The sequence below is a fragment of the Mycobacterium sp. NGS41 genome (assembly GCF_059812725.1).
Window position 1 is genome coordinate 56,568 of sequence record NZ_JCALDF010000014.1, and the last position, 54,521, is coordinate 111,088.

General features: G+C 65.3%; 58 protein-coding genes and 3 pseudogenes (2 of these 61 cut by a window edge). 25 read left to right on the forward strand and 36 right to left on the reverse strand.

The genetic code is table 11. From position 1 onward, the window contains the following. From AC5Y21_RS14765 to ag85B, 6 genes and pseudogenes are all read right to left on the reverse strand, one after another. On the reverse strand, positions 1-114 hold the beginning of the coding sequence (locus tag AC5Y21_RS14765; protein WP_499913202.1) for a cytochrome P450. The gene continues 1,233 nt to the left of window position 1, outside the view; the window shows 114 of its 1,347 coding nt (coding positions 1-114); its start codon is at positions 112-114; its stop codon lies off the left edge, out of view. 75 nt (positions 115-189) lie between these two features. Beyond that, positions 190-613: pseudogene (locus AC5Y21_RS14770) on the reverse strand (lipoprotein LpqH). Between the two features lie 60 nt (positions 614-673). Next, entirely contained in the window at positions 674-1,522 is an 849-nt protein-coding gene (locus AC5Y21_RS14775) for an SDR family oxidoreductase (protein ID WP_499913203.1), read from the reverse strand. Positions 1,523-1,527: 5 nt separating this feature from the next. Then, entirely contained in the window at positions 1,528-2,001 is a 474-nt protein-coding gene (locus tag AC5Y21_RS14780) for an SRPBCC family protein (protein WP_499913261.1), read from the reverse strand. A gap of 47 nt (positions 2,002-2,048) precedes the next feature. Further along, on the reverse strand, positions 2,049-2,468 hold the full coding sequence (gene rpfC / locus AC5Y21_RS14785; protein WP_499913204.1) for a resuscitation-promoting factor RpfC: 420 nt from the start codon (positions 2,466-2,468) through the stop codon (positions 2,049-2,051). A gap of 317 nt (positions 2,469-2,785) precedes the next feature. Then, a complete protein-coding gene (ag85B, locus tag AC5Y21_RS14790; RefSeq protein ID WP_499913205.1) occupies positions 2,786-3,766 on the reverse strand; it encodes a diacylglycerol acyltransferase/mycolyltransferase Ag85B in 981 nt (326 codons plus the stop codon). A gap of 617 nt (positions 3,767-4,383) precedes the next feature. Between ag85B and AC5Y21_RS14795 the strand changes: the two genes are divergently transcribed. Beyond that, positions 4,384-5,469 (forward strand): DUF7159 family protein, encoded by a 1,086-nt coding sequence (locus AC5Y21_RS14795; protein ID WP_499913262.1) that lies wholly within the window; start codon positions 4,384-4,386, stop codon positions 5,467-5,469. 66 nt (positions 5,470-5,535) lie between these two features. On the opposite strand, the gene AC5Y21_RS14800 is transcribed toward AC5Y21_RS14795, so the two are convergent. The 3 genes and pseudogenes from AC5Y21_RS14800 to AC5Y21_RS14810 all read right to left on the reverse strand — a co-directional run bounded on the left by AC5Y21_RS14800 (position 5,536) and on the right by AC5Y21_RS14810 (position 8,396). Further along, the gene (locus tag AC5Y21_RS14800; RefSeq protein ID WP_499913206.1) at positions 5,536-6,087 is read right to left on the reverse strand and encodes a YceI family protein; all 552 of its coding nucleotides are present in this window, start codon (positions 6,085-6,087) and stop codon (positions 5,536-5,538) included. Further along, positions 6,084-7,097 carry an alcohol dehydrogenase catalytic domain-containing protein gene (locus tag AC5Y21_RS14805; protein ID WP_499913207.1) on the reverse strand — a complete coding sequence of 338 codons (1,014 nt, stop codon included), beginning with the start codon at positions 7,095-7,097 and terminating at the stop codon, positions 6,084-6,086. The genes AC5Y21_RS14800 and AC5Y21_RS14805 overlap by 4 nt, the downstream gene beginning before the upstream one ends. A 19-nt stretch (positions 7,098-7,116) precedes the next feature. Continuing rightward, positions 7,117-8,396: pseudogene (locus AC5Y21_RS14810) on the reverse strand (cytochrome P450). A gap of 394 nt (positions 8,397-8,790) precedes the next feature. Between AC5Y21_RS14810 and AC5Y21_RS14815 the strand changes: the two are divergent. Genes AC5Y21_RS14815 through AC5Y21_RS14825 form a run of 3 tightly spaced genes read left to right on the forward strand, consistent with a single transcriptional unit; the run spans position 8,791 to position 9,768 of the window. Further along, a complete protein-coding gene (locus AC5Y21_RS14815) occupies positions 8,791-9,198 on the forward strand; it encodes a hypothetical protein (protein ID WP_499913208.1) in 408 nt (135 codons plus the stop codon). Further along, positions 9,195-9,482, forward strand: a complete 288-nt coding sequence (locus AC5Y21_RS14820; RefSeq protein ID WP_499913209.1) for a hypothetical protein — start codon at positions 9,195-9,197, stop codon at positions 9,480-9,482. Before AC5Y21_RS14815 ends, AC5Y21_RS14820 begins: the two co-directional genes overlap by 4 nt. Positions 9,483-9,537: 55 nt before the next feature. After that, positions 9,538-9,768, forward strand: a complete 231-nt coding sequence (locus AC5Y21_RS14825; RefSeq protein ID WP_499913210.1) for an Rv1893 family protein — start codon at positions 9,538-9,540, stop codon at positions 9,766-9,768. Between the two features lie 25 nt (positions 9,769-9,793). Here the strand turns inward: AC5Y21_RS14825 and AC5Y21_RS14830 are convergent, their stop codons facing one another. Both AC5Y21_RS14830 and AC5Y21_RS14835 read right to left on the reverse strand, forming a co-directional pair. Beyond that, positions 9,794-10,924 carry a nitronate monooxygenase gene (locus AC5Y21_RS14830; protein ID WP_499913263.1) on the reverse strand — a complete coding sequence of 377 codons (1,131 nt, stop codon included), beginning with the start codon at positions 10,922-10,924 and terminating at the stop codon, positions 9,794-9,796. Between the two features lie 114 nt (positions 10,925-11,038). Beyond that, a complete protein-coding gene (locus AC5Y21_RS14835) occupies positions 11,039-11,503 on the reverse strand; it encodes a hypothetical protein (protein ID WP_499913211.1) in 465 nt (154 codons plus the stop codon). A 97-nt stretch (positions 11,504-11,600) separates the two neighbouring features. On the opposite strand from AC5Y21_RS14835, the gene AC5Y21_RS14840 reads away from it, so the two are divergent. From AC5Y21_RS14840 to AC5Y21_RS14850, 3 genes are all read left to right on the forward strand, one after another. Next, a complete protein-coding gene (locus AC5Y21_RS14840) occupies positions 11,601-12,341 on the forward strand; it encodes a glucose 1-dehydrogenase (RefSeq protein WP_499913212.1) in 741 nt (246 codons plus the stop codon). 103 nt (positions 12,342-12,444) lie between these two features. Further along, positions 12,445-14,385, forward strand: coding sequence for a flavin-containing monooxygenase (locus tag AC5Y21_RS14845; RefSeq protein WP_499913213.1), 1,941 nt, complete (start codon positions 12,445-12,447; stop codon positions 14,383-14,385). 10 nt (positions 14,386-14,395) lie between these two features. Then, entirely contained in the window at positions 14,396-15,421 is a 1,026-nt protein-coding gene (locus tag AC5Y21_RS14850; protein WP_499913214.1) for an alcohol dehydrogenase catalytic domain-containing protein, read from the forward strand. A gap of 25 nt (positions 15,422-15,446) precedes the next feature. Here the strand turns inward: AC5Y21_RS14850 and AC5Y21_RS14855 are convergent, their stop codons facing one another. Together AC5Y21_RS14855 and dtd are read right to left on the reverse strand one after the other, a co-directional pair. Further along, positions 15,447-16,352: a class I SAM-dependent methyltransferase gene (locus AC5Y21_RS14855; protein ID WP_499913215.1), complete on the reverse strand. Its 906-nt coding sequence runs from the start codon at positions 16,350-16,352 to the stop codon at positions 15,447-15,449. Positions 16,353-16,404: 52 nt separating this feature from the next. Further along, positions 16,405-16,836 (reverse strand): D-aminoacyl-tRNA deacylase, encoded by a 432-nt coding sequence (dtd, locus tag AC5Y21_RS14860; protein ID WP_499913216.1) that lies wholly within the window; start codon positions 16,834-16,836, stop codon positions 16,405-16,407. 57 nt (positions 16,837-16,893) lie between these two features. Here dtd and AC5Y21_RS14865 point away from each other — a divergent pair, with 57 nt between their 5' ends. Then, the gene (locus tag AC5Y21_RS14865) at positions 16,894-17,190 is read left to right on the forward strand and encodes an MTH1187 family thiamine-binding protein (RefSeq protein ID WP_499913217.1); all 297 of its coding nucleotides are present in this window, start codon (positions 16,894-16,896) and stop codon (positions 17,188-17,190) included. A gap of 69 nt (positions 17,191-17,259) precedes the next feature. On the opposite strand, the gene AC5Y21_RS14870 is transcribed toward AC5Y21_RS14865, so the two are convergent. After that, the gene (locus AC5Y21_RS14870) at positions 17,260-17,751 is read right to left on the reverse strand and encodes a macro domain-containing protein (protein WP_499913218.1); all 492 of its coding nucleotides are present in this window, start codon (positions 17,749-17,751) and stop codon (positions 17,260-17,262) included. Between the two features lie 42 nt (positions 17,752-17,793). Then, positions 17,794-19,170, reverse strand: coding sequence for a bifunctional lipase/adenylate cyclase LipJ (gene lipJ, locus AC5Y21_RS14875; protein ID WP_499913219.1), 1,377 nt, complete (start codon positions 19,168-19,170; stop codon positions 17,794-17,796). A gap of 34 nt (positions 19,171-19,204) precedes the next feature. Between lipJ and AC5Y21_RS14880 the strand changes: the two genes are divergently transcribed. Beyond that, positions 19,205-20,494, forward strand: a complete 1,290-nt coding sequence (locus tag AC5Y21_RS14880) for a competence/damage-inducible protein A (RefSeq protein WP_499913220.1) — start codon at positions 19,205-19,207, stop codon at positions 20,492-20,494. Here the strand turns inward: AC5Y21_RS14880 and AC5Y21_RS14885 are convergent. Further along, on the reverse strand, positions 20,491-21,702 hold the full coding sequence (locus AC5Y21_RS14885; protein WP_499913264.1) for an MFS transporter: 1,212 nt from the start codon (positions 21,700-21,702) through the stop codon (positions 20,491-20,493). The genes AC5Y21_RS14880 and AC5Y21_RS14885 overlap by 4 nt on opposite strands. 130 nt (positions 21,703-21,832) lie before the next feature. On the opposite strand from AC5Y21_RS14885, the gene AC5Y21_RS14890 reads away from it, so the two are divergent. Further along, positions 21,833-22,900 carry an amidohydrolase family protein gene (locus AC5Y21_RS14890; protein WP_499913221.1) on the forward strand — a complete coding sequence of 356 codons (1,068 nt, stop codon included), beginning with the start codon at positions 21,833-21,835 and terminating at the stop codon, positions 22,898-22,900. A 24-nt stretch (positions 22,901-22,924) separates the two neighbouring features. After that, positions 22,925-23,323 carry a phage holin family protein gene (locus AC5Y21_RS14895; RefSeq protein WP_499913222.1) on the forward strand — a complete coding sequence of 133 codons (399 nt, stop codon included), beginning with the start codon at positions 22,925-22,927 and terminating at the stop codon, positions 23,321-23,323. A 10-nt stretch (positions 23,324-23,333) separates the two neighbouring features. Here the strand turns inward: AC5Y21_RS14895 and AC5Y21_RS14900 are convergent, their stop codons facing one another. Continuing rightward, positions 23,334-24,116 (reverse strand): enoyl-CoA hydratase/isomerase family protein, encoded by a 783-nt coding sequence (locus AC5Y21_RS14900; RefSeq protein WP_499913223.1) that lies wholly within the window; start codon positions 24,114-24,116, stop codon positions 23,334-23,336. A 201-nt stretch (positions 24,117-24,317) separates the two neighbouring features. On the opposite strand from AC5Y21_RS14900, the gene AC5Y21_RS14905 reads away from it, so the two are divergent. Continuing rightward, on the forward strand, positions 24,318-24,737 hold the full coding sequence (locus tag AC5Y21_RS14905; protein WP_499913224.1) for an anti-sigma factor antagonist: 420 nt from the start codon (positions 24,318-24,320) through the stop codon (positions 24,735-24,737). Here AC5Y21_RS14905 and AC5Y21_RS14910 read toward each other — a convergent pair. The 4 genes and pseudogenes from AC5Y21_RS14910 to AC5Y21_RS14925 form a co-directional block, all read right to left on the reverse strand. Continuing rightward, a complete protein-coding gene (locus AC5Y21_RS14910) occupies positions 24,734-25,681 on the reverse strand; it encodes an FAD-dependent oxidoreductase (RefSeq protein ID WP_499913225.1) in 948 nt (315 codons plus the stop codon). The two genes, AC5Y21_RS14905 and AC5Y21_RS14910, sit on opposite strands and share 4 nt — an antisense overlap. 22 nt (positions 25,682-25,703) lie before the next feature. Further along, entirely contained in the window at positions 25,704-26,216 is a 513-nt protein-coding gene (locus AC5Y21_RS14915; RefSeq protein ID WP_499913226.1) for an Rv1352/Rv1906c domain-containing protein, read from the reverse strand. A gap of 632 nt (positions 26,217-26,848) precedes the next feature. Next, positions 26,849-27,337: pseudogene (locus AC5Y21_RS14920) on the reverse strand (SRPBCC family protein); the annotation flags it as partial. 13 nt (positions 27,338-27,350) lie between these two features. After that, a complete protein-coding gene (locus AC5Y21_RS14925) occupies positions 27,351-27,980 on the reverse strand; it encodes a nitroreductase family protein (RefSeq protein WP_499913227.1) in 630 nt (209 codons plus the stop codon). A gap of 202 nt (positions 27,981-28,182) precedes the next feature. Between AC5Y21_RS14925 and AC5Y21_RS14930 the strand changes: the two genes are divergently transcribed. Next, positions 28,183-28,872 (forward strand): hypothetical protein, encoded by a 690-nt coding sequence (locus AC5Y21_RS14930; RefSeq protein WP_499913265.1) that lies wholly within the window; start codon positions 28,183-28,185, stop codon positions 28,870-28,872. 29 nt (positions 28,873-28,901) lie between these two features. Here the strand turns inward: AC5Y21_RS14930 and AC5Y21_RS14935 are convergent, their stop codons facing one another. Beyond that, on the reverse strand, positions 28,902-29,498 hold the full coding sequence (locus AC5Y21_RS14935) for a TetR/AcrR family transcriptional regulator (protein WP_499913228.1): 597 nt from the start codon (positions 29,496-29,498) through the stop codon (positions 28,902-28,904). Between the two features lie 38 nt (positions 29,499-29,536). On the opposite strand from AC5Y21_RS14935, the gene AC5Y21_RS14940 reads away from it, so the two are divergent. Next, a complete protein-coding gene (locus AC5Y21_RS14940) occupies positions 29,537-31,102 on the forward strand; it encodes a phytoene desaturase family protein (RefSeq protein ID WP_499913229.1) in 1,566 nt (521 codons plus the stop codon). 18 nt (positions 31,103-31,120) lie between these two features. On the opposite strand, the gene AC5Y21_RS14945 is transcribed toward AC5Y21_RS14940, so the two are convergent. Genes AC5Y21_RS14945 through AC5Y21_RS14960 form a run of 4 tightly spaced genes read right to left on the reverse strand, consistent with a single transcriptional unit; the run spans position 31,121 to position 33,941 of the window. Continuing rightward, positions 31,121-31,654, reverse strand: a complete 534-nt coding sequence (locus tag AC5Y21_RS14945; protein WP_499913266.1) for a YbhB/YbcL family Raf kinase inhibitor-like protein — start codon at positions 31,652-31,654, stop codon at positions 31,121-31,123. A gap of 37 nt (positions 31,655-31,691) precedes the next feature. Next, positions 31,692-32,138, reverse strand: coding sequence for an SRPBCC family protein (locus AC5Y21_RS14950; protein ID WP_499913230.1), 447 nt, complete (start codon positions 32,136-32,138; stop codon positions 31,692-31,694). 53 nt (positions 32,139-32,191) lie between these two features. Next, on the reverse strand, positions 32,192-33,196 hold the full coding sequence (locus AC5Y21_RS14955) for a synaptic vesicle VAT-1 family membrane protein (protein ID WP_499913231.1): 1,005 nt from the start codon (positions 33,194-33,196) through the stop codon (positions 32,192-32,194). 28 nt (positions 33,197-33,224) lie between these two features. After that, positions 33,225-33,941 carry a hypothetical protein gene (locus tag AC5Y21_RS14960; RefSeq protein WP_499913232.1) on the reverse strand — a complete coding sequence of 239 codons (717 nt, stop codon included), beginning with the start codon at positions 33,939-33,941 and terminating at the stop codon, positions 33,225-33,227. 59 nt (positions 33,942-34,000) lie between these two features. On the opposite strand from AC5Y21_RS14960, the gene AC5Y21_RS14965 reads away from it, so the two are divergent. The 4 genes from AC5Y21_RS14965 (at position 34,001) to AC5Y21_RS14980 (ending at position 38,893) form a co-directional block, all read left to right on the forward strand. Next, positions 34,001-34,708, forward strand: coding sequence for an MBL fold metallo-hydrolase (locus AC5Y21_RS14965; protein WP_499913233.1), 708 nt, complete (start codon positions 34,001-34,003; stop codon positions 34,706-34,708). A gap of 114 nt (positions 34,709-34,822) precedes the next feature. After that, positions 34,823-37,111, forward strand: coding sequence for an isocitrate lyase ICL2 (gene aceA, locus AC5Y21_RS14970; RefSeq protein ID WP_499913234.1), 2,289 nt, complete (start codon positions 34,823-34,825; stop codon positions 37,109-37,111). Positions 37,112-37,241: 130 nt separating this feature from the next. Beyond that, complete coding sequence (locus AC5Y21_RS14975; RefSeq protein ID WP_499913235.1) at positions 37,242-37,649, forward strand: hypothetical protein; 408 nt, start codon at positions 37,242-37,244, stop codon at positions 37,647-37,649. 80 nt (positions 37,650-37,729) lie between these two features. Further along, a complete protein-coding gene (locus tag AC5Y21_RS14980) occupies positions 37,730-38,893 on the forward strand; it encodes an LLM class flavin-dependent oxidoreductase (RefSeq protein WP_499913236.1) in 1,164 nt (387 codons plus the stop codon). 34 nt (positions 38,894-38,927) lie between these two features. Here the strand turns inward: AC5Y21_RS14980 and AC5Y21_RS14985 are convergent, their stop codons facing one another. From AC5Y21_RS14985 to AC5Y21_RS14995, 3 genes are all read right to left on the reverse strand, one after another. Next, positions 38,928-39,911 (reverse strand): alcohol dehydrogenase catalytic domain-containing protein, encoded by a 984-nt coding sequence (locus AC5Y21_RS14985; protein ID WP_499913237.1) that lies wholly within the window; start codon positions 39,909-39,911, stop codon positions 38,928-38,930. A gap of 92 nt (positions 39,912-40,003) precedes the next feature. Continuing rightward, complete coding sequence (locus AC5Y21_RS14990; RefSeq protein ID WP_499913238.1) at positions 40,004-41,572, reverse strand: FAD-dependent monooxygenase; 1,569 nt, start codon at positions 41,570-41,572, stop codon at positions 40,004-40,006. A 105-nt stretch (positions 41,573-41,677) separates the two neighbouring features. Continuing rightward, a complete protein-coding gene (locus AC5Y21_RS14995) occupies positions 41,678-42,136 on the reverse strand; it encodes an SRPBCC family protein (protein WP_499913239.1) in 459 nt (152 codons plus the stop codon). 165 nt (positions 42,137-42,301) lie between these two features. Between AC5Y21_RS14995 and AC5Y21_RS15000 the strand changes: the two genes are divergently transcribed. From AC5Y21_RS15000 to lipL, 3 genes are read left to right on the forward strand one after another with little or no spacing between them, the layout of a single operon-like run. Continuing rightward, the gene (locus tag AC5Y21_RS15000; RefSeq protein WP_499913267.1) at positions 42,302-43,054 is read left to right on the forward strand and encodes a lysophospholipid acyltransferase family protein; all 753 of its coding nucleotides are present in this window, start codon (positions 42,302-42,304) and stop codon (positions 43,052-43,054) included. Positions 43,055-43,056: 2 nt separating this feature from the next. Then, positions 43,057-43,623 carry a maleylpyruvate isomerase family mycothiol-dependent enzyme gene (locus AC5Y21_RS15005; RefSeq protein WP_499913240.1) on the forward strand — a complete coding sequence of 189 codons (567 nt, stop codon included), beginning with the start codon at positions 43,057-43,059 and terminating at the stop codon, positions 43,621-43,623. A gap of 55 nt (positions 43,624-43,678) precedes the next feature. Then, positions 43,679-44,962, forward strand: a complete 1,284-nt coding sequence (gene lipL, locus AC5Y21_RS15010; RefSeq protein WP_499913241.1) for an esterase/beta-lactamase LipL — start codon at positions 43,679-43,681, stop codon at positions 44,960-44,962. Between the two features lie 46 nt (positions 44,963-45,008). On the opposite strand, the gene AC5Y21_RS15015 is transcribed toward lipL, so the two are convergent. Continuing rightward, on the reverse strand, positions 45,009-45,392 hold the full coding sequence (locus AC5Y21_RS15015; protein WP_499913242.1) for a hypothetical protein: 384 nt from the start codon (positions 45,390-45,392) through the stop codon (positions 45,009-45,011). Positions 45,393-45,469: 77 nt separating this feature from the next. Between AC5Y21_RS15015 and AC5Y21_RS15020 the strand changes: the two genes are divergently transcribed. Then, positions 45,470-47,350, forward strand: a complete 1,881-nt coding sequence (locus AC5Y21_RS15020; protein WP_499913243.1) for a fatty acyl-AMP ligase — start codon at positions 45,470-45,472, stop codon at positions 47,348-47,350. Further along, entirely contained in the window at positions 47,313-48,074 is a 762-nt protein-coding gene (locus tag AC5Y21_RS15025) for a YqjF family protein (RefSeq protein WP_499913244.1), read from the forward strand. Before AC5Y21_RS15020 ends, AC5Y21_RS15025 begins: the two co-directional genes overlap by 38 nt. A gap of 12 nt (positions 48,075-48,086) precedes the next feature. On the opposite strand, the gene AC5Y21_RS15030 is transcribed toward AC5Y21_RS15025, so the two are convergent. Continuing rightward, positions 48,087-48,854: an SDR family oxidoreductase gene (locus AC5Y21_RS15030; RefSeq protein WP_499913245.1), complete on the reverse strand. Its 768-nt coding sequence runs from the start codon at positions 48,852-48,854 to the stop codon at positions 48,087-48,089. Between the two features lie 33 nt (positions 48,855-48,887). Further along, a complete protein-coding gene (locus AC5Y21_RS15035) occupies positions 48,888-49,616 on the reverse strand; it encodes a DUF4190 domain-containing protein (RefSeq protein WP_499913246.1) in 729 nt (242 codons plus the stop codon). Between the two features lie 80 nt (positions 49,617-49,696). On the opposite strand from AC5Y21_RS15035, the gene AC5Y21_RS15040 reads away from it, so the two are divergent. Then, positions 49,697-50,173: a nuclear transport factor 2 family protein gene (locus AC5Y21_RS15040; protein WP_499913247.1), complete on the forward strand. Its 477-nt coding sequence runs from the start codon at positions 49,697-49,699 to the stop codon at positions 50,171-50,173. Here AC5Y21_RS15040 and AC5Y21_RS15045 read toward each other — a convergent pair. The 3 genes from AC5Y21_RS15045 to AC5Y21_RS15055 form a co-directional block, all read right to left on the reverse strand. After that, complete coding sequence (locus tag AC5Y21_RS15045; protein ID WP_499913248.1) at positions 50,170-51,234, reverse strand: alpha/beta hydrolase; 1,065 nt, start codon at positions 51,232-51,234, stop codon at positions 50,170-50,172. The genes AC5Y21_RS15040 and AC5Y21_RS15045 overlap by 4 nt on opposite strands. Before the next feature lie 205 nt (positions 51,235-51,439). Beyond that, positions 51,440-52,183, reverse strand: a complete 744-nt coding sequence (locus tag AC5Y21_RS15050) for a DJ-1/PfpI family protein (protein WP_499913249.1) — start codon at positions 52,181-52,183, stop codon at positions 51,440-51,442. A gap of 47 nt (positions 52,184-52,230) precedes the next feature. After that, entirely contained in the window at positions 52,231-53,181 is a 951-nt protein-coding gene (locus tag AC5Y21_RS15055; RefSeq protein ID WP_499913250.1) for a GlxA family transcriptional regulator, read from the reverse strand. Between the two features lie 131 nt (positions 53,182-53,312). Between AC5Y21_RS15055 and tpx the strand changes: the two genes are divergently transcribed. Then, complete coding sequence (gene tpx / locus AC5Y21_RS15060) at positions 53,313-53,807, forward strand: thiol peroxidase (protein ID WP_499913251.1); 495 nt, start codon at positions 53,313-53,315, stop codon at positions 53,805-53,807. A gap of 63 nt (positions 53,808-53,870) precedes the next feature. Here the strand turns inward: tpx and AC5Y21_RS15065 are convergent, their stop codons facing one another. After that, on the reverse strand, positions 53,871-54,521 hold the 3' portion of the coding sequence (locus AC5Y21_RS15065) for an NAD(P)H-dependent flavin oxidoreductase (protein ID WP_499913252.1). It continues 288 nt past the right edge of the window; 651 of the gene's 939 nt are visible here — the last part of the coding sequence; its start codon lies beyond the right edge, outside the window; the stop codon is at positions 53,871-53,873.

A 54,521-nucleotide genomic window follows, 5' to 3' on the forward strand; every position in this document is an offset into this window, starting at 1 on the left:
GGCGACTTTCGGATCGGAGATCAGCCTGGCCGGCAAGTCACCGCGACGGGCGCCGATTTTCGAAACGCCCCGGAAGAACCCGTGCAGCGCAAGCCAGTGCAGTCTCTGCTTCACGGATCCTCCATCAATCGGCCGGTCGCAGGTTCTTTCAAACAGCCTAGGACGCACCGCACCCGAGGACGGGGGTCCTCAGCAATCGGCGACGATCTTGAAGTCTGTCGTCACGACCTTGTTGGGATTGTTGCTGTTGATGCCATAGGCGCTGCCGGTGATGGTGTACGTGCTCTTGGCGAGGTCGACGTGGGTCTGGCCCACCCCGCCTTCCCAGGCGCTGCCGCTGAAGCCGTCGATGTTCTGAATCTTGACCCACTGCGGGATAGCCCTGTCACCGCTGATCAGCACCACCGCTTCGACTTTGCCGTCGCGGTCGCGGATGTCGATGGTCCGGTACTGCTGGGTCTGACTGCACGCGGGAGGGCGCGTGGCGTGCGTGCTGCCGTCGATGGTCAGACGTGCGGCTTTGCGGGGGACCGTCCTGGGCGTCCGCGCACCCCGCGACGCCAGCGGCGATGACCAAAGCAACGCCGCCCACCTTGACCAACCGGTTCAGCACCAGTCACCTCCATTCCGTCGTGGCGGTCCGCCAGCTCGTCTGCGAAGTGTGCACGAAACTCTACTGCCGTTTCGGCATCTGTCTGGGTAGTTCTTTGCCGATTCGGTTTCTCACCAGTTCCGGGCTGAGGCCCTTGATCCGGTCAATCCAGCGAATGCTGTTGGGCACGTACCAATGCAGCCGAGTCGGGTGGTGGTAGGCCTGCCACGCGGCCTCGGCCACGCTGCTCGCGGGGATCAGCCGGAACATGCCCTTCTTCGGCGCGCTGGCGCGGATGTCCCCGGCGGACATGGTGGTGCCGTGGTCGGAGTGGTTGGGCGTCGAGGTGAGGATGGCGGTGTCGATCAGACCGGGCAGCACGTCGGCAACGCGAACATTGTGTCGCCGCCATTCCAGACTCAGCGCCTCGGTCAGGCCTTTGACGGCATGCTTGGTCGCCGCGTAGACCGCCAGGCGCGGTATTCCGTAGGTACCTGAGGACGACGACGTTGAGAACATCAGGCTGCCGGGTGACTTCTTGAGGTAGGGCAGTGCACCGTAGGCGCCGGTCAGCACGGCCTTGAAGTTGACCTCGACCACGCGCATGGCCTCGTCGTACGGCACGTCCTCGAACCAGCCGCTTGCGCCGATGCCGGCGTTGTTCCACATCATGTCGAGCCCGCCGTCGTCATTGCCGGCACAGAAGTCGGCCAGCGCGGAGTCGAATGCGGCCTTATCGGTCACGTCGACGACACGGGTCCACAGTCCGCCATCCCCCGAGCCCAGTTCCGAGCTCAGCGCCTCAAGTCCGGCCTCGTTGCGGTCCACCGCGCCGACTCGCCAGCCCTTGGCATGGAAGAGCTTGGCTCCCTCGCGGCCCATGCCGCTGCCCGCACCAGTGATGAAGACCGATTTGACGGCGTCCGGCATAGCTTTCAGCCCGCCTCGACTACGTCTTTGATCCGCTGCAGTGTCTTCGTCATATCGCGGACATTGCGCCGCTTCCGCAAAAACCCGCCGAATACCCAATACACGCCATTAAGCGGCGACGGACTCAACCGGAATGACTCGGTCACATCGGTACCGTCACCGGACGGCGCTAATCGGTAATGCCAATTATTCACCGCTCTGTCGCCCAGCAATACCGCAAAGCCGAATTCACGACCGGGTTCGCAGGCGGTCACCTCGCACGTCGTCCAATAGACGGGTCCTATCTCGTTTCGCCGAACATGCCCGCGGAAGCGGGCGCCGAGTGCCGGGCTGGTCGCGTCGCCCAACCACTCGGCCTCTATTACTTCGGGGGAGAACCGTCCAGTGTTACGGACATCGGCGATCAGATCCCAGACCTTGTCTGCGGGCGCCGCCATGTGAACTGTCGCCGAACCTTCCATGGCCTGATCCAAACACAGCTTCGCGCGTGGTCATAGACCTTGGAAGAGCCTGGCGCCGCTACGCGCTAGTGGGGCACCGCCGCCTGAATGATCTGGTTGATGATCGACGTCACACCACGCCCGGGTTTCGACCACACCGCTGTCGGAAGGCCAGATGCAGTGCCGCACTTCGGCCATGCGTCCAGTCCCTGGTCAGCCACCACCCGGTTGGCCACCGCGATTTGCTGTTCCCTGGACGCGGCCGCCGGGTTGCCGACGCCGCCGTATTCGGCCCAGGTCGCCGGCTTGAACTGGAGGCCGCCGTACATGCCGTTTCCGGTGTTGGCGTGCCAGTTGCCGCCCGACTCGCACTGCGCGACCGCGTCCCAGTTAGGGGTCGGGGCGGCGTTGGCGACACCGGTGGACAGAGTCATCGACACTGCAACTAACCCGCCGAATACGGCAGACCTCATGAGAGACGTGCAGATCTTTGTCATGTCAAGCATTTCGGCGGATGTGTCTAAAGCGTTACCGATCCGAATAGCCCGCGAGATAGCACATCTATCGCACAGAGATTGGCAGGTCAGGGGTCAAAGTAATGCAGGTATACCCGCGCAAATCGTGTCTAAGAATGGATGAGAATCCGTTAAGAGAATTTGTTGACAATGGCTCAGGTTGGCGAGTCTGTAATCGCCACCAGCCCGCTGACCCACGGCCGTGGTGAGCGCCTGCCGCGACTCACCGCAGCGCATCAGACCCCCGAGACGCCTACTGCGCCTGACGGATTGCCGTCAGGCGCAGTAGGGCGTTGTTCCGGTGCTACTTATCCGTGAGCGCCCAGCGCGCCCTGCAGGTCGGGCTTCATCGCGTTGAGCTGTGCTCCCCAGTACTCCCAGCTGTGCGTGCCGTCGGCCTGGAAGTTGAACACGGCGTTGTGGCCGCCGGCCGCGTTGTAAGCGTCCTGGAACTTCAGGTTGCTGCTGCGCACGAAGTTCTCCAGGAACTCAGCCGGCATGTTGGCGCCACCCAGCTCCGACGGCTTGCCGTTACCGCAGTAGATCCACAGGCGGGTGTTGTTACCGACCAGCTTCGGGATCTGAATGGTCGGGTCGTTGCGCTGCCAAGCCGGGTCGCTTGAGGGTCCCCACATGTCCGAGGCCTTGTAGCCGCCGGCGTCACCCATCGCCAGGCCGATCAGTGTCGGACCCATGCCCTGCGACGGGTCCATCAGCGCCGACAGCGAACCGGCGTAGATGAACTGGTCCGGGTGGTAGGCGGCCAGGATCAGGGCCGACGAGCCGGCCATGGAGAGGCCGACCGCGGCGCTGCCGGTTGACTTGACGCTCTTGTTGGCCGACAGGTACTGCGGCAGCTCGCTGGTCAGGAACGTTTCCCACTTGTAGGTCTGGCAGCCGGCCTTGCCGCAGGCCTGGTTGTACCAGTCGCTGTAGAAGCTGGACTGTCCGCCGACCGGCATGACGATCGACAGGCCCGACTGGTAGTACCACTCAAATGCCGGAGTGTTGATGTCCCAGCCGTTGTAGTCGTCCTGTGCGCGCAGACCGTCGAGCAGGTACACGGCGGGGGAACCGTTACCACCGCTCTGGAACTGGACCTTGATGTTGCGGCCCATGGCCGCCGACGGCACCTGCAGGTACTCGACGGGCAGACCTGGCCGTGAGAACGCGCCCGCGGTCGGTGCTCCGCCGGCAAGACTGATCAGGCCCGGCAGCGTCACAGCTGCCGCCGCGCCGACCAAAAGCCGGCGCCCCCAGGCCCGGATCTTCTCGCTCACATCTGTCATACCTGCGCCCCTTATCCTTCTGTCGTCGCGCTTTCCCGGCAAAATTTACCGTGCGAATCGCCCGAATGTCGATCTGGATGCGAAGCGATCTCAGTTTTGTATCGAATACTGCCTCGAATACAGCAACTGTGATATACGTGCGGCAAAGCCCACCGCTGCGCATCCATGGCAGTTATGTAACCACACCACCAGCTAAAACAGCGGTAACACACGCCGGTAACCGGAGACGCTGAGCGCGTCCGGCGCACTGTGCAAAGCCAAGCTAATCAAATGCTGCGCCCGTTTTTCGACAAGTCACCCTGTGGGGCGCAATGCGTCGGTCCGCGGCCCGCGGTGCGGACGCCTTCTACTTTGCGGGAGACAGTGCGACAGTCCCGTCAAAATTGGCGCGCCGGGCGTCGGCAAGCGCATGGGGGAGCGCAGCCGCCGCAAGGGTCCGCCACCCGGGCGGCCGAGCTTGCGTCGACCGCGTAGGCTCTGACCGAGCAAGCCGATGGAGACCACGCTGTCCCGGCCCATTCCGGCTCTCAGGACCCACCGCACGGCGAGATCGATGGTGCGCGGCGGTAGGGCCGCTGGGGGCATCGAAGGCCCGCGGATGATTGAGGATGCAGATTTTGGACGCGGTACTAGGGCTGTCAGTGACGCCGACAACCGTTGGGTGGGTCCTCGCTGAGGGACACGGCGCCGACGGCACCATCCTGGACCATCGAGAGTTGAAACTGCGGGGCGCGGGCGTGCGCGCCGTCGGTACCGCAGAGCAGGTGACAAAGGAAGTTCTGCGCGTCAATGCGGCCGCGGCCTCCAGCGATCACCGCCTTCGCGTCATTGGCGTGACCTGGAACGACGATGCTTCCGCCCAGGCCGCGCTGCTGCTGGAATCCTTGACGGACGCCGGTTTCGACAACGTCGTGCCGATCCGGATGCTCGAGGCCGTCGAGACGCTGGCGCAGGCGATTGCCCCGGTCGTCGGCTATGAGCAGACCGCGGTGTGCATTCTCGAACATGACTGGGCAACCGTCGTCATGGTCGACACCCACGACGGCCAGACCCAAACGGCCGTGAAGCATGTGCGCGGCGGCTTGGACGGGCTGACGTCCTGGTTGTCCGGCATGTTCGATCGCAGCGCCTGGCGCCCCGCCGGAGTGGTGGTGGTCGGCTCCGACGGCGATATCGACGCGTTTTCCCGGCAACTCGAAAAGGCTTTGCCGGTACCCGTTTTCGGGCAAACCATGGCGCAGGTGACCATCGCGCGAGGCGCGGCGCTGGCGGCGGCACAAAGCACCGAGTTCACCGACGAGCAGCTGGTGGGCGACGTCAGTGAACCCGTCACCGCCTCAATTCGGTCGCGGAAGCTCTCCTACACCGGAGCGGCGACCGCGCTGGCCGCCGGAGCGGTTACCTTCGTCGCGTCGCTTTCGCTCGCCGTGGGTCTGCAGCTGGCTCCCAACCAGCAACCCGAACCGTCAAGACGCACGTCGCCCCCACAAGTAGCGGAAGCCGTCACACCGGCGGTGCCACCGCCACCAGCGGCCGAACCCCAGGCCTCTCGGCCCACGCCGCCGCTGCGCCTTGCCTCCGACCAACCGGCTATGGAACCGGGCGCCGGTGCTCCGAACGGTCTGCCACCTTCCTCGAGGAGGGTGCTCGAGCACATACCCGGCGCGTACGACGAGTCGACGGAGCACCCACCGCGGCCATAAGCCATAGCAGTTCGTGGCGATCGCGAGCGCGGCGGCGCCGGGCGAAGCGGGTCGCCACCATCAGCTCTAGTTCCCTTTTGGGTGCACCGCGCTGAAGGCCACCGTCACCTCGTCGGCGACCTGCATCGAACCCAGCAGCATCGAATACGGCTTGACGCCGAAATCGGACTGCCGAACCGTGGATTCGGTGGACATCCGCCACGAATCACCGAGATCCTCTGTGCGCAGCTCGATTGTCTGCTCTCGCGACTTCGCCCGGATCTGCAGAATCCCGGTAAGCCGGTATCCGTCGGATGTCTTGTCGATCCTGTCCGCTTGGAAGCGGATTTGCGGATAGCGCTTGGCGCCCAACGACTTCAACGCGTTCGTCTTCACCACGGCCTGCTCCGGACCGGACAGTCCTTTTATCCCGCCTTCGCCGCGGAGTACGGCCAACGAATCGACCTCGACACTCAGCTCGACCGCGACGGGTTCGGCGTCGTTCCAGTGCACGGTGGCCTGCCACCGTTTCATCGCGATGACGAGGCGATGACCCATTCGCGCGGCTCGGCCGGAAACGCCTGTGCGTATTGATAATTCACCCCCGGCTGCGTCGAGGGTCCACACCGTGTCGGTCACATGGTCAGGATGGTGCGGTAGTGCGACCGTCCCTGCTCCATCGCCGCGTAGCCGTCGGCGGCCTGCGACAACGGCAGCTCTTCGACCCATGCCCGTACGCCGGACAGGACGGCGAAATGCATTGTCTCTTCGACGTCTTTGGCCGTGCCGGACGGATGGCCGACAATGCTGAGCCCGGGATTTATCAACTGCACGGGACTGATCGGTAGCGGGTCAGGCGTCACACCGATGGTGATCAGTTCGCCTCGTGGGAGTAACCCACCGACCGTGTCAGCCATGGCCGCGGAGTTGCCGGCAGTGGCCAAGACAACTGCGGCGCCGCCCAGCACCCGCAGCGCTTCGGCAACATCACCGCTGGTGGAGTCGATGTAGTGATGGGCGCCCAGCTTCCGGGCATCCTCGGCTTTGGCGGTGCCGCGGGCGATCGCAATGGTCTCGAATCCCATGGCGCGGGCGAACTGGACCCCGAGGTGGCCGAGCCCGCCGACACCGAGAACCGCGACCCGGTCACCGGGCAATGCCTTGGTGTGGCGCAGCGCGTTGTAGGTCGTGACACCGGCGCAGCCCATCGGTGCGGCTTCGACATCGGAGAGCCCGGAAGGTATGCGGGCCAGCGCACTGACCGGCACCGTGACCGATTCCGCGTACCCGCCCGGATAGTGCCAGCTCGGGATCTTCCCGTTCGCGCAGTGGATGAAAATGCCTTTGCGGCAAGGGTCGCAATGGTAGCAGCAGCCGCCGAACCAACCGACAGCGACGCGATCGCCGACCGCGAATTCATCGACGCCCGCGCCGAGTTCGGCTATCGTGCCGGCGATTTCATGGCCGGGGGTCAGTGGCCACGACATACCGGGGAAGCCGCCGTTGACGAAGTGGCGATCGGTGCCGCATACGCCGCAGGCTGCGACGGTGAGACGTACCTCGTCCCGGCCCGGTGGTGTCGTCTCGACATCGACGAGTTCCAGGGATGCGCCAGCGGACTGTACGTGGACAGCCTTATGCATGGACATGCGCTTCCCCCCGTGTCAGTTAATGCGCGACAGGGCATTGCGCTTTTGGCGCAGCCCCATGGCGTGGTAGTCGACCTGCCAGTGCTTGATGCCGTTGAGCCATCCCGATCGTAGCCGCTCGGGCTTGCTGATCGGTTCCAGATCGGGCATGGCGTCGGCGATCGCGTTGAACATCAGATCGATCGTCATCCGCGCCAGGTTGGCACCGATGCAGTAGTGCGCTCCGGTACCGCCGAATCCTACGTGCGGGTTGGGGTCGCGAAGAATGTTGAAGGTGAACGGGTCGTCGAACACGTCCTCGTCGAAATTGGCTGAGCGGTAGACCATTACCACCCGCTGGCCCTTCTTGATCTGCACGCCGGACAACTCGTAGTCCTGCAGCGCGGTGCGCTGGAACGACGTGACCGGCGTGGCCCAGCGGACGATCTCGTCGGCGGTGGTGACCGGGCGCTCCCGCTTGTACAGCTCCCATTGGTCGGGGAAGTCGGTGAACGCCATCATCCCTTGGGTGATCGAGTTTCGGGTGGTCTCGTTGCCGGCCACCGCGAGCAGAATGACGAAGAATCCGAACTCGTCATCGGAGAGCTTGTGGCCGTCGACGTCCGCCTCGATCAGCTTGGTGACGATGTCCTCGCCGGGGTTGACGGCCCGGTCGGCGGCGAGCTGCATGGCATAGGTGATCAGTTCGACCGAGGCGCCCATCGCGTCGTTTCTCTCGAACTCGGGATCCTGGTCGCCGACCATCTGGTTGGACCAGTGAAACAGCTTCATCCGGTCCTCCTGCGGCACCCCCAGCAGCCCGGCGATGGCTTGCAGCGGCAGCTCGCAGGAAACCTGTTCGACGAAGTCACCGGAACCTTCGGCGGCCGCGGCCGCGACGATCTGTCGAGCGCGTTCGTTGAGGTCGTCGCGCAGCCGCTCTACGGCTCGCGGGGTGAAGCCGCGGGAGATGATCTTGCGCAGGTGGGTGTGCAGTGGCGCATCCTGGTTCAGCAGGACGAACTTGCTCGACTCGAGTTGCTCGCGGACGGTGCCCTCTTTGTAGCGGGGCAGGGCGGTCTTCTCCAGGCTGGAGAAGATGTCGCTGCGGCGCGAAATCTCCTTGACGTCCTTGTGCTTGGACACCACCCAGAATCCGCCGTCGTGGAACCCGCCGACACCGATTGGCTGCTCGTTCCACCAGATCGGCGCGGACCGGCGCAGCTCCGCCAATTCCTCAACCGGCAGCCGCTCCTTGTGGATGTCCGGGTCGGTGAAATCGAAGCCGGGAGGCAGATTGGGTGCTGGCTGGGATGACATAGGGGAGCACTTCCTCTGATACGTATCGATACGATGTCTTCTAGTCGTGTTCTAGAGCCAAATAAACCACTGCCACACCAGGTTGGGAAGACTAACGCAGGATGTCCGGCGCCCACTGCAACGTGTTCACCGCCCAGGCAACCGCTTAAGGAACCATGATTCAGCGGAAGCGAGTGTTCCCCGGCGACGGTCAGGCCCGCCCGCTCGAGCTGGTTTCCACGACGACGACCGGGACCGGCGTCCTCATCTGCACCACCGGCCCGCGGGTCGCTGAGCCGCCAAACCTGGCGGACTCCGCAAAACGATCTTGTGGCGCCCGACACAATCGTTATGCTTTGGTGCAGGTCACCGGCGGTACTTTGGGGGCCCGGAAGACGAACACCAAAGGTGGGACATGATTCGCGAACTATTTGCCGCCGCGGCGATCACGGGTGCCACGATCGGAGTGGCGCCATGCGCGGTCGCCGACAACGGGCGGTACGAAGGCGACGTGCCGGGAATGAACTACGACGCTTCGCTGGGCGCGCCGTGTGACAACTACGAACGCTTCATCTTCGGCCGCGGGCCCAGCGGCCAGGCCGAGGCCTGCCATTTCCCGCCGCAGAATCAGTTCCCGGCGCCCACCACGGGGTATTGGGTGATTTCCTACCCGCTGTACGGGGTCCAGCAGGCCGGTGCGAAGTGCCCGGGCCCGCAAGCTGCGGCGCAGTCGCAGGCCGGGCTTCCGATGCTCTGCCTCGGAGCTCAAGGCTGGCAAGAAGGATGGTTCACCGGCGCAGGGTTCTTCCCGCCGGAGCCATGACCGGCCAGCCGGCCACCTCACCGGTCCCGCGGTGGTTGCGGTTCGTGATGGCATCGGATCGTGCCGGATCGGCGTGCTACGTCGGCGCGGGCTTCTTCTTCGCGCCGGTGCTCGCCCTCCTGTCGCCGTGGCCGTCGGTCACCACGGTGCTCTGGTGGGTCATTGCGCTCGCCGGCTTGTGGCTCGGCCTGCTGGGGATCGCGATGGCCGCCGGGCTGGCCCGGGTTTTGCGATCCGGCGCCGAGATACCCGAGGATTACTGGCGCACGCTGGTCGACTACTGACAGGTCTAGAGTCATATCCACGTGTACTGAATTCGGGCAACCATAGGAGTCTCCGATGGCCATCAATCCCAGAGATGCAGTCGACGCGGTCCGGGACGTCGCTACCCATGCCGTCGAAAAGGCTTCGGACATAGTCGATAACGCCAGCCACGTGATCCGCGGTGACGTTGCCGGCGGCGTCAGCGGTATCGTCCGCGACTCGATCGATATCGCCACTTATGCGGCGGAAACGGCGATGGACGTCATCAAAGGCCGCAAGGACGAAGACGACCTAGACCTCGACTAATTCAAAGGCGTCAGCGACGTCACCGTCAGACGCTGGCGGCGGCGTTGAGCTCGTCCAACCTCGTTGTCGCCTCCAGGTACTCCTGCACCCAGCGCTCGATGACCGCAGACGTCTTCTCCACTTTGTTGAATTGGCCGACGACCTGTCCGACCGGGTTGAACGCGACGTCGACAGTCTCGTTCGGGTACTTGTTGGTGGCGCGTACCGCCATGCCGGAGACCATGTACTGCAGCGGCATTCCGAGCGGCTTCGGGTTGTCCGCCTGCTCCCAGGCCTCGGTCCAGTCGTTGCGCAGCATCCGGGCAGGCTTGCCGGTGAACGAGCGGCTGCGGACCGTGTCGCGGCTGCTCGCCTTGGCGTATGCGGCTTGCTGAACAGGCGTATTCGACGCTTCCTCGACCATCAGCCACTGCGAGCCGGTCCAGGCCCCCTGGGCCCCCAACGCCAAGGCCGCCGCGATCTGCTGGCCGCTGCCGATACCGCCGGCGGCAAGGACCGGGACGGGCGCCACTTCCTTGACGACCTGGGGCCACAACACGATTGAGCCCACCTCCCCGCAGTGCCCGCCGGCCTCACCGCCCTGGGCGATGATGATGTCGACGCCCGCGTCGGCGTGCTTGCGGGCCTGCGAGGGCGAACCGCACAACGCGGCGACCTTGCGTCCGGCGTCGTGAATGTGCTTGATCATGTCGGCCGGCGGGGTGCCGAGCGCGTTGGCGATCATCGTCACCTTCGGGTGCTGCAGCGACACTTCGACTTGCGGGGTTGCGGTCGCCTCGGTCCACCCGAGCAGCTGCAGCGTATCCTCGTCGGCGTTCTCGACCGGGACCCCGTGGTCGGCCAGGATCTTCTTGGCGAAGTCCAAGTGCTCCTGGGGCACCATCTTGCGCAGCGTCTCGGCGAGCTCCTCAGCCGACTGGTGCGAGTCCATGCCCTCGTACTTGTTCGGGATGACGATGTCGACGCCGTAGGGGTGATCGCCGATGTTCTCGTCGATCCAGTTGAGCTCGATCTCCAGCTGCTCGGGCGTGAAGCCGACGGCACCCAGCACGCCGAAGCCGCCGGCCTTGCTGACTGCGACCACTACATCGCGGCAGTGGGTAAAGGCGAAAATGGGAAACTCGATGCCGAGTTCATCGCATAGCGCGGTGTGCATGCCTACTCCTGGGACCATTCGCCGAATTGAAACGTGTTCTAGTTTAGTACGAGCGTCGTGGCTGTGGCCAGCCAGGTATCGCGGGTCGCAACTACGATCCGTCACGGGGGTATGTCAGATCACCACGGTTCGCGTCAGCCACAGTATTAGGAACGCGAGCACGCAGACCGCGCAGACCAGGTGGTCCCGGCAGACAGACCGAGCCAGGCGGGTCTGTTCGGCCGTGGGGTCGGCGCGCTTTCCCAGCCGAACCGCATAGGGCACGGTGTGCGTCAGGGCCAACAGCACCGGGAGGCCCGCCAGCGCGGCCGACGTGATCAACAGCCAGCCGGGGGCGTGGTCGCTGATAGCCTGAAATATCAAGGCGCCCAATAGGACAAGCATCACCACAGCAATGAGGCGACCCATCGGACGCGACGTGGTGGTCGCACGGTGGTAGTAGTTTGCGATGGACGCCAGTACTTGCTCGGGCAGTTCTTGACCGGCGCTTCGGTGCGCGAGGACCTGGACATCGAAGATGAGGTCCATCCATAGAACCGCGAGCAGGAAGCCGCTGCAGGCCGTGAGCAACGGGGCCACTACCCTCACCTCCGATCCGGGTCCGGGCGCATCCCTCCGTGCTGGCAGGTTAGAACAGGTTCTAGCCAGGCGCGGCCGTCAGGTAGCGTGACCCGTCATGGGACGCGTGGCCGACAAAGTCGCACTGATCAGCGGCGCAGCCCGCGGCATGGGAGCATCGCACGCCCGGCTGCTGGTGTCCGAGGGCGCCAAGGTGGTGATCGGGGACATCCTCGATGACGAGGGCGAGGCGCTGGCGTCCGAATTGGGCAGCGCGGTCCGCTACGTGCATCTCGACGTGACCCAGCCGTCGGACTGGGCGGCCGCGGCCGCGACGGCGGTGGGGGAGTTCGGCAAGCTGGACGTGCTGGTGAACAACGCCGGCATCATCAACTACGGCCCGCTCAAAAGCTTCGACTTGACCAAGTGGCAACGGGTGCTCGACGTCAACGTCACCGGGACGTTGCTGGGCATTCAGGCCGTCGTCGATCCGATGATTGCCGCTGGGGGTGGCTCGATCATCAACATCTCGTCCATCGAGGGCCTGCGGGGTGCCGCCTGGGTGCACGGGTATGTGACCTCGAAGTGGGCGGTCCGCGGTTTGACCAAATCGGCGGCACTTGAGTTGGCGCCCAACAACATTCGAGTCAACTCGATTCATCCTGGATTTATCCGCACGTCGATGACCGCCAAACTTCCGCAGGACATGCTCAACATCCCGTTGGGACGGCCGGGCGAACCGCAGGACGTGTCGGCGTTCGTCGTCTTTCTGGCCAGCGACGAGTCGTCGTATGCAACCGCGGCCGAATTCGTCGTCGACGGCGGCCTGGTGGAAGACGTTTCGCACAAGAGCGAGTAACGCTAGGCGATAGCCCTTGATCCGGTCCGACGCCGGAGGTAGCCTTTCCGCAATTACGAAACTATAAGTAGCGTAATTGCAGTCCAGCGAAAGGATCGGCTCGATGCGCAGCCTGTACGCCGGCCTGCCCTTCACCACGTCGACACCGGACATCGCAGCCGCGCTGGAGGACGTCAGCATCCCGACGCTGTTGCTGTCACTCGTGCACATCACCGGTGACCCCCGTTTCATCCGCGACTTCAAGCAGATGGGCCTCTTCCTCAACGAAGTCCAGGGGTTCATGTCCGAGGAGGACAAGGCCCGAGCGCGCGCCGAAGCCCTTACCGTGCTCGCCGATTACCGCGACCGCGGCTGCCCCGAACCAGCGCCGCTGAGTGGTGAGCTCATCAGGGAAATGATGGACTGGGCGGCCTGCGAGCACGTCACGGACGACTACCTACCGATGGTCCTGGAGGAGATGGACCTCGAAGGCGTGGACCCGCGCCGTCCCTCCGCCCTGCCGGTCGATGCTGCGGCCGAGCTTCCGGTCCTGGTCATCGGTTGCGGCGAATCCGGCATTCTGGCCGGAATCCGCCTCAAACAAGCCAACATCCCCTTCACCATCGTGGAGAAGAACGCTGGCCCCGGCGGAACATGGTGGGAGAACAGCTATCCCGGCGCTCGCGTCGACGTGGCAAACCATTTCTATTGCTACAGCTTCGAACCCAACAACGACTGGACTCACTTCTTCGCCGAGCAGCACGAGCTGCAGGACTATTTCACCGCGGTGATGAACAAGCACGACTTGTCCAAGCAAGTGCTGTGGAACACCGAGGTGCTCACGGCCGAGTGGAGTGACCGCGACGGCATCTGGAGTGTCTCGGTGCGCTCCGCCGACGGCCAGACGAGCACCCTGCTCGCGCGGGCGCTCATCACCGCGGTCGGTCAGCTGAACCGGCCGTATCTGCCCGAGTTCGAGGGTGCTGACAGCTTCGACGGGCCATCGTTTCACTCCGCCGCGTGGGATCATTCCGTGGACCTGACCGGCAAGCGGGTCGCCCTGGTGGGGGCCGGGGCCAGCGGTTTTCAGATCGCGCCCGCGATCGCTCAGGACGTTGAACACCTGACGGTGTTCCAACGCACCGCCCAGTGGATGTTCCCGAACCCGATGTATCACGACGAAGTGGGCGACGGCGTGCGCTGGGCAATGCGCCACCTTCCGTTCTACGGCAGGTGGTACCGATTCCTCCTGCTCTGGCCCGGCGCCGACAAAGGCCTCGACGCGGCGCGAGGCGATCCGGACTACGCCGACCAGGACTACGCCGTCAGCGACATCAACGCCGCGGCGCGAATGATGTTCACCCAGTGGATAAGCAGCCAGGTAAGCGACGATCCCGACTCCGGAAACCTGCTCGCCAAGGTCATGCCCGACTATCCCGCCACCGGCAAACGCACATTGCAGGACAACGGCAGCTGGCTGCGAACACTGCAACGGGACAACGTCGACCTGGTGCGCACACCGATCCGGCAGATAACGCCCCGCGGGATCGTCACCGACGACGGTATGACACACGACGTCGACATCATCGTCTACGCCACCGGCTTCCGGCATACCGACGTGCTGTGGCCGCTGAAAATTCTCGGCCGCAACGGAATCGACCTGCACAGCAGGTGGGGGTCACGTCCGCACGCCTACCTGGGCATCACCGTTCCGGGATTTCCCAACCTCTTCCTCGTCTACGGACCCGGTACGCATCTCGCGCACGGCGGCAGTCTGATCTTCCAGTCCGAACTCCAGATGCGCTACATCGACCAGTGTCTCAAGCGTCTGGCAGAAGCGAACCTGCACTCTCTCGAGCCCACCGCCGAGGCGGCCACCGCCTGGCATCAGCGGACGCAGACCGAAATCAAGAAGATGGTGTGGTCACACCCCGCGGTCAAACACTCGTACTTCAAGAACGCCGACGGGGAGATCCACACTGTCAGTCCATGGCGCCTCAACGAGTACTGGGCCGCCGTGCGGGAGCCCGACTGGTCACAATTCATTGCACGACAAAGGAAGTGAGCACACCGACATGCGCACGGTAGTCATCGACAGGCCCGGCGAGGTTCGGGTGGAAACACGTCCCGACCCCGAACTTCCCGGTCCCGACGGAGTGATCGTCGCGGTCACGGCAACCGCCATCTGCGGCTCCGATCTGCATTTCTACGAAGGCGAATATCCGTTCGGCGAGCCGGTGGCGCTCGGCCACGAGGCGATCGGCACGGTCGTCGAGGCCGGGCCGCAAGTGCGCAGCGTCCGCGTCGGCGATCTCGTCATGGTGTCGGCGGTGGCCGGCTGCGGCCACTGTGCGGGCTGTGCCACCCGTGACCCGGTCATGTGTTCCGCAGGCCCGCAGATCTTCGGCGGCGGGGTGCTGGGCGGCGCACAGGCCGATCTGCTCGCAGTGCCCGCCGCAGACTTCCTGGTACTCAAGATCCCGGAGGGGATCAGCAGCGAGCAGGCGCTGCTGTTGACCGACAACCTTGCCACCGGCTGGAGCGCGGTCAAGCGTGCCGACCTTCCGTTCGGCGGGACAGTCGCGGTGATGGGCCTGGGAGCGGTGGGCCTGTGCGCGCTGCGCAGTGCGTTTGTGCAAGGTGCCGCAAAGGTTTTCGCTGTCGACCTCGTGGCCGGCCGCTTGGAGAGAGCCGCCAAGTGGGGTGCCATCCCCGTCAAAGCGCCTGCCGCCGAAGCCATTCTGGCTGCCACGGGCGGCCGCGGTGCTGACTCGGTGATTGACGCCGTCGCCACGGACGCATCCATGACCGACGCGCTCAACGCGGTGCGGCCCGGTGGCACCGTCTCGGTCGTCGGCGTGCACGATCTGCACCCCTTCCCATTTCCCGCACTGGGAAGCCTGCTGCGCAGCATCACGCTGCGCCTGACGCTGGCGCCCGTGCCGCACACCTGGCCGGAACTGATCCCGCTGCTGCAGTCCGGGCGACTCGACGTCGACGGCGTCTTCACCACCACACTGCCGCTGGATGAGGTGGCAAAAGGGTACGCGGCCGCGGGGTCACGCTCAGGCGACAGCGTGAAGGTGCTGCTCAAACCCTAGGTCGGTCCGTTCGCCGGAGAACACCTCACCGGGTTGCGGTGATGTATTCCGAGCGCATGGAACTGTCGATCTTCACGTCGACTTCCGGCGGCGTCATGCCATAGCCCGTCTGCAAATCCAGTGTGTTGCGGACAGGTTCGACATCCCATCCGTGTGCAGCCAGCCATTCCGCGGGGTTGCTCTTCGTTTCATAGGTGAGCGCAGAAAAGTCCACATTGCCTGACATATTGACCCCGGGGTGGTCGGTTTCCAGCGCATCGAGCTGATCGCGGTCTAAACGTGACCCCAACGCCCCCAGGGCGATTCGGCTGCCCGGTGCGCACAGCTCGCCCAACCGGGTGAACAACGAGGTTTGCGCGTCGTCGGTCAGGTAGGGCAACACTCCCTCCACCGACCAGGCGCTCGGTTGTCGCGGGTCGAATCCTGCCGCCTCCAACGGCGTCGGCCAGTCGGTGCGCAAATCTGCGGCAACCTCGGTTCTGCGGGCTTTGGGTGTGGCGCCCCGCTGGTCCAGCACCCGCGCTTTGAATTCCAGAACTTTCGGTAGGTCAACTTCGAAAACGGTTGTAGCTTCTGGCCATTCAAGGCGATAAGCCCGAGAGTCCAAACCAGCGGCGACGATCACGGCTTGTCGTATGCCCGCGGCGCCGGCGCTCGCGAAGAAGTCGTCGAAGAACCGGGTTTGCACACCGTAGAGGCGGGGGAAAGCGGTCTCATCCTCAGAAGATCCGGGATTGGCAAGCACGCCTGACAAGTACGGATCCTGTGCAGCCTCGATGAAATACTTCGCGTACTCGTCGCGGACCAGCGGTTGCGGGCTCACCGCGTGCAGGGCGCGCCAGCCCGCCACCAGCAGGGCGGTGTAGCCCACGCCACTGATAATGTCCCAGTCGTCGTCGTCGGTACGAAGCGAACCGAATTCAGGTGTCACGGTCGACACCCGCCCGCAAAGTCATGCCGCCAAACTACCCGCAGCAGCACCATCAAAGCTCGAGCAGGATGGTTACCGGCCCGTCATTGATCAATTCGACCTGCATGTTCGCGCCGAACACGCCGGTCTCCACGTACGCGCCCAGCCCGCGTAACGCCTCCGCGAACGCCGTCACCAGCGGCTCGGCGACCTCGGCCGACGCGGCAGCGTTCCATGACGGCCGGCGGCCCTTCGCGGTGTCGGCGTAGAGGGTGAATTGGCTGATCACCAACACGGGCGCGTTGACGTCGGCCGCAGACTGCTCGTCGGCAAGAATCCTTAGGTTCCACAGCTTTTCGGCGAGTCGCCGGACCTGGTCGGTGTCGTCGCTGTGGGTGACACCGACGAATGCGAGCAGGCCCTGACGCTCGGGCCGGATGGCGCCGACCACCTCGCCGTCAACCGACACCGACGCCGAGGAGACCCGCTGCACCAGAACCCGCATGGGGCTCGATGCTGCCAGGCCGGCTTTGAACTTCCTCGGTCTGGGTACGCTCGGTGCATGTCTGTGCTGGTCGCGTTCTCCGTCACGCCGATGGGTGTGGGCGAAGGCGTCGGAGAGATCGTCGCCGAAGCGGTTCGGGTGGTTCGCGATTCGGGGTTGCCCAACAAGACGGATTCGATGTTCACCGTGATCGAAGGCGATACCTGGGAAGAAGCAATGGCGGTGGTGCAGCGCGCGGTCGAGGCCGTCGCCGCTCGTGCACCCCGGGTCAGCACGGTGATCAAAGCGGACTGGCGGGCCGGCGCCGTCGACGCGATGACGCATAAGGTCCAATCCGTCGAGCGCCATCTTTAGAACGCGAGCAGACGCAAAAGCTCCTGGATCCTCGGCGTGTCGGGGGCTTTTGCGTCTGCTCGCCACCAACTACTGCACGGCGGACCGGAAGGCTTGCTCGGCTTCGTCGCCGTGCACGGCGAACACGACCCGCTCCAGCGTCGTCGCCTGGTGTTGCCGGACGGCGTCGGCCATCAGCCGCGCGGCGTCCACGAGGGGGAAGCCGCCGACACCGGTACCGAATGCGACCAACGCCAGCGACCGGCAACCGAGATCATCCGCCTTTCGTACGGTTGCAGCGGTGGCCCGGGTAATGATCTCCGCTGAAGTCGGGCCGCCCAGCTCCATCGTCGCCGCGTGGATCACATAACGGGCAGGCATATCGCCGGCGGTGGTCTCGACCGCCTCGCCGAGCCCGATCGGCGCCTTCGCCGTCGATTCGCGCTGCACCTCAGGACCGCCGGCACGGGCGATCGCCGCCGCGACGCCGCCGCCGTGCCGCAATTGGGTATTGGCCGCATTGGCGATCGCGTCGACCTCGAGTTGTGTCACGTCCGCCTGCAATACCTCTAACTGCGTCATCGGCACATTGTCGCGCAGGACGGCCAGCCGGGGCAGCCTCGGCTAGGGCGCGACGCCGGCGTGATCTCGCGCCAGTGCGTACAGCCGCCAGTGACCCGGCACGCCTTTGAGTTGGTGCTCACCCCGGTCGGCGAACGTCCGCCGGGACCCGGTGACGATGTCGCGGACCGTCGAGGACACCAACACTTCGCTTGGGCCCGCCAGCGCCGCCACCCGGGCGCCGATGTGCACCGCCACACCGGCGACGTCATCCTTCAAACCACCGCGCACCTCGACCTCGCCAGCGTGAATGCCCACTCGCACCTCGATACCCAAAACCCGCACCGCGTCCACGATTTCGTCAGCGCACGCGATCGCGGCGCTGGGACTGGCGAAAGTCGCGACGAATCCGTCGCCGGCGGTGTTGACTTCGCGACCGCCGAAACGCTGCAGTTCATGACGCACGACGGCGTCGTGGTTGTCCAACAGGTCGCGCCACCGGTCGTCGCCCAGCACGGCGGCCCGCTCGGTGGAGCCGACGATGTCGGTGAACACGATCGTGGCCAGAACACGCTCTGCGTCCCCGCCGCCGCGCACGCCGGTGATGAACTCCTCGATTTCGTCGAGCATCGGCCCGGTGTCGCCGACCCAGTACAGGATGTCGGCATCCGGCAACTCGACCAAGCGCGACCCGGCGATGTGCTCGGCGAGATACCGGCCATGCCCGACCGGGATGAACCTGGAACCCACCCGATGCAGGATCAGCGTGGGCGCACTAATCCGCCCGAGAACCTCGCGCACGTCGCTTTGGGTCACCACCTTCGACACCGCGCGGGCCATGCTCGGCGGGCCGGCACGGTTACCCGCCAGATCCCACCACGCCCGAAACGCACTGTCGCGGGCAACGCTTGGCGCGACCACCCGCAGCACGTCGAAACCCTGCTCCACAGCGTCCGGTTCGAGCGCGACAGTCATGAACGGTTGAGTGCTCGGCATTTGGGCTCCGACCGGATAGTCGGGCGCCCACAACGCGCGTGCGGCGCCGTTCACCACAACCAAGCCGCGAACCCGCTCGGGGTAGTTGGCGGCGAGCACCAGCCCGCTCATCGCGTGATAATTCGGCGCGAAGATCGTCACCTGATCGGATCCGACGGCGTCGAGCACCGCGATCGCATCCTCGGCCCAGTACTTCGGTCCCAGCAGCTTCATCGAGGCCATCCGTGAGGAGAGACCGATCCCACGGTGGTCAAACCGGATCACCCGGCTGAACGCCGCGAGGCGCCGGTGGAAGCGGTGCAGCGACGGCTCGTCGTCGATTGAGTCGATCGGCACGAACGGCCCGGGCAACACCAACAGGTCGGTCGGGCCGTCGCCGAGCACCTGGTAGGCGATGTCCAGCTCACCGCATTTGGCGTAGCGAGTCCGCGTAACCTGCGCCACGGGCCCAGGCTAATCGATGCGTAGGCTCATGCCGGTGAGTGCACGCGCAGGCATCGTGGTCACCGGAACCGAAGTCCTCACCGGACGGGTCCAAGACCGAAACGGCCCCTGGATCGCCGATCGACTGCTGGAGCTGGGCGTCGAACTGGCGCACATCACCATCTGCGGCGATCGCCCGGCCGATATCGAGGCGCAGCTGCGCTTCATGGCCGACCAGGGCGTGGACCTGATCGTCACCAGCGGTGGGCTGGGGCCGACGGCCGACGACATGACGGTGGAGGTGGTGGCACGCTTCTGCGGGCGCCAGTTGATGCTCGACGAAGTGGTCGAGAACAAGATCGCCGCCATCCTCAAGAAGCTGATGGCGCGTAACCCGGCTTTCCAATCCGCTTTGGACCCCGGCACTTTCGAGTCGGTGCGCGCCGCCAACCGCAAGCAGGCCATGGTCCCCGCCGGCGCGCAAGTCCTGGATCCGGTGGGCACCGCGCCGGGCGTGGTGGTGCCCGGAAAGCCCACCGTGATCGTGCTGCCGGGACCGCCGCGCGAGCTACAGCCGATGTGGCACGAGGCCATCCAGGCTGCCGCGGCGCAGGACGCGATCGCCGGCCGGACGATCTATCGGCAAGAGATGCTGCGGATGTTCGGGCTGCCCGAGTCCGGGCTGGCCGAGACGTTGCGCGACGCCGAACAAGGCGTCCCCGGTTTTGCAGAGCTCGAGATCACCACCTGCCTACGGCGGGGGGAGATCGAGATGGTGACCCGCTACGAGCCTGGCGCCGCCGATGCGTACGCTCAGCTGACCCAGCTGCTCCGCGACAAGCACGGGCATCAGCTCTACTCCGAAGACGGTTCCAGCGTCGACGACCAGGTCGCGCACTTGCTGGCCGGCCGCCGGATCGCGACCGCGGAATCCTGTACGGCGGGGCTGCTGGCGGCGCGGCTCACCGACCGGGCCGGATCGTCGGAGTATGTGATGGGCGGCGTGGTGTCCTACTCCAACCAGGCGAAAGCGGAGCTGCTCGGCGTGGACCCGGCCCTGATTGACACGCACGGCGCGGTGTCCGAGCCGGTGGCGGAGGCGATGGCGGCCGGTGCACTGCAGCTCTTCGGCGCCGACACGGCCGTCGCGATCACCGGAATCGCCGGGCCGGGCGGGGGAACACCCGAGAAGCCGGTGGGCACAGTTTGTTTCACGGTGGCGCTGGCTGATGGCGGGATGGACACGAGGACCTTGAGACTGCCCGGCAACCGGTCCGACATCCGCGAGCGCTCGACGACGGTGGCGATGCACCTGCTGCGCCGTGCCCTGAGCGTCCAGGGCTAGCCCGCTTCCGTTGGGAGAAAAGCGCTTTCGGCGGTACCGAAGCGAACACCGGTGGCGTCCTTGCCGATCAGCGTCAAAAGCGCGACCGCGATCAGCACCGGCACGATCGTCGCCGCCAAGGCGAAGGGATAGCCGTGCGACTCGGCCAGGCGTTCCTGGATGGGCAGGCTGAACGCCGCCAGCAGATTGCCGAGCTGATAGGTAACGCCGGGGTAGAGGCCGCGGATTGCGTCGGGCGACATCTCGGTCAGATGCGCGGGGATCACACCCCACGCGCCCTGCACGCAGAGCTGCATCAGGAATGAACCGAGGCACAACATCGCCGCCGTCCGCGAATAGGCGAACAGCGGCACGATCGGCAGGCCCAGCAGCGCGCAGAAGACGACGGTGTGGCGGCGGCTGAACCGTTGTGAGAGGGTGCCGAAGACCAGCCCGCCGATGATGGCTCCGAGGTTGTAGACGACCACGATCCCCTTGACGGTCGAACTGGCCAGGCCGGCGCCGTGGTTGGCCGTTGACCCCAAGAACGTCGGGTAGACGTCCTGCGTGCCGTGGCTCATCCAGTTGAAAGCGGTCATCAGCAGCACCAGGTAGAAGAACCGGCGGATGACGGCGCCGCTGCGCAGCACGTCGCGGATTCTGGTGCTGGTCAGCCGCATCCGGTCCTGCGCGGCCTCCCACACCTCGGACTCCTGCACCCGGTATCGGATGATCAGGCTGATCAGGGCCGGGACGATGGACAGACCGAACAACCAGCGCCACGACAGATGCAGCCAGTCCATCACCACCAGCGCTGCCACGCTTGCCAGCAGATAGCCGAACGCGTAGCCCTCCTGCAGCAGCCCCGAGAAGAACCCGCGCCGCTCGACCGGAACCTTCTCCATGGCGAGGGCGGCGCCCAGCCCCCATTCGCCGCCCATGCCAATGCCGTACAGCAGTCGCAGGATTACCAGCACCGTGAAATTCGGCGCGAACGCGCACAGGAACCCGACCAGCGAGTAGAAGATCACGTCGACCATCAGTGGCAGGCGGCGACCGACCCGGTCGGCCCACAGTCCGAACAGCAGTGCGCCCACGGGACGCATCATCAGCGTGGCGGTGGTCAGGAAAGCGACTTCGGCCTTGCTGTGGTGGAACGTCTTTGCGATATCGGCGTAGACGAACACCACGATGAAATAGTCGAAGGCGTCCATCGTCCAACCGAGCATCGCCGCGATGAACGAGTTGCGCTGATCGCCGGTGATCTTCTGAGAACTTGTCACGTGAGCATCGTGGCGTAGCAGTCGCGGTGGTGCGAGTTGATTGACCACGCGGTGCGCGGGAGTAAGTTCCCGGTCTATGCGGATCATCGATGCCGATGGACACGTCGCCGAGAACTCTTCGCTGGCGACCGAAGCGATCAGACGCTGGCCCGATTACGTCAAACCCAGCACCGACAAGCGCATGCGGTTGATGTTCGAAGGCCGCAACTACCCGGAGGACGAAGGGCCCGGCGCGGGCTGTCCGCCCGAGCACGGGATCACCAAGGCGCCCGACGTCAATTGCCGGACGGCCGAGGGAGTAGTGGGGGATGCCGACCGTGATCACATCGACACGATGGTCCTGTATCCCAGCCTCGGTCTCTGCGTGCCCAGCCTCGAAGATCCCGATTTCGCAGCGGGATTCGCGCGCTTGTACAACGAGTGGATCGCCGACTACTGCGCGCCGACGAACGGCCGGCTGCGCGGCGTCGCGGTGACGCCGGTCGAACACGGGCAGGTGGCCATCGACATCATGCACGAGGCCAAAGACCTGGGGTTGGTCGCGACCTTGGTCCCGCCTGCACTCAAGGCCCGCAACCTCGACCATCCCGACCTCGACTCGTTCTACGCAGCCGCCGTGGAGCTGCAGATGCCGTTGGGCATCCACGGTGCACCCGGCATTCACCTGCCGAAGATCGGCGTGGACCGGTTCACCAATTACATCCAGGTGCACTGCATCAGCTTTCCGTTCGACCAGATGACGGCGATGACCGCGCTGGTCTCCGGCGGAGTGTTCGAGCGGCATCCGCAGTTGCGGGTCGCTTTCCTCGAGGCGGGCGCCGGCTGGGTCCCGTTCTTCATCGATCGCCTGCACGAGCATTACGAGAAACGTGGCGACTGGGTCGAACGGGGCTGGCGCCGAGACCCACACGAATATCTGGCGGCGGGCAACATCTGGGTCACCTGCGAACCGGAGGAACCGATCCTGCCCGGCGTAATCGACGTCCTGGGCGCCGATTTCATCATGTTCGCCAGCGACTACCCACACTGGGACGGCGAATGGCCGGAAAGCACCAAGCATCTGCGCACCCGCACCGATATCAGCGAAGAAGCGCGGGAAAAGATCGGCGCGTCGAACGCGCAGCGCTTCTACAACCTGAATTGACCCAGCGCGTGCAAAGATCGGCGCATGGGCCCCTTCCTGCTGCGCGCCGCATTGACCGGATTCGCCTTATGGGTTGTCACCCTGTTCGTCAAAGGAGTGCATTTCGTCGGCGGCGACACCAAATTGGAACAGGTCGGCATCATCTTCGTCGTCGCGGTGATCTTCGGTCTGGTCAATGCATTCGTCAAACCGGTGGTACAGATCCTGTCCATCCCGATGTACATCCTGACGCTGGGGTTGTTCCACGTCGTCATCAACGGCTTCATGCTGTGGCTCACCGCCTGGATCACCAAACACACCACCGGGTGGGGATTGCAGATCGACCACTTCTGGTGGGACGCGATCTGGGCCGCGATCCTGTTGTCCATCGTCAGCTGGATCCTGTCGCTGCTGACTCGCCGCGTTAAGCGCAGCAGGCAATAGCTACGGGGAACTACTTGGCCTGCCAGCGCGGCGGCCGCTTCTCTGCGAACGCGCGCGGCCCCTCTTTGGCGTCCTCGGTAGCGAATACCCGATCGCTGTGCCGGGTCTCGTTGTCGTACGCCGAATCGAGGTCAAGCGAGAGGGCTTCGGCGGCCGACTGCTTCGTCGCGAACACCGCGAGCGGTGCGTTGGCCGCGATGCGCTCGGCGTACTCGTAGGCGGTATCCAGCAACCGGTCCGCCGGGACCACCCGGTTCAGCAATCCCATCTCCAGAGCCCGCTGCGCGTCCACCATGTCCGCGGTCAGCAGCAACTCCATCGCCAGCGCATAGGGGATCTGACGCGGCAACCGCACCGTCGTGCCGCCCCCGGCGAACAGCCCACGCTTCGGTTCCATCACCGCGAATCGCGCCTCGGGCACCGCCACCCGGATGTCGGTGGAACCCAGCATCTCGAAACCGCCGGCCACGCACGTCCCGTTCACCGCTGCCACGATCGGCTTGTACACCGGAAACCGGTGCAGGACGGCGTGAATAGCGTCGGCCTTGTTCCAGCCCGCGGGCTGGGGCAGGTCACCGGTCAATTCCGGAATGAATTTCTTCAGATCGGCTCCGGTGCAGAAATCCCGCCCGACGCCGGTGACCACTGCAACCCAGGCGCTCGGGTCGTCGCGGAAAGCCGCCCAAGCATGGGCCAAATCGCGGAAATGTTCCATGTCCAGCGAATTGCGGGACTCAGGACGGTTGATCGTGACGGTGACGATGTGGCCGTGCAGCGCATAGTCAATGCTCAATCGAGCTCACCGCCTATTGCCTCCCGATTTCGGTCGCCGACAGCCCTGGTTGTCAGTTCTTGTTCGACATATGCTTAGCAACACCATAAAAACGGGCATACCTCCGCTATGACGACACGCCGCCAGTGGCCTTTCTGGCACTCAGGAAGGCGACACTTATCCGCTCACTCATCCGCGCACCAAGACGGGAATTTGCACAGGATGGACGTTGTCGCGATCGAGTTCCCGGAGACTTCGAGCACGCGTCTGAGTCCTCATTCGGGTGACATGCCGAGCGGCCTGCGGGCATTCACCGAATGTAGTGGCTCGGCGGTGGTCGTTCATGTCGGCGGCGACGTCGACGCAAGCAATGAGAGCTCGTGGCAGCGCCTGGTGCGGCGGAACGCCTCCATCGCGGTCGCCCCGGGTCCGTTCGTGATCGACGTCCGTGACCTCGAGTTCATCGGTTCCTGTGGCTACGCCGTCCTGGCTCAGGAGGCCGAGCGGTGCCGTCAGCGCGGTGTCAGTCTGCGGCTCGTCAGCAGCCAGCCAGTGGTGGCCCAGACCATCGCCGCGTGCGGACTGCACGGCCTGCTGCCCATGTACTCCTCGGTAGACACCGCGCTGCTGCTTGCGAGCTAGCCGTTGACCAGGCGCACCACGTCGCGCGCGCAACCCCATGACAAGGTCACACCATTGCTGCTGTGGCCGTAGTTGTGCAGGCAGCGCGCACGCCCCAGCTGCTCAGCCTCCAGCCGTACCGCCGGTCGGTCGGGACGCAGACCGGTAATCGTCTCGATCACCCGGGCGTCACGCAACCGCGGCTGGATTCGACGGCAACGTTCGACGATCCGGTCGGTCAAGTCGGGATCAGGGGTGAGATCCCAACGGTCCGGGATGCTGGTACCGCCGCACACCACGCGCTGCGGGTGCGGGAAGTAGCAGGTCCATTCCGAGCCACTGTCGATTTCCAGAAATAGTTCCTGCAGGCCGGGATTGGCCAACACGACATGCTGGCCGAACAGTGGCCGAACGGTATCGTCGCCGGTCAGGGCCCCGGCGCCCAGCCCGGCGCAGTTGACCACGATCGGTGCCGCGTCGGCGGCCTCGGCCAGCGAGCGCACCCGGCGGATCTCGACTTCACAGCCGGCCGCGGCCAGCCGCTTGGTCAGGTATTCGAGGTATTGGGGCATGTCGACCATCGGCATGGTGGCATGGAAATCCGCGGGGATGTCGGCCGGGTCGGCCGGTCGCAGGTCGGGGATCAGCTCGGCCGCGGACGACATCGCCTCGGACCGGGTCAGGTCGCCGACCATCAGCGCCGGTGCCATCCGCACTCCGGTGGCGGGGTCCTCGGCCAGCTCCTGAAACACCCGCAGCGAGTGCGCGCTCCAGGCAAGCGTCTGGGCAGCGCGTTCAGCTGGCCGCGGCGGAGACCATACCGCGCCCGCCACCACCGAAGTCGTCTGCTGCGGCATGTCGGCCGCCCATACCTGTACGGTCCAGCCCGCTTCGGCCAAACAAATTGCGGACGTCAGGCCACTCACGCCGGCGCCGATCACGACCACCTGCTGGCCGGTCGCCATCAGTCCGCCAGCCCCCTCAGGATTAGGGCAGTCGCTGGCCGCTCGGGCCGAGCAAGCCATTGAGGATGGCCAGGTTGCCTTGCAGTTGGAGACCCGCGAGCGGTCCGGAGGCGGCTGCGGGAGGGGCGGCGTCGGTGGTCTGCCAAGGCTGGCAACCGTTGGTCTTGAACGCCTTGTCGGTCGCCTCGATCTGCACTACCTGCGGCTTTTTAGTCAAGTTATTGTCAATGAGATTGCCGTCGGGATTGCCCATCCGCTTCCAATAGCAGGTGCCGTTGCCGACCGGTCCCGCCGTACTGTAGGTGCCCGGCAAGATGTCCTTACCCACCACGTAGACGCCGTCTTTGTCGATCGTTGTCTTCGGGCCTGCTGCCGCCGGCCCGGGTGCCGGTCCCCGGGACGGCCCGGGTGACGGCGTCGGCGTCGGCGTCGGCCCTGGATCCGCGCTGGCAACTCCCGCGGATGCGGCCCAGGCCGCGACCATCAGTCCCGCGGCAACAACCTTCGCCGCAACCGCTGCTGACTTGAAACCCATGGGAAGCAGGTTACCGGAGGTGACCAGCGTATTTCGAATTTTGCAGATCAAGCCGACCGCTTCGTGGCACGCGCGCCGAGCACCGGCGAAGCGTGAATTGTTTCCGCGCGCAGCTCGGCTAGATAGTCGCGTCGTTTTTCTCAGCAGTTGGATGGGTATCCGAACCGAAACGAAAGGCGGATCGGCCAGCGATCAACACTAGTCTGCGTGCGGTGCCTACCGCGGTGAATCAGGTTGTACCTCAACGGGATTGCACTCTGGGGTGGTAGCCGCCAGCAGATGAGGAGGGGGCATAAATGCTGTGGCTTGCCATTGTGTTGGTGATAGTAAGCGTGGTGTCGTTTGTGGCGGGGTTTGTGCTTTTCGCCAACGGCACCGGGGTGGCGCCGCACCGCCGCACATCGGCCGATCCCACCGGGGTGGGGCGGGCTACTGCGCGGGTGGCCTGGCCAGACCTATTTCGCGGCATTCCGAGGTCTCTCAGGGTCATGCGCGATGAGAACGCGAACAAGAGTGACCGATTGGCCGCGGCCGGGTCAATGCTTGCGCTGACGGCGATAGTCGCGGCATGCGTCGCCGTCCTCGCGTTCGTGGCCGCGCTGCTGCAAACCGCTCCCTGACCGGCTCACGTCTAGCCGTCGCACCCGGCCGGCATAGCCGAGCGCGTGCTCGTAAGTCTCGAGGTTGTCGCGCGAAATCTTGGCGTGCACCGGGCGTTCCAGGAAGAACCGAAGCACCGGGTTGTAGGCGTGATACGTCTCGTGGAAGGTCAGCACCGTGGTGCCGTCGGGCTGCTCCTCGAGTTCGTGGTAGCCCTCGGCGCGTGACCACAGCGGCGCGCCGACGGCCACGTATCGCGACAGTTTGTGCAGCTTTGCCTCAGTCACGGTCTCCCATGATCGCGCCCTGCCGCCGGACAGCAGATACTTGGGCACTTCGAAGATGCAAGTGCGGACCAGTCCCTCGCCGGCCTCGTCGCCTTCGTTGAGGATTTCCATGCTGCCGGTCGGCCACTTGAGGACCCGTGGGCGGGGCGAGTTGGGTGGGACCGGCGGATGCAGCACCCGCCATACCTTTTGCGGGGGTGCGTCGACATGGAATTGCACGGTGTAGGACTGCATCAGCCTTCTTCTATCAGGTGTCTCCCCAGGAGTCCCAGGAAGTGACGGTCTCCGCCGGTGGGCGTGCGGCCGGCCGAAAGTCAGTGCCAATCGTGTAGGCCACCGGGAACAGCGCGGCCTGCGTGACCGTGGCCGGAATGCCCAGCAACTCGGCCACCTCCCGCTCCTTGAACAGATGCATCGTCGTCCAGACCGATCCCAGTCCACGCGACCGTAGGGCGAGCAGGAAGCTCCAGCCGGCCGGGATGATCGACGCCCAGGCTGCCGCGGCCACGCCCAGGTCAGCGTCGTCGAAGCGGCGGTCCAGGCAAGGGATGACATGCACCGGAACTTGGGCCAGCGTCTCGGTGAGGCTCATCGCGCTGGCGTACACGCGCCGGGTCTGCGGATCCGACGTGTTCTTGGCGGCGTACGCAAGGTATTCCGCGCCGATGCTGCGGTAGATGTCGGCGATCGCGGCTCGCTTGTCGGCATCGGTGACCACCAGCCACCGCCAGTCCTGCTCGTTGCTGGCCGTGGGCGCCTGCATGGCCAAGCGTATGCAGTCGAGGATCACGTCGCGGCCGACCGGCCTGGTCAGGTCCAACCGTTTGCGCACCGAGCGCGTCGTGGTGAGCAGTTCGTCGACCGAAGCGATATCCACTGATGCGCGATCTCCTGCCCGGTAACGACGCGTACCGATTTGAGCAAACCAGATTCTCGGCCCAAGTGTCTAGGTCGCCGAACCCGCACCATTAGACATACGTAGACCCGGCGTCAACCCGGGGAAACGCCAACGATACCGTCCGTTGAACGAGGGCGGTGAAAGTGGAACGCCCCTTATGGGAGGTCTCGGCGTGCTGTTTATGCACGAGGTGCACAAAGTGCGCGGACGCGCCGAAGACGACTTCGAGGCCGCTTTTCGGGACCACTGGATGCCGATGCTCGCCGCTGATGACGACGCCCGGTTGCTCTGGTACGCCGACCACGCGCAAGGAAGCGGACCCGCCTACATCGTCGTCACCATCACCGCCATTCAAGATGGCGCCGCATGGGAGCGTCTCGCCCTGCGGGTGCAAAAGGGCGATCTGCAGAAGTGGATGCGCCGTGTGGACGAACTCCGCCACGACGTCGAATCCAAGCTACTGGTGCCGCTGGCGTGGTCGCCGCTGCAGGAAGTGCCGTTCCACGAGGTGCCGGTCGACGGTCGCGAGCACGATCTGAGTCTCTACATGGAAGACACCATGTGGCCCTACCAAGACAAATTCGAGGAATACATCGACCGCTGCGGCCAGGTGTATGCCAAGAGTCTCGAGCGGCCGTCGTCCATGCTGTCGATCCACGCCGCTTTCCAGCCCGCGCTCGGCAGCCACCAGCGCCGCGAGGTGACCTTGATGCAGCGGATTCGGCGGCCGGAGGCGCTGATCGAGCTGCTGCGAAACCACATTCCCCCCGAACACCGCGCGCCGGGGACCTGGATGCACGACGCACTGGATCTGCGCGACCAGTGGACCAGCCGGCTGCTGCGCACCTCGGCCTGGTCACCGCTGTACTGAGGCGCGCACGTCTTCCTGCGTCGATTCTGCTAAGCGAGCGGCGCCAAACCTGAACGCACCAGATCCAGGCTGGCGGCCACCAGTTCACCGAGGTCGCCGATGCACCCGTTTCGGCCCCAATGCTCAACTGCCACAACCAGGGCCGCCGCGAGAGTAGAGCCCGCAACCTCGGCGGCCAGGTCGGGGTTCGGGACTTCCGGGCGCCGGCTACGGACGAATTCGCTCAACACCTGGGCAAACGACGACTGCACCACCCGCAGGTGACCCGCGACCCGTTCGGCACTGATCAACTCCGCGCGGGCGGTCGCGGCGTGGCGTACCACTTCCAGGTCGTGCGGAAACGTGGCGACACTGGCCAGCACCGCGTCGAACAGCGACTCGGTAACCGGACGCTGCCCAAGCGCCTCGGCCAGCCATTCCAGCTGTGTCTCGTAATCCTGGAACAGCACCGCCTCCTTGGTTGGGAAATGGCGGAAGAAGGTGCGCTCGGTGACGCCGGCCTCCTGAGCCAGCTCCATTACGGTCACGTTGGCAAATCCCTTGCGGGCAAAGCTCTTCAGCGCGGCTTGGCGAAGCGCCTCATGCGTCGACCGACGGCGTAGCTCATGACGGTTTGATGCTGGCATCTTCCAATTATGTCAGTACTGACATATTCTTGGCTACTATGACCAAGACGGAGTATGACGCGATCGTCGTGGGCGCCGGCCACAACGGGCTCACCGCCGCGGCGATTCTGCAGCGCGCGGGCCTGCGCACGGTGTGTCTGGAAGCAAACACCTACGCGGGCGGAATGGCGGCGACGGTCGAATTGATCGACGGCTTCCGCTACGAGATCGCCGGTTCGGTGCAGTTCCCCACCGCAAGCCAGATCACCAAGGATCTCGGCCTCGACACGCTGCCCACAGTGGAGCCCGACGTGATGTCGACCAACATCGGTGAACACGGAGAAGAGCCGATGGTCTTCTACCGCGATCCGATGCAGCTGATGACCCACCTCGGCGACAAGCACGGCTTCGAGGCCGTCACCGGCATGGCCGAGCTGATCGGATGGAGTCAGGGGCCCGCAAAGGCGCTCGGCCGCTTCGATGTTCGCAAGCCGCCCAAGACCCTTGACGAGATGTACGCGTGCGCGGGCAACGACGCCGAACGCCGGGCCATTCACGAGATGCTGTTCGGGTCGGCGATGGATGTGATCGACCGCTACCTGCCCGACAAAGACAAGCACGCCGTCATGCGGGGAATGCTGGCGTTTCTGGCCGTCAACTCCACCTATCGCGGCCCCTATACCCCCGGCAGTGCCACCTGCCTGGCGTTCGCCCTGGCGGTGCCGGACAACAGCACCGCGATGATGACCAAGCTCAAGGGCGGCATCGGGGCGCTCACCGAACACCTGCGCGAGCTCTTCGTCTCAAACGGCGGCGAGATCCGGTTCCGCGCCAAGGTCGAAGAGATTCTGGTCGACCACGGCAAGGTGACCGGTGTGCGGCTACGGGACGGATCGATGCTCAGCGCGCCGATCGTGGTGTCCAACCTGTCGCCGGACCTGACGCTCACCGAGCTCATCGCACCCGAACATGTTCCGGCAGAACTGGTATCGCGTGTTTCGGACCGTGATCACCGGGCATCCTTCGTGCAGATTCACTTTGCCCTGGACGGCCTGCCTGAGTTCGCGCCGCCGTATGAACTGTTGAACGAGGAGGGCATGCAACAGTCGGTCGGCATTTTCGGCTCTCCGGAAGAGCAACAGCTGCAGTGGGAAACGTGTTGCCGAGGCATCGTCCCGGACAACCCGTCGATGGGAATGCAGATTCCCTCTGTGCATGATCCGAGCATGGCCCCGCCCGGTAAGCACGCCGCCAGTGCGTTCGCATACGCGTTCCCCGTCGAAGTCAGCCGCGACCAGCACGGTCACCTCAAAAACGAGATGGCTCAACGTGTTATCGACAAGATCACCCGATTCGCCCCCAACTTCAAGGACATCGTGATACGGCAGATTACATTCGCGCCGTATCACATGAACACGATGTTCGGCGCACCCGCCGGCGACTTCTGTCACGGTCTACTGCATCCAGACCTGATGGGGCCCAACCGTCCTGGGCCGAAGGGCTTCCTCGACATGCCGATTCCGATCGACGGCCTCTACCTCGGCGGCGCGGGATGCCATGGCGGGCCGGGGATCACGTTCACTCCCGGCTATAACGCCGCCTATCAGGTACTCGACGACCGTTGACAGACGGGCAAGCCATGCTCACCCGTGCAGCGCAAGTTCGAACGTCCCGGTGAGCTTGGCCTGTGCGGTTGCGGCGCCGGCGATCGTCTGCGCGGCTTGCGCGCCGGCCAAGTGGCCGGGCAGTTGGTAGTTGTCCGGAAGCTGGTACAGCGTGAACCGGTAATGGTGCACGCCGCTGCCCCCCGGCGGGCACGGCCCGGCGTACGAAGCCTGGCCCGCGGAGTTCGGCAGCACCTTGCCGCCACCAGGAGTCTGACCATCCGACGTGCTGCCGGAACCGGACGGGATTCCGGTGACGATCCAGTGGATATACGTTCCGCCTGGGGCGTCCGGGTCGTCGACTACCAGCGCCGCGCCCGATGGCGTTGACCACGACAACGGCGGCGCCGTGTTGGCCCCTTTGCAGCTGTATTGCACGGGGATTGACGCACCGTCGGCGAACGCGGGACTGGTGATCGTCAACGGCCCGCCGGGGGGCGCCGCCACGGCCGTACCGGTGGAAATCTGGCCACCCAAGCCGGTTAGCGCCATCACGAGTGCCGGCCCGGCCATGGCCGACGTGATCCGGCGAAGCGTGCTCACTGCGGTGCTACTTCTTGCCCTTTTTGACCTTAAGCACTCGATCACGCAGTCCCTTGGTTGCCTGGTCCATTATTCCCTTGGTCCCTTGCTTGATCAGGAACCCGGGGACCGGGATGGTTAGGTCGATCATCAGGTCAAAGTGGACCCTGGTGGAATCGCCTTGCTGGGTCAGCGTGTACCGGCCCTCCTGCGCGCGTTGCCCTTTGGCGCTTACCAGCGTCCAGCTCACCCCGTCGTCTTCTTGCGAGTAGGCAAGTACTTGCTCGTCGGGAACGCCCACGACCTTGACGACCTGCCGGGCTACGCGCGGACGGCCCTCGTCATCACGCTCCAAGACTTCGACGGACTTGGTCGTCGGGAACCACTCGGGCAACTTCTCGAGGTCGTACAACACATCCAGGATCTCGTCGGGTGTCGCCTCGATGACGATTTCACGGGTATCGGTAACTGCCATTGCGCAATATTGTCAGATCGACAGCGCCGAGAACTACCGTTCGGCCATTCTGCCTACGGCACCAGCACCACCTTGCCCACGTTCTCCCGCGCCGCCAGGATCCGGTGCGCCTCCGGAGCTTCGGCGAACGGCACCGCGGCATGAACAATCGGGGCGACCGTACCGTCATCGAGCGCTTGGGCCAGCGGAGTGATCCACGGCTCGAGCGTGCCGCGATCGTCCCACAGTCGCAGCATGTTCAGTCCGATAACAGTCTTGGACTCCGAGAGTTGGTCGATCAGGTTGAACCCGCGCAGCATGGCCAGCGCGTGGGGTGCCGCCTTGCGCAGCGAACGTTTTTCACCCTGCTGCATGTTCGAAATCCCGTAGCCGACAAGCCGTCCGCCGGGACGCAGCAGATCGTAGGACCGCCGCAGCGACGTGCCGCCCAGCGCATCGAACACGATGTCGTAGGGCTCCAGGCCTTTCCACCAGCCGTCGCGGCGATAGTCGATTGCCCGGTCCACACCCAACTCGGCCAGCTTCTGGTGCTTTCCAGGCGATGCGGTGCCATGCACTTCAGCGCCGGCGGCTTTCGCGAATTGAATGGCCGCGATGCCGACGCCGCCCGCCGCCGCATGGATCAGCACCCGCTCGCCGGCGCGCAGCGACCCGTAGCCATGCAGGCCCGCCCAGGCGGTCGCGTAGTTGACCGGGACGGCGGCGCCTTGCTCGAAGCTCACCCCGTCCGGCAGCGTCACGGAGTCATTCGCTGCCACGTTGACGATTTCGGAGTAACCATTGAATCGCGTGCCGGCCAAGACACGTTGCCCGACGCGGCTCTGGTCGACTCCGGCGCCGACGGCCTCGACCGTTCCGGCTACCTCGTATCCGACCACCGCTGGAAGCTTCGGAGCGTCCGGATACAGGCCGACCCGGGCGAGGTGGTCGGCAAAGTTCACCCCCGCGGCGCGAACGGCGATCTGCATCTGGCCGGCGCCAGGGGGAGGCGGGTCCGGCCGCTGCTGCACCTGCAACACGGACGGGTCGCCATGCTTGGCGATGACAACTGCGCGCATTCATTCCTCCTTCCGAAGCCCGGCCCGGCTAAGCGCCGGCGAACCAGGCCGTTTTCACCGCGCGTGTCTGCGGCGACGGCAGATGCGGATCACCGGAGCCCAGCGAACCGATCTTCACAGTCCACATCGGCTGCGACTGGTCGATCGTCGACGCATCACCCTCCCGTCGCGCAGGGACGAGCACTGCCAGATTTGCGTTGGGACAACCGTAAGCACCGACCAAGCCGTCGTCACGTCCGCCCCATGCGCCGCCGTTACGCAGACGGCATCGTGTGCCGTCGTCGAGAAGCAACGCAAACGGCTCGGGCGATGCCGGTGGCTTCACGTGCGGAAGCGGTTCGGTGTAGGTCACCCGGCGCAGCCCGGTGTCCCAGGGATCGTTGAGGCACAGCAGGGATTTTGGCGTCGACGGCCAACACACGTCGGCCCCGGCAGCGCTGGGCGCACAGAGATAGATATCGACCGCAACCGCGGCCCGGGACGCGGTGCAGTTGGAGACCTCGGCGACACTGCCGAGATCCTGCGAAGCAGGCGCCTGCCGGTAACCGCTGGCCGGTTGTCCGTTGGCATCGACGGCGGTCACGATAACGACCTGTGTGCCCTTGATTGCGGTGGGGTGCACAGACCCAGCGTTGGTGTCGGGCATCAAGTCGAAGCGGATCAGGAGCCAGCTCGCCACCCCGACGATTAGGACTACGACGGCAACGACCACAGTGATGATCCGTCCCGGAGATCTCCACCCCATGCGCGAATCCTACTGACCCGCAGTGGCTGCACGGCCTCCATTTTTTCTATGCTCTTTCTATGGATTTCGCCTGGCAACAGGTGGCCGACGGGGTGCAACGCTGCCGGATACCGTTCTGCGACGTCACCATCGGGCTGGTCCATGGCAGCGCCGGAACACTGCTCGTCGACACCGGCACCACGCTCAGCGAGGCGGCCGCGATCGATGCCGGCGCCCGGCGCCTCACCGGTGGCCCGGTGACGCATATCGTGTTGACGCACAAGCATTTCGATCATGTGCTCGGTTCCGCCGCGTTTCCCGAAGCCGAGATGTATTGCGCACCTGAAGTCGCCGACTACCTGTCGTCGGCCACGGACCAGCTTCGCAGTCACGCACTGAGTTACGGCGCGGACCGTGCTGAGGTTGACCGCGCCATCGCGGCATTGCGACCGCCGCAGCACGAAATCTATGACACCGCTATCGATCTCGGCAACCGCAGCGTCACTGTCACCCACCTGGGTCGTGGCCACACCAACGCGGATCTGGTCGTGATCACGCACGATGCCGACGACGACGGCCGGCCCGTGGTGTTCACCGGCGATCTTGTCGAGGAATCCGCCGACCCCTTCATTGACCACGATTCCGACGTGGCCGCCTGGCCGGCGACACTGGATCGGCTGCTCTCGGCCGGCGGAGCGGACGCGATCTACGTCCCGGGTCACGGCAAACCGGTCGACGCGGATTTTGTACGCCGTCAGCGGGATTGGCTGCACCAGCGCGCAGGCTGAAAGTCCTGCGTCCGAAGTGGCTGCTAACGCTCTGCCGACCCGTGATTCAACCACCCAGTCCGGGGATACACTCTCTGCGACAGCGGAACCGTGCTGTAGAGGGAGCGTAAGGCCATGGCCATCATCGAATCGGACACTGAGGTCCATTCACAGTTCGAACAACAGGTCGCCGCCACACAGCGATACTTCGACGGCCCGCGCTTTGCCGGGATTACTCGCCTCTACTCGGCCCGCCAAGTAGTAGAACAGCGCGGCACCATCCCCACCGACTACACCGTGGCGCGGGAGGCTGCGGCAGCTTTCTATGAGCGCCTGCGCGAACTTTACGCAGAGAAAAAGAGCATCACGACGTTCGGTCCCTACTCGCCGGGCCAGGCCGTGAGCATGAAGCGGATGGGCATCGAGGGGATCTACCTCGGCGGCTGGGCAACCTCGGCCAAGGGCTCCACCACCGAAGACCCCGGCCCCGACCTGGCCAGCTACCCGCTGAGCCAGGTGCCCGACGATGCCGCGGTGCTAGTGCGGGCGCTTCTTACCGCCGACCGCAATCAGCAGTACCTGCGGCTGCAAATGAGTGAGCAACAGCGCGCCACGAGCCCAGAAGTCGACTTTCGGCCGTTCATCATCGCTGACGCCGACACCGGCCACGGCGGTGACCCGCACGTGCGCAACCTGATCCGCCGCTTCGTCGAAATCGGCGTGCCGGGCTACCACATCGAAGACCAGCGCCCGGGGACCAAGAAATGCGGCCACCAGGGCGGCAAGGTACTGGTGCCGTCAGACGAACAGATCAAGCGTCTCAACGCCGCGCGCTTCCAGCTCGACGTCATGCAGGTGCCCGGCATCATCGTGGCCCGCACCGACGCCGAGGCGGCCACCCTGATCGACAGCCGGGCCGACGAGCGAGACCAGCCGTTCCTGCTGGGTGCCACCAATCTGAAGATTCCTTCGTACAAGGCCTGCTTCCTGGCGATGATGCGGCACTTCTACGAATTGGGCGCCAAACAACTCAACGGTCACCTGCTCTACGCCCTCAGCGACGGAGAGTACGCGGCCGCCCAGGCATGGCTTGAGCGCAACGGCATCACGGACCTGGTCTCCGAGGCGGTCAACAAGTGGCGGGAGAGCGACGAGACCTTGATCGACGACGTCTACGACCAAGTTGAATCGCGGTTTGTCGCCGCTTGGGAAGACGACGCCGGGGTGATGACGTACGGCGAAGCCGTGGCCGAGGTCCTGGAATTCGACGAGAGCGATGACGAGCCACGTGGGATGACGTCCGAGGAGTGGCGGGCCTTCGCCGCGCGTGCGTCGCTCTACGACGCCCGGCGTAAAGCGGCGGAGCTGGGCGTCGACCCGGGATGGGACTGCGAACTGGCAAAGACGCCGGAGGGCTACTACCAGATCCGCGGCGGCATTCCGTATGCGATCGCCAAATCGCTGGCGGCGGCACCGTTCGCTGACATTCTCTGGATGGAAACCAAGACAGCCGATCTGGCCGACGCGCGGGAGTTCGCCGTGGCGATCCACGCCGAGTTCCCGGACCAGATGTTGGCCTACAACCTCTCCCCGTCGTTCAACTGGGACACCACCGGCATGAGCGATGATGAAATGAAGCAGTTCCCCGAAGAGCTCGGCAAGATGGGCTTCGTCTTCAACTTCATCACCTACGGCGGACATCAGATCGACGGCGTCGCCGCCGAGGAGTTCGCTACCAACCTCAAGCAGGACGGCATGCTGGCACTGGCCCGGCTGCAGCGCAAGATGCGCCTGGTCGAGTCGCCGTACCGCACTCCGCAGACGCTGGTCGGCGGGCCGCGCAGCGACGGGGCGTTGGCCGCCTCGTCGGGACGCACGGCGACCACGAAGGCGATGGGCAAGGGCTCCACGCAGCACCAGCATCTGGTCCAGACCGAGGTGCCGAAAAAGTTGCTGGAGGAATGGCTGGCGTTGTGGAGCGACCACTACCAACTCGGCGAGAAGCTCCGCGTGCAACTGCGGCCCCGCCGCGCCGGCTCGGATGTGCTCGAGCTCGGCATCTACGGCAGCGGTGACGAGCAGCTGGCCAACGTCGTCGTCGATCCCATCAAGGACCGGCACGGCCGCAGCATCCTGCAGGTGCGCGATCAGAACACCTTCGCCGAGAAGCTGCGGCAGAAGCGGCTGATGACGCTGATCCACCTGTGGCTGGTGCACCGCTTCAAGGCGGACGCGGTGTACTACGTCACGCCGACCGAGGACAACCAGTATCAAACGGAAAAGATGAAGTCCCACGGCATTTTCAGCGAGGTTTACCAGGAGGTCGGCGAGATCATCGTCGCCGAGGTGAACCACCCGCGCATCGCTGAGCTGCTTACGCCGGACCGCGAGGCACTGCGCCGGTTGATCACCAAAGAGGGGTAAAGGCCTACCACCGCGAATTCGGCTACCAGCCTTTTCATTTCGGTCCAGATCTCGTCGTCTGTTCGGTCCCGTTTGCACCCCCGCTTGACGGGGTAGGTACGACCAAGGACTCAACGAGATTGGGGAGCTGATGAGATCACAAGCTAGGACGGCCGTCGCGGTGTTCGGAGGTGCCGCCATGCTTGTCTTGGCGGTCGGATGCGGCGGCGGCGGAAACAAAGGACCGAGCAGTTCCACGACGCCGACCACTCCGATGACGACGGCCCCTTCATCCAGCGTTGCGCCTGGGCAGACATCCGCACCAGGCACCGGAGGCCCCACCGGTAGCGGTGGACCCGGCGGCGGAGGCGGTGGCGTCCCCGGTGGCCCCAGCGGTAGCGGCGGACCCGGCGGCGGAGGCGGCGGTATCCCCGGTGGCCCCAGCGGTAGCGGCGGACCCGGCGGCGGAGGCGGCGGCATTCCCGGCGTCGGCGGCGGCGGCGGAGGCCCGGGCGGTGGCGGCGGCTGCGTCGGCAACGTCTGCGGCGGCTACCCGTGATCGTTCGGTAAGTAAGGCTTAGGGTCCCTGGCTGCATTCGAGTTAAGGTTCTCCGCAACTCGACTGCAAAGGGAGCCGCAATGGCCAAGCTCAGGTTCGGATATTTCATCGCGCCATTTCACCGTGCCGGCACCAACCCAACGCTCGCATTGCAGCGCGACCTGGAGTTCATCGAACACCTCGACGCCTTGGGCTTCGATGAAGTGTGGTTGGGCGAACATCACTCCGCCGGTAGCGAGATCATCAGCTCGCCGGAGGTGTTTATCGCCGCCGCTGCGGAGCGGGCGAAGCGAATTCGGTTCGGCACCGGCGTCATCTCGCTGGCGTACCACAACCCGCTTTGGGTCGCCGATCGGTTGATGCTGCTCGATCACCTCACCCATGGCCGAATTATCGGCGGGATGGGGCCGGGCTCACTGCCCACCGATTCCGCCATGATCGGCCTGAATCCCACCGACACTCGTGAGCTTCTCGAAACGAACCTCGACATCGTCGTGCGGCTGCTGGCGGGGGAGACCGTCAGCGCCAAGACCGCGACGCACCAGCTGTTCGACGCCCAGTTGCAGCTGGCTCCCTACTCCGACGGCGGCATCCCGCTGGCGGTGGCAGCGGTCGCCTCACCCACGGGTGCGCGGCTGGCCGGCAAGCACGGCATCGGCTTGCTGTCCATCGGCGCGACGCTGACGGTGGACGGTTTCAATGCGCTGTCCTACCACTGGGACATCGTCGAAGAACGCGCCGCGGCCTTCGGCACCCAGGTAGACCGCAACAACTGGTCGCTGGTCGGGCCGTTCCACATCGCCGAGACCGACGCGCAGGCACGGGAAGACGTGAAGTTCGGCATCGAGTCGTGGTTCAACTATTTCCAGAAGGTGGCCGCATTCCCGCAGATGACCATGCCGGGGGAGCAGCTGGACGAGATGATCGACATCATCAACGACAACGGAGCCGGCGTCATCGGTAGCCCGGAGCGGGCGCGCGCCCAGGTGCAGCGGCTGTGGGATCAGTCCGGCGGATTCGGCTGCATGCTGCAGATGGGCCACGAGTGGGCCAATCCGGCCGCGACCAAACGGTCCGCCGAGCTGTTCGCCGCCGAGGTGATCCCGCATTTCCAGGGCCAGGCGCAACCGACGCTGGAGGCCGCCGCGCGGGCCGGCCAAGTCCGGGAAGGCCTTGCGCAGTCGCAGCTGCAGGCCGTCGAGCACATGGCCAAGAAGTATGAAAGCGAGAAGGGTTCCCGCTAAAACCGTCTGAGCCGGCGTTTTAGAGCATCGAACGTCAGTGCTCTAGGACCAGCTTGCCGATCTGGTCGCCCTTGGCGAGCTTGGCCAGCGCCTCGGGGTAGGCGTCGAAGGGGAACACCTCGTCCACGATCACCGGGAGACCCCGGGCGATGCGGTCGGTCACCTGGACGAACTCGAGGTGTGATCCCGTCGTCACCCCGATGAGCTCCTGGTGCTTGAAGAACAACCGGGGCAGTAACAACGGCACCTGGACCCCGCTGGTCGCGCCGCAGGTGACGTAGCGACCGCCGGCATCGAGTGCTCGGATCGCCGATTCCCAGGTCGCCGCGCCCACGGTGTCGACGACGACCTCCACCCTGACCGGGTATGGCCCGGCGGAATCGAACGCCTCGACTGCGCCGAGCTCCTTCGCGCGCTTCCGCTTCGCCTCGTCCCGCGACGTCACGTAGACCTCGGCGCCCAGGTACTTGGCGATCAGCAGCGATGCGACGGCTACTCCGCCGCCGCCCCCGACAACGAGCACCTTCGTCCCGGCCTGCACGCGGCCCTTGCGCAAAATCCGCCAGGCTGTCACGTGACACACCGGATACGCCGCGCACTCGACCCACGAGACGTGCTTCGGCTTGCGGACCGGATGCCACGCCGGGACCACGACGTAGTCGGCGTGACCACCCCACCGGTGCTCACCGAGCAGGTGCAGCCCAGGGTCGACGATGTTGTCGATGCCGCGTGTGAGGATCGCCTCGTGACTGGTGACGCCCGCCTCCATCACGACTTCGTCGCCCGGCTCCCAGTCGGTCACGCCTGGGCCGACCATGTCGATCACACCGGCGACGTCGGAGCCCGAGACGTGCGGGAAGGATCGCGGCTTGGGCGTCCCCCGTGTCAGCCAGATATCGATGTGGTTGAGGGCCGATGCACGGACCTCGATGCGCACCTCTCCCGGACCTGGCACTGGGGTCGGAACATCGGCCCAGCGGTACTCGCCGGGCGATTCCTCGAGGATCCATCCGCGCATGGATGATCACGGTAGCGACTGAACTAGATCGATGGGCATTCGAGCTTCTATCAAATTTTCCCAGTTACGGCAGGTCGGTTCGAAGTAGCGGCTCAGCAGCCGAACCAGTAGGCGAGGGTGCGACGCAACTCACGCATTTCCCGGGTGTCCGGTGTGTCCGCCGACGATGCCCAGGCCACATAACCATCCGGCCGTACCAGCAGCGCCTTGGCTGCCAGATCAGCGGCCGCACGTCCGGTCGCGAGGGTGATCTGGTCTTCGACGTCGGAGAGCGCGGCGGCCACCACGGCGCGGTCGGTGAGGTCGAGCAGCAGTGGCCGCCCATCGCGGGCAAGCTCGGCGACCCGCCTTGTCGCGCCGGCGTTTTCCACCGCGAAGTCGGCAACCCAGCGCCCGACGAATGGATGGGCGCCAGGGTCCGCCGGGTAGCGGTTTTCCGCGCCCGACAGCAGGTCGGTGAGGCGACGGACGATATCCGGCTCGCTGACCAATTCGGAGAACAGTTCCCGTAGCGCGGTGATCTCCGGCCCGGGCCGGACCAGAGCCAGCTGGGCGCGGCTGTGCATGACAACCCGTTCGGCGGCGGGCCGACGCTCGGCCTCGTAGGTGGCAAGCAAATCGGGTTGGACGCGCCGGTTGAGAACGGCAGCCAGCTTCCAACCCAGGTTCACCGCGTCCTGCAAACCGAGATTGAGCCCCGGTCCACCCATCGGGGAGTGAACATGTGCGGCGTCGCCGACCAGAATTACCCGCCCCACCTGGTACCTGGAGGCGATCCGTGAGTTGATGCCGGAGAACCTGCGCAGGTCAAGCGGCCCCTCCGCGGACGCGGCGCGCAGCGGCACAGTCGCGCCCAGCACCCGCGCGGCGGCGGCCTCCAGCTCCGCCAGGCTCATGGGCGGGCCGTCGCCGTCGTCCTGGATATCTCGCGCGTGTTCCCGAGCCGTGCTGTCCAATTCGAAGACGATGACGACCGCCCGGCCGCCCAGCGCGCCCCACGCGAAAACACCGCGTTCGACGCGATTGAACAGCAGGGGCGGGACACGGCCAAACCCCGGCACATCCAGCCCGCCGCTCACCGGATCGATCCATTCGGCCGGTGGCAGTATGTCGAAGCCCAGGCGGGCAACCAAGTCGTACGACGACATCCCCGGAAAGTCGATGCCGGCCAGCTTGCGGGTCAGACTGGTGCCGCCGTCGGCGCCCACGAGGTACTCGGCGGTCAGATCGTAGGGACCATCCGGACCGTCGATGTGTACCGTGACGGCGCCGTCGTGCTGGTCGAAACCGGACAGCGCATGACCCCAACGGATGTCTACGCCGTATTCGCCGGCCCGCCGCGCAAGCACCTGGACAAGTCTGGGCTGCTGGATGGGGAGCATGAACAGCTGGGAATCCGGTGCCAGCGCAAGATCCAGCGCAAAGGCCGCGAACATTGCCCGCGGCGCGAGCTGCGGCCGTGTTGCCGTCCCGGCCAGCGCGGCGTACAAACCGCGGTGGTCGAGGATCCGAACCCCTTGCCCCACAATGCCATTCGCCCGTGGTTCTGGATTGGGGCCGGGTATCGCGTCCAACACCACCGGCCGGATCCCCGCCAACCCCAGCTCGCAGGCCAGCATCAGCCCGTTCGGACCGGCCCCCGCGATGACGGCGTCAACCACTTAGCCGACCTTACTAGTTGCGGGTGGGCCCGACAACGGCGCCGGGAGGAGATCCGCTACGGGTCGGCCAGACCGGCCAAAACCCTTGCATCCCAAAGCTGAACGTCAGCGACCGGACTCGCGTTCGGCAGCCTTGACCAGCCGTCCGGCGAAGAAGCTCACGGCGCCGCCCATCGCTGCCCGCACCAACGGGCCCGTCCCGCGAACCTTTTCGACGAACGAACCGCTCCAATGGATGTCGGTGCCACCGGCCGCATTCGGCGTGAACACCACCTCGGCCAGGTAGTCCTCGACCGGGGCGGTTCCAACCAGTTTGTAGACGTGACGGCGGTCCTGTTCGTACTCGACCGTTTCCTCCAGCACGAAAACCGGCCACGCGCCTACCTTGCGAATTGCCCCGACGCCGCCGGGCGCCGGATCACCCTGACGCGCCCAACTCGAGGTCAGGACAATCGGCTTGGCCCAGTTCGACCAGTTTCCACCGTCGACCTCGAGCCGGAACAACGTCGCCGCGGGGGCGCTACTGGTCTTGTTGACCTCGAAAGAATATTTCCGACCCGACATGCCGCGTACCCTACCGCGCAAGCCCTTCGCCCACCCGATCGGGCTGGGCCGACGAAATCGACCGTTGGTGGGCGCGGCGCGCATACTCAGCGTGTGAGTCAAGCTGACACGATTGCGGTTCCGCCTGCGCCCACCAAAGCCGGCGTTGCCGCCGCGCTGCGACTCATGGAGCCGCTTCGCAAGGTGATCAAGCCCCAGGTCTACGGCATCGAAAACGTACCCAGCAAGCGGGCTTTGCTGGTCGGCAATCACAACACGCTCGGCCTGGTCGATGCGCCGTTGCTGGCTGCCGAGCTGTGGGAGCGGGGGAGAATGGTGCGCTCCCTCGGCGACCACGCCCACTTCAAGGTTCCGGGGTGGCGCGACGCGCTGACTCGAATGGGCGTGGTGGAGGGCACCCGAGAGATCACGTCGGAATTGATGCGACGCGGCGAGCTGGTCATGGTCTTTCCCGGCGGTGGCCGAGAGGTCAGCAAGCGCAGAAACGAACGTTACAAGCTGGTGTGGAAGAACCGGCTTGGCTTCGCGCGCTTGGCCATTCAGCATGGCTATCCGATTGTGCCGTTCGCGTCGGTGGGCGCCGAACACGGTATCGACATCCTGCTCGACGGGAATTCCCCGCTGCTGGCGCCGCTGGGATTCCTGACCGAGAAGCTGCTCGGTTCACCCGACGCGCCTCCGCTGGTACGTGGCGTCGGCTTGACGCCGCTTCCGCGTCCGGAGCGCCAGTACTACTGGTTCGGCGAGCCCATCCCCACCAAATCGTTCCAAGGGCAAGAAGCCGACGACACCGTGGCCCGCAAGGTGCGCGAACGCACCGCCGGGGCGGTCGAGGAGGGCATCGAGCTCATGCTCGCCGAGCGCGACGCCGACCCGAACCGCTCGCTGGTGCGAAGGCTGTTGCGGTCGGATACCTGAGCATGAATGCGGGCGAGCTCCACCTGGCGGTATGCCAGCGGTTCGGCTCCGCCGTCCGATCGGCCGACGGGAAATGGGACCGCAGTTCGCCGTGTGCGGGATGGCAGGCCCGAGATGTGCTCGAGCACGTGATCGGCTTTCACGACGTGCTGCTCCTGCGTCCGCTGGGCCTGACACCACAACGGCCCCATGACGACCCGCAGCAGCGGTGGGACCTGACCTATCAGGGCCTGCGGCAAGCATTGGGCGACACAGGACTTTTCGAGCGGGTCATCGGGGTGCCGGCAATCGCGAACAATCCAGCCACGCATCTGGATGCGAACAAACTGATCCCACGCCTGACGCAGGATGTGCTGGTGCATACCTGGGACCTGGCCCGTGCCGTCGGAGCCGACGATTCGCTGGATCCCGGCTGGTGCGCGGTCTTCTTGGCGCAACTGCCGGCCGACCCGGACGCGCTGAGCGCTTCGGGGATGTTCGCAGCGTCGTTTGCTATCAGCGACGATGCCGACCCGCAGTCGAGGTTGCTGGCCCGGCTCGGCCGGAACCCGTCATGGCGACCGGCCTGAACCCGTAAATCGGCATTCGCATGCGCCGGGAAACGGCGGGCGCAATCATTCATCTATGGCGAAACCGTCCATCCTCACCCCCGACAATGGCCTGCCTTCCGGCGTGGGAGGCGCCTGCGATTCGCGTTTCGGGGCGGCCGTCAAAGCTTTTTCGGCCTTGTTCCCCGCCCGCAAGTTCGGCGGCGGAGCGCTCTCGGTGTACATCGACGGTGTTCAGGTCGTCGACGTGTGGACGGGGTTTGCCGATCGGGACGGCAAGGTGCCGTGGACGGCCGATACCGGCGCCATGGTGTTCTCCGCCACCAAGGGGCTGACCGCGACGGTCATCCACCGGCTGGTCGACCGCGGGCTGCTGTCCTACGACGAGCCGGTCGCCCAGTTCTGGCCGGAGTTCGGGGAAAACGGCAAATCTGAGATCACCGTCAGCGACGTGTTGCGGCATCGATCCGGCCTTGCCCACCTCAAGGGTGTCGGCAAAGACGAGATATTGGACCACCTTGGGATGGAGGCGCGGCTGGCCGCCGCGCCATTGGACTCCCTGCACGGCAAGCTGGCCTATCACGCGATTACCTACGGATGGTTGCTGTCCGGGCTGGCCAGGGCGGTGACCGGCAAAGGCATGCGTGAGCTGTTCCGCGAAGAACTGGCCCAACCGCTCGACACCGACGGTCTGCACCTTGGCCGTCCGCCGGCCGGCGCGCCGACGACCGTTGCCCAGACGCTGCTGCCGCAGGCGAATTTCCCTACCCCGGTGCTCGACTTCGTCGCGCCGAAAATCGCCGGGCTGTCGTTCTCCGGCGTGTTGGGGTCGATCTACTTTCCCGGCATTCTTTCGATGCTGCAAGGCGAAATGCCGTTCCTGGACGGCGAGGTACCCGCCGTCAACGGCGTCGTGACGGCGCGCGCCCTGGCCAAGGTGTACGGCGCCATCGCCAACGGCGGTGCGATCGAGGGCTCACGGCTGCTGTCGTCGGAGTTGGTAGACGGGTTGCGGGGCAAGCCCGAGCTGACGCCGGATCTGAACCTCGGCATCCCGTTCACCTACCATCACGGCTACCAGTCGTCGCCGGTACCGGGGCTGTTGCCGGGGTACGGACATATCGGTCTCGGCGGCACCGTCGGGTGGGCCGACCCAGACACCGGCAGCTCACTAGCCTACGTGCACAACCGTTTGCTGACGCTGATGTTGTTCGATGTCGGGTCGTTTGCTGGATTGGCACCGCTGCTGAGCAGCGCGATCGGTGGAGCGCGAAAGGATGTTCCGCTCGAGGTGCCACAGCTGGGTGCGCTGTACTCCGAGGCCGCTCAGCAAGATTCCGCCCCCGGCAGCGCCTCCTGACCGGCGGCTCGCCTGAAAAGCACTGCAGCACAACGCGGGCCGAACATCAGACGAATTCGTAGACGATCAGCCACACCAGAGCCGCGGCCAGCAGAAGTAGAACGCTCATGATTACCGCGCGGGCCGCTTTTGACTGCCGGCGATACCAGTCGCCCAGTTGGGTGAAGCGCCAGTCCGTCCACGCATAGGCCCGTGCGGCCCAGTCGACTTCGACCGCGAGCAGGCGAAAGGCGACCAGCAGCACGGGTATCCCGACTTCCGGAAGCAGCACGATGAGCGGGATGCACAAAAGCAACAGGACGCCGCCCAAGACGGCCACGGACGCGCGAACCGGCATCGGCCTGGACCGTCCGCGCTCGCGGTAGGCAAACACTCGGGCGAGCGCCGCATCGCGGCCGGTGGTCGCGGTGTCCTGGTCGCCTGACTTCACGGATGCTCCTGCCTTCGCTGTCGCGGCGCCGAGTACGGCACGGACTTTAGCGGACGTTGCGTGCTTAGACTTCGATTATGGATTTCGGTTCCCAGCAGGAGTCGGAGGCTCCAAAAGGCCTGCTAGAGATCGAGGATTGCCTGGATACCGACGGCAACATCGCATTGCCGCCGGGCACTACGCTGATCTCGCTCATCGAACGCAACGTCGCGAATATCGGCGAACAGGTGGCTTACCGCTACCTGGACTATGCCCGCTCGGAAGGACAGGCCCATCAGGTCACCTGGGCTGAATTCGGGGTGCGGCTGCAGGCTATCGGCGCACGGGTGCAACAGTTCGCGGGCCACGGTGACCGGGTCGCGATCCTCGCGCCCCAGGGCATCGACTACGTTGCCGGTTTCTACGCCGCGATCAAGGCGGGCAGCATCGCGGTGCCGTTGTTCGCTCCCGAACTGCCGGGCCACGCGGAACGCCTCGACACCGCACTTCGCGATTCGGAACCAGCGCTGGTGCTCACCACGACCGCGGCCAAAGACGCCGTCGAGAATTTTCTGGCCGGCCTCCCACAGCTACGACGACCGCACGTCATTGTCATCGATCAGATACCCGATTCGGCGGGGGAGACGTTCGCTCCGGTCGAATTGGACATGGGCGCCGTTTCCCACCTGCAGTACACCTCGGGGACCACCAGGCCGCCGGTCGGCGTGGAGATCACCCACCGCGCGGTCGGAACGAACCTCGTGCAGATGATCCTGTCGATCGACCTGCTGAACCGAAACACCCACGGCGTCAGCTGGTTACCGCTCTACCACGACATGGGCCTGTCCATGATCGGCTTTCCGACGGTCTACGGCGGACACACCACGCTGATGTCGCCCACCGCGTTCGTCCGCAGGCCGCAGCGCTGGATCCAAGCCCTGTCTGCCGGATCGGCGACCGGACGGGTGGTCACCGCAGCGCCCAACTTCGCATACGAGTGGACCGCGCAACGTGGGCTGCCCGCGCCCGGCGACGACATCGGGCTGCACAACGTGGTACTGATCATCGGTTCCGAGCCGGTGAGCATCGATGCGGTGACGACGTTCAATAAAGCGTTCGCCCCGTACGGATTACCGCGTACGGCGTTCAAACCCTCGTACGGTATCGCGGAGGCGACCCTGATGATCGCGACCATCGACCACGCGGCCGAGACCACGGTGATCTATCTCGACCGTGAGCAATTGGGCTTCGGGCGGGCGGTGCGCGTGGCAGCGGATGCCCCCAACGCCGTCGTGCAGGTGTCGTGCGGCCAGGTTGCCCGCAGCCTGTGGGGAGTGATCGTAAACCCGGACACCGGAACGGAATTGCCGGATGGTGAGGTGGGCGAGGTCTGGCTGCTGGGCGACAACGTCTGCCGGGGCTATTGGGGGCGACCCGACGAGACCCGGCTGGCTTTCGGCGCCAAGCTGCAATCGCAGCTTCCCGAAGGCAGCCACGCCGACGGTGCGCTGGTCGACGGAAACTGGCTGCGGACCGGCGATCTGGGCGTGTATCTGGACGGCGAGCTTTACGTCACCGGCCGGATCGCCGACCTGGTGAACCTGGACGAGGCCGACGGCCGCATCCACTATCCGCAGGACATCGAAGCCACCACCGCGGAGGCGTCGCCGCTGGTTCGGCGCGGATACGTCACCGCATTCTCCGCGCCGGGCAACGAACTGCCGGCATCAGTCGGCGACCCACCGACATTGGCCCGCCCACAACTGGTGATCGTCGCCGAACGTGCACCCGGCACCAGCCGCGCCGACCCGCAGCCGGCGATCGAGGCCATCCGCTCGGCGGTGTCGAACCGCCACGGGCTGTCCGTCGCAGACGTGGTATTCCTGCCGGCCGGCGCCATTCCGCGCACTACCAGTGGAAAGCTGGCGCGGCTAGCCTGCCGTGACCAGTACCTCAGCGGCGAATTGGGTGCGCATTAATACTTACGGTCTTTCGGCCACTCCACCACCGCTGTCTGGCCGGGTGATCGTTGATCAACGCTGGACCGACCTGACGTTCCTGCATTGGCCAATCTGTCCGCAGAGCGTTGCCGAGGTGTTTCCGCCCGGCACTCGTCCCGATGTCTACGCCGACGGCAGGACGTACGTGGGATTGATCCCGTTTGTCCTGACGAGTACTAAACTTGGTACCGCACTTGGCCTTCCGTACTTCGGCAGCTTTGCCGAGACCAACGTCCGCCTTTACTCGGTCGACGACGCCGGCCGCCACGGGGTGCTCTTCCGGTCGCTGGAAACGTCGCGGCTGGCCGTGGTGCCCCTCCTCCGAGTCGGCCTCGGCATCCCCTACACGTGGGCGAAGATGCGGGTGATGCGGTCGAGCGACCAGATCACCTATCACAGCGTGCGGCGGTGGCCGCGGCGCGGATTGCGCAGCCGGATGACGGTAACCGTTGGCGACGTGGTCGATCCGACGCCGTTGGAGGTGTGGCTGACTGCCCGCTGGGGCGCGCACACCCGCAAGGCAGGCCGCACGTGGTGGGTACCGAACGAACACGAGCCATGGTCGTTTCGGGCGGCCGAAATCGTCGGGCTAGACGACGAATTGCTGTACGCCAGCGGAGTTCAACCTGACGGCGAGCGGTTGCGCGCGCTGTTTTCACCCGGTGTGCGAACGCATTTCGGCCGTCCCCGCCTCGTGCGGTGATTTCAGCGGGCCTCAAGGACAGGTGTATCCGCCGTCGATCACGATGTCCGAACCCGTCATGTAGCTGGAAGCCGCGCTGGCCAGGTAGAGATACAGGCCGGTCAGCTCGTCGGGCCGGCCGATGCGGCCAAGCGGGATTTTCGGCTCCCACTTCGCGTGGTATTCCGTGAGCGGCTCCACGAGCTCGGTGAGGATGTAGCCCGGACTGACGCTGTTCACCCGGATGTTGTAGGGCGCGAACTCCACGGCCATGGCTTTGGTCAAGTGGATGACGGCCGCCTTGGAGGTGCAGTAGTGGCCGACCTGCTGGGGGATGTTGATGATGTGACCGGACATTGAGGCGGTGTTGATGATGACCCCGCCTCGTCCCTGTCGGACCATCGCCTTCGCGGCGGCCCGGGCGGTGAGGAACACGCCGGTCACGTTGGTGTTCAGGATGCGTTGGAACTCTTCGATCGACATTTCGAGCATCGGGGTGACTCCAATGACGCCGGCGTTGCAGACCGCGATATCGATCCCGCCCAATTCCGCGGTCACCCGGTCGAGCATGCTCGTGACCTGGTCGTCTTGGGTGACGTCGCAGCAGATGGGCACTACCGTGCCGCCGGCTGCGGCCAGCTCGGCCGCGACCTGCTCGACAACGTCGGAATGCCTTGCCGCAATGGCTACTTGAGCGCCGGCTTCGACGTATGCCAGCGCGACTCTTTTGCCGATGCCGCTGGACCCCCCGGTCACCAGCGCCGTCTTGCCATGCAGGTCGAACAGGTCCAACACGCTCATCAGTTATCGATACCTCCGGAAGTCAGCCAAGGGTCAGCCTTTGATCGACCCCGTTCGCTGGCTGGAAAACGTTGCGATGCAAACCATATCGCGGTCACCCTGTTTCCATGACTGCTCCGACGGTGGCATTACGGCCAAGTCGATAGTGGAGTCGTTCATCGCCGTCGACGAATATGCCGCCAGGCTGGCGCGACATTTTTGCTTGTAGGCCTTGAACACCGAGTCAGCGGGGAAGGACCCGCCCGGCATAGTCAGCACTCCGACCACCTCACCGCGATGCGGACGGTCGCAGCTGGTGGTGTTCACGCGGGAGACTCGGTCCCCGGAGGGCAAGTCGGACCAGCAGTCACCGACCTTAACGTCGCGGGCACTGGTGCTGTGGGTCGTCGAGAATGCGCTGGCGACAATGGCGATGACCACAATCACCGCCCACAGCGCGGAAAGAACCAACCCGGCGATTGCCATTCCGCGGCCTTTTTGCGCGCCGGCCTTGGTTCTCACCAAGGCAATGATGCCGAACGGAACGCTGAGCAAGACTGCGCCGATGATGCCGAGCACGAGGGACGCGATGGCAAACCCGCTCGTCGTTTGAGCTTGCGGCATCGGCTGCGGTCCGTAGCCGGGTGGCGGTGGATATGGAGCCGGGTATTGACCCGCAGGCGGCTGGGCCGGATAGGAAGACCATGCGGGTGGCTGGGAGGGATACGGTGGCCCGGCGGGTGGTCCAGACGGGTAGGGCGGCCCCGGCGGCGGTTGCGTCATTGCGTAAGGGTAGAACCGCGGCGAGCATCGCTCAGCAAATTGCTCGGACTAATGCCATCGCGCGTTTTAGGGTGTCCGCTATGGGCAAATTCACCAAAGCCGAAATTGAGCAGGGCGTCAGGCACTACACCAGCGTGGTCGAGGGGTGCTCATCTTCGGGCGACTGGCGAGCGTTCGCAGATTTATTCACCGAGGATGTCGTCTACACCGAGCACCACTACGGCGTCTTCCACGGGCGCGAGGCTGTACGTGAATGGATCGTCGGGGTGATGGCGCCCTTCCCGCATATGCGCTTTCCCAGTGACTGGGTCGCCTACGACGAAGACAACGACGCGGTCGTCATGATGATCAGGAATTTGCTCGACCACCCGACAGACCCGAACGGTGAACCGTTCTGGTTCCCGAACTGGACCCGGCTGGTCTACGCCGGTGACGGACTGTTTTCCAGCGAGGAAGACATCTACAACCCGAACCGTGACGCCCCACGGGTGGTCAGCGCTTGGTTGCACGCCGGCGGCAAGCTGGTCACCGACGCGATCGTGCAGCCACGGACCTAGCTGGCGACCTCGCGAAGGTACTCGGGCGTGGCCTCGCGAATGTAGTCGGCGATCTGCTGCAGTGATCGATCGGCTTCCGGGACGAGCCCGGCAGCAATCTGGAAGCCGTGCAGCTGGCCCGGCCAGACCCGCACCTCTACCGGCACACCGGCCTCCGCCAGCAGGCGCGCTCCCAGGCGGGCGTCGTGCAGCATGACCTCCGACCCCGAGACATGGATGAGCGTCCTCGGTAGTCCGCGTTCGACCCGGTCGAGCGGCTCGATCACGTCTTCCGGTGCACCATCGACGACCCGACGAGCAGCCGCCTTTTCGATGAGGCCGGAGAGGAAGTCGAAAACTCCGGACGCGAACAGCGCATCAGAGTGGATGTTGGGGTGCGCCTGCTTGGCAGCGGCGCCCAACTGCAACAGCGGGGACATTGCCACCAGGGCCGCCGGTCGCTGCCCATCGGCCAACAGCCGTTCGGCCAGTGCCAACGAAAGGTAGCCGCCGGCCGAATCGCCGGCGAGGACGATTTGGTCTGCCTCGTAACCGATCTCGCGCAGCCAGTAGTAGCCATCCTCGCAGTCGTCGATCGCCTGACCCAGCGAGTGCTTGGGCAACAAGCGGTAGTCCACCAGTAGAACCGGCGCATCGGCCAGACGAGAGAGGATCGAGCACAGCCGTGCGTGCGTGTGGTTTCCGCCAGACAGGAATGCGCCGCCATGCAGGAAGAGGATGACGCGTCCCGTGCCGTCGGCCGGTTGCACACCCTTCGCTCGCATGAGTTGGGCGGTGCAGTTCGCCAACTCCACCGTCGACAGCACCGTGCCCGGGTTGGGCGGCAACGCGCGAGCGACGAAGTCGAGCGCGCCATAGGGCCACGGGATTGGCAATTGGCTCCCGATGGACAGCACTGGCCGCAGCGCGACCCGAGCACCGAAGGAGAGGAGTCGACCGGCCACGCTCGGGGCACCTTCCATGACCTCAATCGGCGCGCCGCCGTCGTCGCCAAAACGACGGCGACGGCGGGAGCGAACGTCGCTCGGGTGGGGGCGGGCCCAACTGGCCAGTGTGGTCATTGCGCTCTCTCCGATCCGTGTCCGCCACATCAGTCGCGGAAGGTCGCTTGAATGTCCCGCTGTCTGCGGGGTTGAGCACGATGGTTCCCAAGCCGTCTGGATGAGTTCTAAAAGGATCCTTGGAGCGAGAGCTGGTCAGAGTGCCGAACAGACGCAAAAGCACCCATTTACCTGCCGGAATGGGTGCTTTTGCGTCTGTTGGGCGTCAGGCTGAGGAGGACACTGGCAGCCGCTTGCGCCGCCGTGATCGGACCGCGCTCAGAGCCTGGTCCCATGCCAGCAACGTGGTGGCCTTGAGGTTGGCCGGCTTGGCACTGTCCTTAGAGAGCAGCGCCGTCGCCGCGGCTTTCGTCGCGGTTGACGCCTTCGACATGTGGCCGGAATCGAACGGCGGCTGCGGATCGTATTCGATGGCGAGCTGAATCGCCTTCGCGCGGCCTTCACCGCCCACCTGTCCGGCCAGCCACAGCGCGAGGTCGAGACCCGCCGACACGCCCGCACTCGTGATGACGTTGTCTTGGTGCACAATTCGCTCGTCGCCTACCGGAATTACGCCGAACGCCTTCAGGGCGGGGAGCGCGATCCAATGCGAGGTGGCGCGCTTGTCCTTCAGTAGGCCGGCCGCTGCCAGAATCACCGAACCCGAACACACCGACGTCGTCCAGCTGGCGGTCTGGTGGGCCTGGCGCAGCCAATCCAGCAGCTTCTCGTCGCGAGCGTGCACCGGAGTCGACGGGCCACCCGGCACCAGAATCACATCGGGCGAAGGTGTTTCAGCCAGCGAGTGCGTGGCGCCGAGCACCAGCACGCCGGAGTCGGCGGTGATCGGCCCGGGTTCGTGCCAGACGAATCGCACCTCGGCATGCGGCAACTGCCGTAACACCTCGTAGGGTCCGATCATGTCCAGCGCGGTGAATCCGGGGTAGGCCACGAAGGCGATTTGGGTCATCGTCGTCCTTTCTGCTATTTGGGGTCTCTGGGCCTCTTCGCCACGGGTCAGGCGAACGCTTTGCGGTACTGGTCCGGCGAAACGCCAACACGCCGAATGAAGTTGCGCCGCATGGTCTCTGCGGTGCCGAAGCCGCAGCGCGCCGCAATCGCCACGACGGTGTCGTCGGACTCTTCCAACTGTCGGCGAGCCGCTTCGGTCCGGATGCGCTCCACGTAGTGACCGGGCGCCTCACCGACCTCTTCGGTGAAAACCCGGGTGAAATGACGTGGGCTCATCGCCGCACGGCGGGCCAGGTCGTCGATGTTGTGCGGACCTCCGGGCTGGGCCTCGATGGCTTCCTGCACGTCGCGGATGGGCGACCGTTTGGCCCGCGGCATCCAGACCGGCGCGGCGAACTGCGTCTGTCCACCGGGGCGGCGCAGATACAGCACGAGCCAGCGGGCGACCGTTTGTGCGGTCTCGGTGCCGTGGTCATCCTCGACCAGCGAGAGCGCAAGGTCGATTCCCGAGGTGACACCCGCCGCCGTCCACACCCTTTCGGAGCTGCGCACAAAGATCGGGTCGGGGTCGACGTCGACACTGGGGAAGTCGCGGGCCAAGCGCTCGGCGAAGGCCCAGTGCGTGGTCGCGCGGCAGCCGTCCAGCAACCCTGCCTCAGCCGCGAGGAACGCGCCGGTGCAGACCGTGACGAGACGCCGGGTCGTGGGCGCGACGTCTTTGATCCAGCTCACGAACTCGACGTTGGATCGTGCGGCATCGACGCCGGCGCCGCCGGGGACAACGACGGTGTCGACCGGCTCGCTCGGGTCTGGCAACGGTTCTGCCAGGAACCCCAGTCCGGTCGCGGTCGTCACCGGTTGGCCGGCGGGTGACGCCATCGCGACGTCGTAGCCGCCGCCGGTCAGCAGCGATGCACCGGTGAACACCTCATATGGCCCCACCACGTCGAGCGCCTGCACACCGGGGAAGCCCACTATCAGCACTTTTCGCGCCATGAACCCAGTGTTGGCCAGCCGACGGCATGTCGTCTACGCCCTGCACCCCACTATTTAGGACACGCTGTCGCGACGGCAGAGCGCCGGACCTGGCCGTAGGCTGCCCGATCGGCCTTGGCAGACTGTGCCCCATGGCACAGATAACCTTGCGCGGAAATGCGATCAACACCGTCGGCGAGCTGCCCGCTGTCGGATCTTCGGCACCCAGCTTCGGGCTGACCGGAGCCGACCTTGGAACGCTCAGCAGCGACCAGTTCCGCGGTAAGTCCGTGTTGCTGAACATCTTTCCGTCGATTGACACGCCGGTATGCGCGACCAGCGTCCGGACTTTCAACGAAAAAGCCGGCGCAACCGGCGCAGCGGTGCTGTGCGTATCCAAAGACCTGCCCTTCGCGCAGAAACGATTCTGCGGCGCCGAGGGCACCGAGAACGTCGTGACCGCTTCGGCGTTTCGCGACAGCTTCGGCGAGGATTACGGCGTCACCATCACCGATGGTCCGATGGCCGGCCTGCTCGCCCGCGCGGTCGTGGTGATCGACGGCGACGGCAATGTCGCTTACGCACAACTGGTGCCAGAAATCGCCGAAGAGCCCGATTACGACGCCGCGCTCGCCGCACTTTCCTAGGCCGAGCAGACGTAAAAGCACCCTAAAAGCGCAGCTTTCGGGTGCTTTTGCGTCTGTTCGCCACTAAACGAAGCGACCCGCGGTGGCGGCCAGTACTTCGCGGCAGCCGGACCACATCTGCTTGATGATGTCGGCGGCCGGCAGGATCTCGTCGATGCGACCGGCCACCTGGCCGGTGTTGGCGACGCTGGCGTCCAGATCCCCATCGAAGTAGAGCCGCTGGACCCGTTGCAGCGCTGCGCCGCCTTCTTGGGCAGACATCGAGGCGTCAATCTTGTCGGCGGCGGGTGTCCGGATCACCCGCATCATCCGCTTGCCGTCGAGGGGGAGTAGCACCGTCGACGTCTCATCCGCATGAACGACCGCCTGCTTGAGGTTGACGTGTACCGGCGAGTCCGCCGAGGCGAGCAGCCGCGTACCCATCTGCACGGCTTCAGCGCCCAGAACGAACGCGGCCGCCATGGATCGCGCGTCGCAGATCCCGCCCGCCGCCACGATCGGAACGTCCACGTGGGCCGCCACCAACGGCAGCAGCACCATGGTCGACGCGCCGAATCGGTTCTTGAACCCGCCGCCCTCGACACCCTCGACCACAAGTCCGTCCACGCCCGCGTCGACCGCCTTCTTCGCTGCCGCCAGCGTGCCGACCACGTGAAACACGGTGATGCCCGCATCGTGCAGCCGGTCGATCAGCAACGTAGGGTCGCCGGCTGA

Bases quoted from the DNA above. Each gene is read 5' to 3' on its own strand.
- AC5Y21_RS15020 (WP_499913243.1), top strand. From the start codon at position 45,470: ATGGATTTCGGTTCCCAGCAGGAGTCGGAGGCTCCAAAAGGCCTGCTA.
- AC5Y21_RS14945 (WP_499913266.1), bottom strand. From the start codon at position 31,654: ATGGCCGGGCCGGCACTCGTGATGGCGCTAACCGGCTTGGGTGGCCAG.
- AC5Y21_RS15000 (WP_499913267.1), top strand. From the start codon at position 42,302: ATGGAGCCGCTTCGCAAGGTGATCAAGCCCCAGGTCTACGGCATCGAA.
- AC5Y21_RS14870 (WP_499913218.1), bottom strand. From the start codon at position 17,751: ATGACGCAGTTAGAGGTATTGCAGGCGGACGTGACACAACTCGAGGTC.
- rpfC (WP_499913204.1), bottom strand. From the start codon at position 2,468: ATGCTTGACATGACAAAGATCTGCACGTCTCTCATGAGGTCTGCCGTA.
- AC5Y21_RS14955 (WP_499913231.1), bottom strand. From the start codon at position 33,196: ATGCGCGCAGTTGTCATCGCCAAGCATGGCGACCCGTCCGTGTTGCAG.
- AC5Y21_RS15050 (WP_499913249.1), bottom strand. From the start codon at position 52,183: ATGACCCAAATCGCCTTCGTGGCCTACCCCGGATTCACCGCGCTGGAC.
- AC5Y21_RS14975 (WP_499913235.1), top strand. From the start codon at position 37,242: ATGAGATCACAAGCTAGGACGGCCGTCGCGGTGTTCGGAGGTGCCGCC.
- AC5Y21_RS14775 (WP_499913203.1), bottom strand. From the start codon at position 1,522: ATGCCGGACGCCGTCAAATCGGTCTTCATCACTGGTGCGGGCAGCGGC.
- AC5Y21_RS14935 (WP_499913228.1), bottom strand. From the start codon at position 29,498: ATGCCAGCATCAAACCGTCATGAGCTACGCCGTCGGTCGACGCATGAG.
- AC5Y21_RS15030 (WP_499913245.1), bottom strand. From the start codon at position 48,854: ATGAGCGTGTTGGACCTGTTCGACCTGCATGGCAAGACGGCGCTGGTG.
- AC5Y21_RS14940 (WP_499913229.1), top strand. From the start codon at position 29,537: ATGACCAAGACGGAGTATGACGCGATCGTCGTGGGCGCCGGCCACAAC.
- AC5Y21_RS14815 (WP_499913208.1), top strand. From the start codon at position 8,791: ATGATTCGCGAACTATTTGCCGCCGCGGCGATCACGGGTGCCACGATC.
- AC5Y21_RS15045 (WP_499913248.1), bottom strand. From the start codon at position 51,234: ATGACCACACTGGCCAGTTGGGCCCGCCCCCACCCGAGCGACGTTCGC.
- AC5Y21_RS15005 (WP_499913240.1), top strand. From the start codon at position 43,057: ATGAATGCGGGCGAGCTCCACCTGGCGGTATGCCAGCGGTTCGGCTCC.
- AC5Y21_RS14885 (WP_499913264.1), bottom strand. From the start codon at position 21,702: ATGCTCGGTTGGACGATGGACGCCTTCGACTATTTCATCGTGGTGTTC.
- AC5Y21_RS14820 (WP_499913209.1), top strand. From the start codon at position 9,195: ATGACCGGCCAGCCGGCCACCTCACCGGTCCCGCGGTGGTTGCGGTTC.
- AC5Y21_RS14985 (WP_499913237.1), bottom strand. From the start codon at position 39,911: ATGCGCGGATGGATCCTCGAGGAATCGCCCGGCGAGTACCGCTGGGCC.
- AC5Y21_RS14865 (WP_499913217.1), top strand. From the start codon at position 16,894: ATGTCTGTGCTGGTCGCGTTCTCCGTCACGCCGATGGGTGTGGGCGAA.
- AC5Y21_RS14830 (WP_499913263.1), bottom strand. From the start codon at position 10,924: ATGCACACCGCGCTATGCGATGAACTCGGCATCGAGTTTCCCATTTTC.
- AC5Y21_RS14895 (WP_499913222.1), top strand. From the start codon at position 22,925: ATGGGCCCCTTCCTGCTGCGCGCCGCATTGACCGGATTCGCCTTATGG.
- AC5Y21_RS14915 (WP_499913226.1), bottom strand. From the start codon at position 26,216: ATGGGTTTCAAGTCAGCAGCGGTTGCGGCGAAGGTTGTTGCCGCGGGA.
- AC5Y21_RS15035 (WP_499913246.1), bottom strand. From the start codon at position 49,616: ATGACGCAACCGCCGCCGGGGCCGCCCTACCCGTCTGGACCACCCGCC.
- AC5Y21_RS14905 (WP_499913224.1), top strand. From the start codon at position 24,318: ATGGACGTTGTCGCGATCGAGTTCCCGGAGACTTCGAGCACGCGTCTG.
- AC5Y21_RS14950 (WP_499913230.1), bottom strand. From the start codon at position 32,138: ATGGCAGTTACCGATACCCGTGAAATCGTCATCGAGGCGACACCCGAC.
- AC5Y21_RS14960 (WP_499913232.1), bottom strand. From the start codon at position 33,941: ATGGGGTGGAGATCTCCGGGACGGATCATCACTGTGGTCGTTGCCGTC.
- AC5Y21_RS14825 (WP_499913210.1), top strand. From the start codon at position 9,538: ATGGCCATCAATCCCAGAGATGCAGTCGACGCGGTCCGGGACGTCGCT.
- AC5Y21_RS14910 (WP_499913225.1), bottom strand. From the start codon at position 25,681: ATGGCGACCGGCCAGCAGGTGGTCGTGATCGGCGCCGGCGTGAGTGGC.
- aceA (WP_499913234.1), top strand. From the start codon at position 34,823: ATGGCCATCATCGAATCGGACACTGAGGTCCATTCACAGTTCGAACAA.
- AC5Y21_RS14840 (WP_499913212.1), top strand. From the start codon at position 11,601: ATGGGACGCGTGGCCGACAAAGTCGCACTGATCAGCGGCGCAGCCCGC.
- dtd (WP_499913216.1), bottom strand. From the start codon at position 16,836: ATGCGGGTTCTGGTGCAGCGGGTCTCCTCGGCGTCGGTGTCGGTTGAC.
- lipL (WP_499913241.1), top strand. From the start codon at position 43,679: ATGGCGAAACCGTCCATCCTCACCCCCGACAATGGCCTGCCTTCCGGC.
- AC5Y21_RS14850 (WP_499913214.1), top strand. From the start codon at position 14,396: ATGCGCACGGTAGTCATCGACAGGCCCGGCGAGGTTCGGGTGGAAACA.
- tpx (WP_499913251.1), top strand. From the start codon at position 53,313: ATGGCACAGATAACCTTGCGCGGAAATGCGATCAACACCGTCGGCGAG.
- AC5Y21_RS14980 (WP_499913236.1), top strand. From the start codon at position 37,730: ATGGCCAAGCTCAGGTTCGGATATTTCATCGCGCCATTTCACCGTGCC.
- AC5Y21_RS15040 (WP_499913247.1), top strand. From the start codon at position 49,697: ATGGGCAAATTCACCAAAGCCGAAATTGAGCAGGGCGTCAGGCACTAC.
- ag85B (WP_499913205.1), bottom strand. From the start codon at position 3,766: ATGACAGATGTGAGCGAGAAGATCCGGGCCTGGGGGCGCCGGCTTTTG.
- AC5Y21_RS14805 (WP_499913207.1), bottom strand. From the start codon at position 7,097: ATGTCCATGCATAAGGCTGTCCACGTACAGTCCGCTGGCGCATCCCTG.
- AC5Y21_RS14845 (WP_499913213.1), top strand. From the start codon at position 12,445: ATGCGCAGCCTGTACGCCGGCCTGCCCTTCACCACGTCGACACCGGAC.
- AC5Y21_RS15055 (WP_499913250.1), bottom strand. From the start codon at position 53,181: ATGGCGCGAAAAGTGCTGATAGTGGGCTTCCCCGGTGTGCAGGCGCTC.
- AC5Y21_RS14930 (WP_499913265.1), top strand. From the start codon at position 28,183: ATGCACGAGGTGCACAAAGTGCGCGGACGCGCCGAAGACGACTTCGAG.
- AC5Y21_RS14890 (WP_499913221.1), top strand. From the start codon at position 21,833: ATGCGGATCATCGATGCCGATGGACACGTCGCCGAGAACTCTTCGCTG.
- AC5Y21_RS14995 (WP_499913239.1), bottom strand. From the start codon at position 42,136: ATGTCGGGTCGGAAATATTCTTTCGAGGTCAACAAGACCAGTAGCGCC.
- AC5Y21_RS14965 (WP_499913233.1), top strand. From the start codon at position 34,001: ATGGATTTCGCCTGGCAACAGGTGGCCGACGGGGTGCAACGCTGCCGG.